Consider the following 55,723-nt stretch of genomic DNA (forward strand, 5'->3'; position numbering starts at 1 on the left):
GCGGTGCCCTGTCAATCCTCGAACGCCTCCGGCGGCGGGCAGGAGCAGACGAGGTTGCGGTCGCCGAAGGCCTGGTCGATGCGGCGGACCGGCGGCCAGTACTTGTTCTCCCGCAGGGACGCCACCGGGTAGGCGGCCTCCTGGCGGCCGTAGCCGTGCTTCCAGTCGTCGGCGGTCAGCGTCTCCGCGGTGTGCGGGGCGTTGCGCAGCGGGTTGTCCTGGGCGTCCCACTCACCGGAGCCGACCCTGTCGATCTCCGCGCGGATCGCGATCATCGCGTCGCAGAAGCGGTCGAGCTCGGCGAGGTCCTCGCTCTCGGTCGGCTCGATCATCAGCGTGCCGGCCACCGGGAAGGACAGGGTCGGGGCGTGGAAGCCGTAGTCGATGAGGCGCTTGGCGACGTCCTCCGCGGTGATCCCGGTCTCCTTGGTGATCTTGCGCAGGTCGGCGATGCACTCGTGCGCGATCAGCCCGTCGCGCCCGGTGTAGAGGATCGGGTAGTGCGGGGCGAGCCTGCGGGCCACGTAGTTGGCCGCCAGGACCGCGACCTGGGTGGCGCGCAGCAGGCCGTCGGGGCCCATGAGCGCGATGTAGGTCCACGGGATGGGCAGGATGCCCGCCGAACCCCACGGGGCGGCCGAGATCGGGCCGACGCCGGTGTCCGGGCCCGCCTCGGAGCGCAGCGGGTGGTTGGGCAGGAACGGCGCCAGGTGCGCGCCGACCGCGACCGGGCCGACGCCCGGACCGCCGCCGCCGTGCGGGATGCAGAACGTCTTGTGCAGGTTCAGGTGCGAGACGTCCGCGCCGAACTCGCCGGGACGGGCCAGCCCGACCAGCGCGTTCAGGTTGGCGCCGTCGACGTACACCTGTCCGCCCGCGGCGTGCACGGCGGCGCAGACCTCGGTGATCGTCTCCTCGTACACGCCGTGGGTCGACGGGTACGTGACCATGATCACCGACAGGGCTGCGGCGTGCTTGGAGATCTTGGCGTGCAGATCGTCCAGGGAGACGTTGCCCTCGTCGTCGCACTTGACGACGACGACCTTCATCCCCGCCATGGCCGCGCTGGCGGCGTTGGTGCCGTGCGCCGAGGACGGGATCAGGCAGACGTTCCGGTGCGCCTCGCCGCGCGACTCATGGTAGGCCCGCACCGCCAGCAGCCCGGCGAGCTCGCCCTGCGACCCGGCGTTCGGCTGGACCGACACCTTGGCGTAGCCGGTGATCTCCGCCAGCCAGGCCTCGAGCTCGCCGATCAGCTCGACGTACCCGGCGGCCTGCTCGAGCGGCGCGAACGGGTGGATGTTCGCGAACTCCGGCCAGGTGATCGGCTCCATCTCGGTCGTCGCGTTGAGCTTCATCGTGCAGGAGCCCAGCGGGATCATCGAGCGGTCGAGCGCGATGTCCTTGTCCTGCAGCCGGCGCAGGTAGCGCAGCATCGACGTCTCGGACCGGTGGGCGTGGAAGACCGGGTGGGACAGGAACGTGCTGGTGCGACGGAGCCCCTCCGGCAGCGCCTCCGCCTGCCCGGCCGGGTCCGCCAGCGCGACGGCGCGGCGGAACCCCCGCTGCTCGATCGCCTCCAGCAGCGACTGCAGGTGCTCCTCGGTGGTGGTCTCGTCGAACGCCACCGCGACCGTCCGGTCGTCCACCAGGCGGATGTTGAACCCGGCCCGCCGCGCGGCCTCCACCGTGGCGGGGGCGTGGCCGGGGATCCGGATGGTGAGGGTGTCGAAGTAGTGCTCGTGGACGACCTCGAACCCCTCGACCTCCTGGGCTTCGATGGACGCGGCGAACGTCGCCGCCATCCGGTGCGTCCGCCGCGCGATCTGCGTCAGCCCCTCCGGGCCGTGGTAGACGGCGTACATGGACGCCATGACGGCGAGCAGCACCTGCGCCGTGCAGATGTTGGAGGTCGCCTTCTCCCGCCGGATGTGCTGCTCGCGGGTCTGCAGCGCCAGCCGGTACGCCTGGTTGCCGTCGGCGTCGACGGAGACGCCCACCAGGCGTCCCGGGAGCTGCCGCTCCAGCCCCTCCCGGACGGCCATGTAGCCGGCGTGCGGGCCGCCGAACCCGAACGGCACCCCGAACCGCTGCGCGGAACCCACGACGATGTCCGCGCCCAGCTCGCCGGGCGGGGTCAGCAGCGTCAGCGCCAGGAGGTCGGCGGCGACGACGACCTGGGCGTCGCGGGCGTGCGCCGCCTCGATCGCCGGCCTCAGGTCGCGGATCTTCCCGGACGCGCCCGGGTACTGGGCCAGCACCCCGAAGACCTCGCCCTCGGGCAGTCCGGCGTCCAGGTCGGCCAGGACCACCGGGATGCCCAGCGGCAGCGCCCTGGCCCGCACTACCTCGACCGTCTGGGGCAGCGCGTCGGCGTCCACCACGAACGCGCCGGGCTCCTTGCGGCGGGTCGCCCGCAGCGCGAGGGCCATCGCCTCGGCCGCGGCCGTGCCCTCGTCCAGCATGGACGCATTGGCCACGGACACCCCGGTCAGGTCCGAGACCACGGTCTGGAAGTTCAGCAGCGCCTCGAGCCGGCCCTGGGAGATCTCCGGCTGGTAGGGCGTGTAGGCGGTGTACCAGCCGGGGTTCTCCAGCACGTTGCGCAGGATCACGCCCGGAGTGATCGTCCCGTGATAGCCCAGGCCGATCAGCGAGGTGAGCACGGTGTTGCGGGAGGCCAGCTCACGCAGCCTGGCCAGCGCGGCGCTCTCGCTCAGCGCGGGCGGCAGGTCCAGCGGGCGGCCGGTGCGGATCGCGGCGGGCACCGCGGCCTCGGTCAGGGCGTCGAGGTCGGCGAACCCGACGGCGGCGAGCATCCTGTCCTGGTCGTCGGCGGAAGGCCCTATGTGCCGGTCGGAGAAGTCGAACTGCGCGGTCATGGACGAGCCTCCTGAGGCGCGGAAGAGGAAGGACGGGGTCGTAGGACCCCTGCTCCCCCTCTGTCATGGAACCTGAGAGCTTCACCCGGGAGGGTTTTCACCTTCGGTGGAGCCGTACGGCCCGCTTTCCAGAGACGCCTCGTCCATGCGGTCCTTTTGCCTGAGAGGTTCCGGGGAGGTTGCTCCTTCGGCGCTCCGCGCCGGCTTGCGCGGAGTCTCTCCCGCACGGGGTCGACAGCCCGATCAGTCTATCGGGTGGTCCTCCCCCCTCCCGCAGACGGCCCCGGCACGGAAAGATCTAGCTGTTCCGGAACGACCGGGACCCGTCGAGTCGTCCCGGTCCGGCATGATCACGCAGTGTCATGGACGGACTAACCTTTGGGGACGACCGGAACCAAGAGGACGGTGTAAGCGTGACGAGCACACAGGGCGACGCGGCCCTGGAGCCCCTGCCGTCCCCCGGGTCGGGGGCGGTGGTCGAGGAGCCCTCCCTGCCGGGACGGATCCGCAACCCGAGCACCCTGTTCCGCGCCCTGGCCTGCCTGGTCGGCCTCGGCCTGCTCCTGCTGCTGCCCACCCTGGCCACCCAGACCACCACCGGCCTGGAGACCGACATCAGCCGCGGCACCGAGCAGGCGCCGCACTTCCTGCTGACCCTGGCCGGGCTCACCGCGGGCTTCGGCGTCCTCGCCGTCCCCGTCGCGTTCGCCCTGGACCGCGTCCTGCGCCGGGACATGGTCCGCGTGCTGCTCGGCCTGTGCGCGGCGGTCGTCGCGCTGGGCGTGGACTTCGCCATCGAGGGCTGGGCCTCCGCGACCGGGCCCACCCATCTGACCGACGTCCTGGGCTTCACCAGGGCGGGCACTCCCCCGCTGCAGTCCGACCTCACCCCGGTGATCGCCTACGCCGTCGCGGTGCGCCTGAACGGCAGGCCGCGCTGGCAGCTGGCCATGTGGGGCACGCTGGCGCTGGCCGCGCTGGCCTCCCTGGTCGCCGGCTACTCCACCGCCCTGGGGATGGTCGCGACGTTCCTCATCGGCGGGCTGGTCGCCTACCTGACGCTCTACGCCCTGGGCATCCCCAACCCCAGGCCCACCGGCACCGCGGTGGCCGAGGTGCTGCGCCGGCTCGGCTTCCAGCCGCTCAGGGCGGCCCGCACCGACGACGGCACCATCGACCACCGCAGCTACCTGGTCGACCTGCCGGAAGGGCGGCTGGACGTCACCGTCCTGGACCGCGACCAGCAGTCCTCCGGCCTGCTCTACCGGGTCTGGCGCGGGCTGCGGCTGCGTTCCAACCAGCCCCGCCGCGCCGTGCGGTCGCTGCGCCGCTCGCTGGAGCAGGAGTCGCTCGCCGCCTACGCGGCGACCACCGCGCGGGTCCGCACCCCGCGGCTGCTGGCCACTTCCGAGGTCGGCACCGAGGCGGCCCTGCTGGCCTACGAGCGCCTGGACGGCGTCCTCCTGGCCGACCTGCCCGACGAGGAGCTCACCGACGAGCTCATGACCGGCATGTGGCGGCAGCTGGAGCTGCTGCACCACCGCCGGATCGCCCACCGCAGCCTGGACGGCACCGCGATCATGATCGCCGGGGGCGAGCCCTGGCTGGTCGGCTTCGGCCGGGGCGAGACGGCGGCGAGCGACCTGCTGCTGCGCCTGGACCACGCCCAGCTGCTCACCACGCTGACGCTGCGGGCGGGCCCCGAGCGGGCGGTGCGCCTGGCCTCCTCGGTCATCGGCGCCCCCGCGCTGGGCGCGATCGTCCCGCTGCTGCAGAAGGTGGCGCTCTCCCGCGAGACCCGGACGGCGCTGCGCCGCGACAAGCACCTGCTGAGCTCCCTGCGCGAGGAGATCCTCAAATCCTCGCCCGAGACCGAGGTCGCGCCCGTCCGGCTGGAGCGCTTCCGGCCCCGCACGATCATCAGCATCGTCGCCGGAGCCGTCGGCGCCTACTTCCTGCTCTCCCAGCTGTCCAACGTCGACGTCGGGCAGCTGATCGTCCAGGCCGACTGGCGGTGGGCGGCGCTGGCGGCGGTGGCGGCGGGCATGTCCTTCGTGGCGGCGGCGATGATGGTCATCGGCTTCGTGCCCGAGCGGATCCCCCTGGGACGGACGGTCCTGGTCCAGCTCGCCGCCTCGTTCGTCAAGCTCGTGGCGCCCGCGGCGGTCACCGGGGTGGCGATCAACACCCGCTACCTGCAGCGGACGGGCATCCGGCCGGGGCCGGCCGTGGCCAGCGTGGGGGCCTCCCAGCTCATCGGCCTGGGCGTGCACATCCTGCTGCTGGTCATCCTGGGCTTCCTCACCGGTTCGGGCGGGATGGGCGCCGAGTTCGCCCCGTCCCGCACCGTGGTGTTCGGACTGCTGGCGGTGGCCACCGCCGCGGTGGTGGCCGCGGCGATCGGCCCGGTGCGGCGGCTGGTGGGCCGCAGGCTGAAGCAGATGTTCTCCGGGGTGATCCCCCGGCTGCTGGACGTGATCCAGGACCCCCGCAAGGTCGCCATGGGGCTCGGAGGCACCCTGCTGCTGACGGTCTCGTTCGTACTGTGCCTGGACTTCTCCATCCGGGCGTTCGGCGATTCGCTGAACTGGACGGCCGTGGCGGTGGTGTTCCTCACCGGCAACGCGCTGGGCTCGGCGGCGCCCACCCCGGGCGGCCTGGGCGCGGTCGAAGCCGCGCTCTCGCTGGGCCTGACGGTGGCGGGACTGCCCGTGGAGACGGCGTATTCGGCGGTGCTGCTGTTCCGGCTGCTGACGTTCTGGCTGCCGGTGCTGCCCGGCTGGGCCGCCTTCACCTACCTCCAGCGACGCGGCGCCCTCTGACCCGGTACGGGCGTCATCGAGGGCGGGGCAAAGCGGACGGCTCGCCTCAGGCGGGCGCCTTTACGTAGTAAGGCAAGGTCGAACGGGGCAGGGGGAACTCTCCAGAGGGGCCGGTCAGCCCGTCTTGCGGGCCCGGCGGCGGGCGGACAGCTCGTCCCGGCTCGGGCGGGGCTCCAGGTAGGGCTCGGCGTTCTCGGCGGGCAGGTTCGCCAGGCTGCCCTCCACCTCCTGCCAGACCCGGCCCAGCGCGATGCCGAAGACGCCCTGGCCGCCCTGGAGCAGGTCGACGACCTCGTCCGCGCTGGTGCACTCGTAGACGCTGACGCCGTCGCTCATCAGGGTGATGGTGGCCAGGTGCTCCACTCCCCTGTCCCGCAGGTGGGTGACCGCGGTGCGGATCTGCTGGAGCGAGACCCCGGCGTCCAGCAGCCGCTTGACGACCTTGAGGACGAGGATGTCGCGGAACCCGTACAGGCGCTGGCTGCCCGAGCCGTGCGCCGGGCGGATGCTCGGCTCGACCAGCCCGGTGCGGGCCCAGTAGTCGAGCTGACGGTAGGTGATCCCGGCCGCCGTGCAGGCCGTGGGGCCGCGGTAGCCGGCGTGCTCAGAAGGCATGCCCACCGCGCTGTCGAAAAGCAGGCCTTGCTCGCCGGCCTGCCGGGAGGCGAGCCGGCGCTCACGGTCCACCTTGTCCTCGCCGCTGCTCACCGCCACGCGGTCCTCCGGCTTCTGTCAGCTCCCAGGTCTCCGGCAAGGGGGTTTGCCGAAATTTCCCCACGAGTGCTCCACCAGCACGGTAGGTGCCGGTCAGGGCAGGGTCAACGTTCACCGTCGGCGCGTCGCAGAGCGGATTATTCCGGCTTCACATGCGCAAACGGCTCAGCCTGCCATCCCTCTCTTTCCCTACCCTCCCTCATGGGGGGCGGAAACGGGCGGGACCCTCGGGATTCGAGGGACCCCGCAGGTCAGGCTCCGCTTTCGAAGTCCTCAGGGGAGACGTTGTCGAGGAACTCGCGGAACTTCTCCACTTCGTCCTCCTGTTCGTCCGGGATCGCCACCCCGGCCTCCTCCAGGACGTCCTCGCTGACGAAGATGTTCGAACCGGTGCGCAGCGCCAGCGCGATCGAGTCCGACGGCCGCGCGCTGACCTCGGCTCCGTTGGAGAACACCAGGTCCGCGAAGAAGATCCCTTCGCGCAGTGCCGTGATGTTCACCGTCCGCAGCGTGGCGCCCAGCGCCTCGATGACCTCTTTGAACAGGTCGTGGGTGAGCGGCCGCGCCGGCAGCATGCCCTGCTGCGCGTAGGCGATCGCGGTGGCCTCCACCGCCCCGATCCAGATGGGCAGGTAGCGGTCGCCTTCGACCTCCTTCAGCAGCACGATCGGCTGGTTGGAGGGCATCTCGACCCGTACGCCGACGACCTCCATCTGCTTCACAGCGGCTCCTCGCCTCAAGATGGTCCTCTGCTCAAACTACACCTTGGAGGCAAACTAGCCGCCCAGGCTGTCCTTGAGCCCCGCCGAGACCAGCGCGGTGTGCAGCGCCAGGGTCAGCCCGCCCAGCTCCCGCGCCGCCTTCCCCGCGGCCTCGTGCGCTCCGGGCGCCCGCCGCTTGAGCAGGGGCGCGATGGTCTGCTCGATCAGGGCCAGCTCCCGCTCCGCGGCGGCCCTGACCACCCTCAGATGCCGGGCCTCGAAACCGTACCCGGCCAGCCTGGCGGCGGTCCTGGCCACGGTCAGCGCGTCGGAGTCGTAGTGCTGGCCGGCCCGCCGGACCAGGCCGTAGGCCTCCAGCTCCTCCAGCTGCGCCTCGCCGATCCCGGCGCCGTCCAGCAGCTGCCGCCGGGTCAGCGCCATCTCGGCGGAGGGCTGGGAGTCGGAGTCCGCCGCGACCAGGGTGCGCGGCGGGCGGCTGTCGAGCTGCTCCTTGATCACCCTCAGGGGCAGGTACCGGTCGCGCTGGGCGGCCAGGATGTAGCGCAGCCGCTCCAGGTCCACGGAGGTGAACTTGCGGTATCCCGAGGGCGTGCGCTCGGGCTCGATCAGCCCCTCCGCCTCCAGGAACCGGATCTTGGAGTGGGTGATGTCCGGGAACTCCCCCTGCAGGCTGGCCAGGACGTCCCCGATGGTCATGTACGCCCGGGCGGCGTTCGCGCTCACCCGTGCTGGGGGTTGGTGAGGAACACGACCCGGAACTTGCCGATCTGCACCTCGTCGCCGCCGTTCAGCGCCGCGTGGTCGATCCGCTCCCGGTTGACGTAGGTGCCGTTCAGGCTGCCCACGTCGCGCACGGTGAAGCCCGTCCCGTGCCGTGCGAACTCGGCGTGCCGCCGCGAGACGGTGACGTCGTCGAGGAAGATGTCGCTCTCGGGGTGGCGTCCGGCCGAGGTCCGGTCCTTGTCCAGCAGGAAGCGGCTGCCCGCGTTGGGACCCCGCCGCACCACCAGCAGGGCGGTGCCCGCGGGCAGGGACTCCACGCTCAGCTGGTCGGGAGAGCTCTCCTCCGCGGCCTCGGCGATCTCCAGACCATCGGTCAGCCCGCTGATCGAGATGGTCGAGGTCGACTCACCGGGGGTCTCGGGAGCAGGCTGCGCGCTGCGGACCAGAGGAGTGCCGCAATTGGAGCAGAAGCGGGCGCCATCGGGATTGGCGTGACCGCACTGCGTGCAGTAGACGCTCGACATCGATCGGCTCGGCCTCCTACCATCGGCGCGTCCCCCTGGACGCACCCCCGCTCTGCTTGACTCCGGTCTCGACAACGCTACCGGCGGATCGTTCGGCGGTCTACGCCACCGTGCGGAACCGACTTCCGGAAAGGCTGTCAGGAAGACCGTACCGCGCTGACGGCCCTGTCGGTGCGCGGAAGATCGAATCATCGTGCCCGATTCACTTCGTACAAGGGCGGCACCGGGACGTTCCCGACGCCCCGATGCCGCCCTGAGGTGCGGATCACGTCAGGATCCGGCCGCCTCCACGACCGCCGCCCACTCCTCCAGAAGAGCCGCGGCGCTCTCCTGGTCCGGGCCCTCGGCCCACAGATGGGTCACGGCCTCGGCCGGATCGGGCAGCACCAGCGCCCAGCGGCCGTCCTTCTCCACCACCCGCACCCCGTCCGTGGTGTCGACGGTGCGGTCGGCGGCGGCCTCCACCACATGGCGCATGACGCTGCCCTTGGCCGCCCACGGGGTCGGCACCGACCGCTTGAGCAGGTGCGCCTGCGGGATGCGCTCGTCGATCTGGGAGAGCGTCATCCGGGTGCGCGCCACCAGCCCGATCAGCCGGACGAACGCCGCGATGCCGTCCACCGTGTGGCTGAACTCGGGGAAGACGAACCCGCCCCGGCCGTCGCCCGCGAAGACGACCTCCGGGTCGGCGGCGGCCCTGGTCAGCACGTCCTGGGAGGTGGAGGTCCACTCGACCCGCACGCCGTGCCGCCGGCAGACCTCCTCGGCGACCCGGGTGGTGGTGACCGGCAGCGCCACCCTGCCCCCGCCGCGCTCCGCGGCGACCAGGTCGAGCAGGACCAGCAGCGCCCGGTCGTCGGAGATCTGCTCGCCGTTCTCGTCGACCAGGGAGATGCGCTCCCCCACCGGGTCGAACCTCACCCCGAACGCGGCCCGGGAGGAGGAGACCAGCTCGCCCAGCAGGGCCAGGTCCCGGGCCCGCTCGGCCGGGGTCTCGGTCGGGTTGACCTCGTCGAGCCGGTTGTTGCGGGTCAGGACGTCCACGCCCACCCGGCCCAGCAGCCAGGGCAGGACGTGGGAGGTGACGCCTCCGGCGCAGTCCACCACGAGCTTGAGCTCGGCCTCCCGGACCCCGGACATGTCCAGGCGGGCCAGGAGGTCGCGGCTGTAGGACTCCACCGTCCGCTGCGGGTAGCTCAGGTCGGCGATCTCGCCCGGGAAGGCCCTGCGGTACTCCTGGCGGCCGAAGACCCGCTCGAGCTTGCGCTGGGCGCCCTGGGACAGGTCCGCCCCGCTGTCGTCGAGGAAGAGGATGTCCACGCCCTGCGGGTCGCCGGGAGTGGTGCGGATCACTATGCCGCCCGCGCAGTCCTCGCGGGCGGTCTCGAACCGGGCCAGCGGCAGCGCGCACGCCTCCAGGTCCTCGACGTTGATCGCGCTGGCGGTCAGGGCGGCGATGGCCGCGCGTTTGAGGGTGCGGGCGGCGCGGGAGGCGTCGCGGGCGGTGACGACCGTCGCGCCCTTCTTGAGGGTGGTGGCGTAGGCGCTGGTCAGCCGCACCACCAGCTCCGGGGTGATCTCCACGTTGATCAGCCCGGAGACGCCGCGGGGCCCGAAGAGGTTGCGCTGGCCGCGCGACTCCCAGATCACCGAGGCGTTGACGACGGCGCCGGCCTCGATGGTCTTGAAGGGGTAGACCTTCACCCCGTTGGAGACGTAGGCCTCGGCCTCGATGACGCACTCGTCGCCGACGATGCCGTTCTCCTCGATCCTGGCCCCGGCCATGAGGTCGGTGTTCTTGCCCACCACGCAGCCGCGGAGGTTGGTGGAGGGGCCCACGTACACGTTGTCGTGGATCACCGCCCGGTGCAGGAACGCGCCCTCCTTGACGACCACGTTGCTGCCCAGGACGGTGTACTCGCGCAGCTCGGCGCCGGCCTCGACCTTGGCGTAGTCGCCGATGTACAGGGGGCCCTTGAGGACGGCCGAGGAGTCGACCTCGGCGCCCTCGGCCACCCACACGCCGGGGGACATCTCGAAGCCGTCGATCTCCAGGTCGACCTTGCCCGAGAGCATGTCGGCCTGCGCCTTGAGGTAGCTCTCGTGGGTGCCGACGTCCTCCCAGTAGCAGTCGGCGACGTAGCCGAACAGCGGGGCGCCCTCGGCCAGCAGCTGCGGGAAGACGTCGGAGGACCAGTCGACGCTCTCGCCGGAGGCGACGCGCTCCAGGACCTCGGGCTCCATGACGTAGATGCCGGTGTTGACGGTGTCGGAGAACACCTGGCCCCAGGTCGGCTTCTCCAGGAAGCGCTGGATGCGGCCGTCGTCGTCGGCGATGATGATGCCGAACTCCAGCGGGTTGGGCACCCGCTTGAGCCCGATGGTGACCAGCGCGCCGTTCTCCTTGTGGAAGCGCACCATGTCGGTGAGGTCCAGGTCGGTCAGGGCGTCGCCGGAGATCACCAGGAAGCGGTCGTCCTTGAGCGCGTCCTCGGCGTTCTTGACGCTTCCGGCGGTGCCCAGCGGCACCTCCTCGGTGGCGTACTGCAGGCTCATGCCCAGTTCCTCGCCGTCGCCGAAGTAGTTGCGGATCAGCGAGGCGAGGAACTGGACGGTGACGACGGTCTCGGTGAAGCCGTGTCTCTTCAGCAGCCGGAGCACGTGCTCCATGATCGGTCGGTTGATGACGGGGAGCAGAGGCTTGGGCTGGTTGGCGGTCATGGGACGCAGACGCGTCCCCTCGCCTCCGGCCATCACTACGGCCTTCATGGCGCGGATACGACTCCCTCGTTCTCGGCGCCCCCGGGGGGCAGGGCTCGGATGAGTTGTCGTGCCTGGACGGTGTAGAGGATCGCGGCCCACCAGTACAGGGCCGCGCCCCAGAGGGCGAACGCCCACCCGACGACGCGGGCGACGGTCGCCACGCCGCCGTCGTGGGAGCCCCACAGCAGCAGCGGGAAGGCGTAGAGCAGGTTCAGCGTGGCGGCCTTGCCGGCGAAGTGCACCGGCAGCCCGTTCCAGCCGTATCTCTTCAGCAGGGCCAGCAGGCCCGCCATGTAGACCTCCCTGCCGACGAGCAGGGCGGTGAGCCACCAGGGGACGATCTCGCGGACGGTCAGGCCCACCAGGGTGGCCAGGATGTAGAGGCGGTCGGCGGCGGGGTCGAGGATGGAGCCGAGCCGGCTGGTCTGGTTCAGGACCCGGGCGAGCTTGCCGTCCGCCCAGTCCGACAGGCCCGCCAGCATCAGCAGGCCGATCGCCCAGCCGTCGTGCCCGGAGAGCACCAGCCAGAAGAAGAGCGGCACCCCCAGGAGCCTCGCGAGGCTCAGGGCGTTCGGCACCGTCCAGATCCGGTCCTGCATCTCTGCCAAAGCGGCTTCCACCTCCTGGGAGTTGACCTTACCTGCCAGGAGATCTCGACTCCCTCGGTGGATCGCTCCAGCCGGAAGTACCTCGCTGTTATGACACAGCTCACATTTTTCCCGAGCCGTGCAGACCGTTCCAAATTGGCAGACTTCTCTATTTCAGCGCGTTATCGGGACGCGAAACTCGTAGCCGACATCAGCCGGTCGCACACCGGCGCCCTCGGCACGGTCGCCCCGGCGGGAGAAGACCCTGTCCTCGCATGTGAGGTAGAGCAGGGACACCATTCCCACCAGGCTGAAGACCACCAGCAGAGAGTACCCGGCCGCCTCCGCGGAGAAGGAGGAGCCGGGGGCGACGCCGGGAGCCGGGGACGCGACCGCCGAGATCAGCGACGCCGCGCCCGCGACCAGCAGCCCGATCAGGCCCGACTCCTGACGCTCGCGCCAGGAGTCGGGGTCGCCCACGGCCCTGAGGCCGCGCGCCCCGCTCCAGCCGAGCAGACAGGCGTTGAGCAGGCCGACCACCACCAGCAGCGGATACAGCACGACCACCGCGGCGTGCTCGCCCGGCGAGAGCACGCCGAAGCCCAGCTCGCTCCCGCCGCGGCCGCCCGGCATGTACGGGAGCACCATCACCCCGACGAGGCTGGACCCGAGCACCACGAAAGAACACCCGCAGAACAACAAACTCATCGAAAACCGTACGAATCTCATCTTTCTTTCCACACCTAACATTTCCCCAAGATATCAACCAATTCCACCAAGTCGATCATCAAATGAATTCAAATACCACACCAAAGAAACACAAAGCACAAAAGTATTCCGAAATAAACCGCCACGGCGAAGAAAAAGCGGAGGGGAAAGTCACGGTACGACCCCGGTCCACGGCGGCCCCTACCCCGCACGTCCGGCAGGAACCCCCGACATGCCGGACGTCCGCCGCACGCCATAATGATCAGATGGCGAAGAAGCTGTCACGCGAGGTGTACGAGCGGGAGATTCTGGGCCTGCAGGCTGAGCTGGTCAAACTTCAGGAATGGGTCAAGGCCGAAGGGCAGCGCCTGGTCGTGGTGTTCGAGGGACGGGACGCCGCGGGCAAGGGCGGGGCCATCAAGCGGATCACCGAGTACCTCAACCCCCGGGTGGCGCGGATCGCGGCGCTGCCCAAGCCCACCGAGCGCGAGCGCACCCAGTGGTACTTCCAGCGGTACGTCGCCGAACTGCCCGCCGCCGGGGAGATCGTCCTGTTCGACCGCAGCTGGTACAACCGGGCGGGGGTCGAACTCGTCATGGGTTTCTGCACCCCCGAGGAGTATGCGCGCTTTCTTCATCAGTGTCCGATCTTTGAGCGGCTGCTGGTCGAAGACGGAATCCTGCTGCGCAAGTACTGGTTCTCCGTCGGCGACGCCGAGCAGGAGCGCCGGTTCCGGGCCAGGCGCGACGACCCCATGCGGCGCTGGAAGCTCTCCCCCATGGACCTGCAGTCCCTCACCCGCTGGGAGGACTACTCCCGGGCCAAGGACCAGATGATGACCCACACCGACATCCCCGAGGCCCCCTGGTACGAGGTCGACAGCGACGACAAGCGGCGGGCCAGGGTCAACATGATCACCCACCTGCTGTCGACGATCCCCTACTACGAGGTGGAGCCTCCGCGCCTCGAACTGCCGGAGCGCCCCGCGCCCACGGGGTACGTGCGGCCGCCGCGGCGCGTCTCCCACCAGGTCCCGGACGTCACCCGCCGGCTCTGAGCGCTCAGGCCGTCCGCTCCCGGAAGGCCTGGACCGCCGTGGGCAGGGTCGGGAAGAGCAGGTCCTCGCGCAGGACGTCCAGCAGCCCGAACCTGTGCAGGTCGCCCCGCAGTTCCTGCTTGACGTGCGAGAGCGCGAACGTGACGCCCCTGCGCGTCAGCTCCGCGTGCACCTCCTCCAGCGCGGCCAGGGCCGTGCTGTCGGCCTCGACGACGGCCTCGGCGTTGAGCACGAACCAGCGGAGGCCCTCCCCGTGCGCGTCGGCGGCGGCCAGGCAGCGGCGCCGGAAGTCCTCGGCGTTGGCGAAGAACAGCGGCGAGTCGTAGCGGTAGACGAGCAGCCCGGGGATGGTCTCGGCGTCGGGGTAGTCGTCGATGTCGTGCATTCCGGCCAGCCCCGGCACGTGGCCCAGGACGGCGGCGTGCGGGCGGGCCACCCGGACCATCATGTTCAGCACCGACAGCACGACCGCCATGAGGATGCCGTACAGGACGTCCAGCAGCAGGACTCCGAACGAGGCCGACAGCGCCAGCAGGAACTCCGTACGGCGGAACGCCAGGAGCTTGCGGAACCCCTCCACGTCCACCAGGCGCAGGGCCGCGTAGATCACCAGCGCGCCCAGCGCGGCGCCGGGGAAGAGCGCCAGCAGCGGATCGAGGAAGAGCAGGACGGCGAGGACGCAGCCGAGGGTCACCAGGGAGAACAGCTGGGTGCGCGCGCCCGCCGCGACGGCCAGGGCGGTGCGGCTGCCGCTGCTGCTCACCGGGAAGCCCTGGAGCAGGCCGGCGCCCAGGTTGGCGGCGCCCAGCGCGAGCAGTTCGGCGTCGCCGTCGGCGCGGGGTCCGCCGGGGCGCTCGAACGCCCGGGCGGTGAGCGTCATGTCCGTGAAGCCGACCACGAGGATGCCCAGCGCGGCGGGGACCAGCGTCCCCAGGTCGGAGAGCTCCGGCAGCGCGGGCAGGGGCAGCCCCTCGGGGATCTCCCCCACCACCTCGAGGCCGTACCGGTCGAGTCCGAAGACGGCGACGGCCGCGGTGGCCAGCAGCACCACCAGCAGCGGGCCGGGCCAGTTCGGCCGCAGCCACCGCAGGGCGGCCAGGAACAGCAGGCAGGCCGCGGCCAGAAGCAGGGTTCCGGGCCGCCACTGGCCGAGTCCCCGGAGGAAGGAGCCGAACTCGGCGATCACCCCGGAGCCCTCGACCGGCACCCCGGTGGTGCGTTCCAGCTGGCCGACGACCATCAGCACCGCCACCCCGGCGAGGTAGCCCACCAGGATCGGGTGGGACAGCAGGTCGGCGACGGCCCCCAGGCGCAGCAGCCGGGCGAGGAGGGCGAACAGGCCGACCAGCAGCGCCAGCGCCGCGGCGAGCCCGGCGTGCCGGGCCGGGTCGCCGCCGGAGAGGGGCCCGACGACCACGGCGGTCATCAGCGCGGTGGTCGCCTCCGGCCCGACCGACAACCGTTCGGAGGAGCCGAGCAGCGAGTAGGCGACGAGGGCGGGCAGCATGGCCCACAGCCCGGCGGCCGGGGGCAGTCCCGCCACCGCCGCGTACGCCATGACCTGCGGCACCAGGTAGGCGGTCACGGTGACACCGCCCATCAGGTCACCGCGTATCCACTCTTTTCGGTAATCCCGCCACCATCGCGACATCCGTCGATGATCCCAGCCCCTGGACGAGGGATGTCCCACTCCGGGAGACCACCGCTTCCCCCGGAGGTGAACAAGTGTTTACCCTAGAGGGGTGAACAGCCGTACACCCTCCCTCGTCACCGCGGTCCTCGCCTCCTGCGGCGTCGTCGTCGCCCTGATGCAGACGATCATCCTGCCGCTGCTGCCGCTGCTGCCCGGCATCACCGGCACGTCCCTCGCGGACGTCAGCTGGGCGGTGACCGCCACGCTGCTGGCCGGCGCGATCTGCACCCCCCTGTTCAGCCGCGCCGGGGACATGTACGGCAAGCGCAGGCTCCTGCTGCTGTCCCTGGTCCTCCTCATCGCGGGCTCCGTGGTCTGCACGGCCGGCGACCACCTCCCCGCGCTGATCGCCGGCCGGGCCCTGCAGGGGATGGGGCTGGCGGTGACGCCGCTGGCCATCAGCATCCTGCGCGACGAGCTCCCTCCCGAGCGCGTCGCCTCCGCGGTGGCGCTCATGAGCTCGACGATCGGGATCGGGGCGGCCGTCGGCCTGCCGGTCGCCGCGGTGGTCGTGCAGTACTCCAGCTGGCGGGCCATGTTCTGGGCGTGCGCGGTGGTCGGCCTCGTGGTGCTCGCGGTCATCCGCTGGATCGTCCCCGAGTCCCCGGTCCGCTCGCCCGGCAGGTTCGACGTGCCGGGAGCGGCGGGGCTCGCCGCCTTCCTCGTCTGCCTGCTGCTGGTCATCGGCAAGGGACCGTCCTGGGGTCCCACCGCGCCGCTCACCCTCGGCCTGACCGCCTTCGCCCTGGTCACCCTGGCCTGGTGGATCCGCCTCGAGCTGCGCGTGCCCGACCCGCTCGTCGACCTGCGGACCGCGACCCGGCCCGCGGCGCTCGTCGCGCACCTGGCCGCGCTGTTCATCGGCTTCGCCTTCTACGCCAACACGCTCGCCACCGCCCAGCTCGTCCAGGAGCCGGCGAGCACCGGGTACGGGCTGGAGCTGCCGATCGTGGCCGCCGGGCTGTGCCTGCTGCCCGGCGGGCTGTGCCTTGCGCTGTTCTCGCCCGTCTCCGCCCGCCTCAGCAACCGGTACGGGCCGAAGACCGCGGTGGCCCTCGCCTCGGCGGTGATCGCAGTAGGCTATGTCGTCCGGTTCTTCACCAGCCATGAACTCTGGACCATCATTGTGGGAGCCACCGTCGTCGCCGTCGGGTCGGGCCTGGCCTACGCGGCCCTGCCGATGCTCATCATGCAGGCGGTACCGGTCGCCGAGACCGCCGCGGCCAACGGGCAGAACATGCTGATGCGCATGATCGGCCAGGCCGCCTCCGCCACCGCCGCCACCACCGTCCTCGCGCACTACAGCCTGGACGGGCGGCCCACCCTCCACGCCTACCTGCTGGTCTTCCTCATCGCCTCGGGCGTGGCGGCCGTCGCCTTCGCCACCGCGCTGGCCGCCCCGCGCCGGGTGCCCGAGCCCGTCTCCATGGCCGCATGAGCGACTCCGGACGGACGGCGATCCTCGGCGCCGCGCGCCGCGCCTTCTCCCTGCGCCCCTACGCGGCGGTCACGCTGCGCGGCATCGCCGCGGAGGCGGGGGTGAGCGCGGCGCTCATCGTCAAGCACTTCGGCGGCAAGGAGCGGCTCTTCGAAGCGGTGGCCGACTTCGGCCCGGACGTCGACCTGCTGCTGTCGGTCCCCCGGGAGCGGCTCGGCCGCCACCTGGTGGAGACCGCGGTGCTCACCCGCAGGGCCGGGGCGCCGCCCCCGCTCCTGCGCGTCATCTTCGGCATCGCGGCCGGGGACGAGCGCGTCCTGCTGACCGAGCGCTTCCGCGAGCAGGCCACCGCCCGGCTCGCCGCGCTGCTGGAGGGGCCCGACGCCCGGCTGCGCGCGGAGCTCGTCGTCGCGCAGTTCCTGGGGCTGAGCACCGTCCTCAGCATCCACCGCGACGGCGAGGCCGCCACCGGCGACGTGGAGCGGGTCGTCGCCCTCTACGCGCCCGGGATCCAGGCTCTCGTCAACGGCGCTGTCGGCACCGGTGGAGCCGACGGCGCCGGGGGCGGCTGACCCGCGCCGTCCTCCGCCCCCCAAGGCTCAGGCGCTCACCAGGTCCGCCGCCCGGGTGAGGGACTGCACGATCTCTCCCGCCCGCACCGCGGTGTTGGACAGCAGGGTCGAGCTGAGCCCGTGCGTCCCCTCCGTGGCGCCCTGCAGGTAGATGCCGCAGCGCACCTCGGGCCCGGTGGCGATGCGGTAGTCGCGGCCGACGTCGGGCCCGCCGCCGGGCAGGCGCACGCAGTGCTCGGACAGCTCGCCGAGCATCGCCAGCGGGTCGCGGCTGCGGTACCCGGTGGCGCACACCAGGGCGTCGGCCTCCAGGACGGTGCGCTCCCCGGTGGGCAGGTGCTCGACCACCGCGCGCACTCCCTCCGCGTGCGAGGTCAGTTCGGTCAGCCGGGAGGCGTTGAGGATGCGCAGCCGCTCGATCCCCTGGACCTTCTCCTGGTAGACGCGCCGGTACAGCTCGTCGATGAGCTCCATGTCGACCACCGAGTAGTTGGTGGAGCCGTGGTAGTCCAGCAGCATGCGCTTCACGTCCTCGGGCGCGTGGTGGAATTCGTCGACGGCCTGGGGGTCGAAGATGCGGTTGGCGAAGGAGCTGTCGTCGGCCGGGGTGTAGCCGTACTTGGCGAACACGGCGCACACCTCGGCGCCGGGGTAGCGCTGGTGCAGGTGGTCGACGACCTCGGCGCCGCTCTGGCCCGCGCCGAGCACCAGCAGCCGGCGCGGGGAGTCCAGCTCGGGCAGCCGCCGCAGCAGCTCGTGGCTGTGCCAGACCCGTCCGCCGGTCTCGACGCCCTCGGGCACGACCGGCTCGAGCCCGGTGGCGATGACGAGGTTGCGGGCCCGGCGGGTGGTCACGGCCTCGCCCTGCCGTACCACCACCTCGCACGCGACGACCGCCCCGTCCTCGCGCACGGGGCGGACGGCGACCACCTCGGAGCCGTACTCCACCTGGCCGGTGAAGCGGTGGGCGGCCCACTCCAGGTAGTCGTGGAACTCCAGCCGCGACGGGAACATCGTCTTGTGGTTGATGAAGTCGACCAGCCTGCCCCGCTCCTTCAGGTAGTTCAGGAACGAGTACTCCGAGGACGGGTTGCGCATCGTCGCCAGGTCCTTGAGGAAGGAGACCTGCATCGTGGTGCCCTCGATGAGCATCCCGCGGTGCCAGCCGAACTCGCGCTGCCGTTCGAGGAAGACCGCGTCGAGCGCCGCCCCCTGCTCGCGCAACGCGATGGCCAGGGCAAGGTTGGAGGGGCCGAAGCCGATCCCCACCAGATCGTGGACGTGCTCTGTTGCGGTAGTGGACATGGGCGCCCTTTCATGAACCGGCCAGGACAACTTAGGTAAGCCTTACGAAGGTAAGCCTTACCTACATTCCCCGTCCAGTAGGCGCGATCATTCTTCGTGCTTCGTCACATTCGCCGCGCCCCCCGCGCCCACGAGCCGGGTGTTCGCGCCGGCCGCCTTCCACCGCTCCTCGAAGCCCTCCAGCAGCTTGATCGACTGCCGGGTGATGACGGCGGGGATGACCGGGCGGGCGACCTTCATCGCCGGCAGCCACCACTGGCCGTAGACGTGCGGACGGCGGCGCAGCAGGCCCGCGACGAGGCGGTCCACGGTCGGCTCCAGCGGGTAGGTCTTGCTCGCCGGGGACGGCAGCCCGTTGCGCATGTCGCGCAGCGCGGCGTCCTGGTCCGCCCCGCGCACCATGTCGGTGTCGGTCCAGCTCAGGTAGCCCACGCCGACGCCGACGCCGTGGATGGCGACCTCGGCGCGCAGCGAGTGCGCGAACGCCTCCACGCCGGCCTTGCTGGCGCAGTAGGCGGCCATCATCGGGGCCGAGCACAGCGCGGCCAGCGAGGCGATCTGGAAGAAGTACCCCTTGGACTCGCGCAGCGCGGGCAGGAACGCGCGGGCGGTGCTGGCACTGCCCATGAGGTTGACCTGGATCACCCGGTTGAAGGTGGCGGGGTCGGAGAACTCCACCGGACCTCCGGTGGCGATGCCGGCGTTGGCCACCACGATGTCGATCCGCCCGTAGCGCTCCTTGACCTCGGCGGCCACCGCGGCCAGCGCGGTGTCGTCGGTGACGTCGACCGTCCACCAGGCCGCGCCGTCACCGCACTTCTCCGCGACGAGGGCCAGCTCCTCCGGCTCCAGGCCCAGCAGCGCCACCTTGATCCCGCGCTCCGCCAGCTTCCCGGCCATGAGCGCGCCCAGACCCCGGGCCGCCCCGGTCACCACCGCTACCGTCATCACCGCTCCTGATACTTCCAGTTCCAACTGGGACAGTCGGGAGCGTAGACGATTTGTCTAATCCGGGCTAGACCACCTGTCCAATTCCGCATGGATCCGGCGGTCCATGGCCCGGCCGAAATGCTCGTCCGCGACCGCGCGCACCACCGGCCGCAACCGGCCGACGGTCTCGGTCAGGTCCTCGGAGTCCACCAGGTGGGTGCGCGCGAGCTGGAAGAAGGCGAAGGCCATGCGGTCGAAGGACGCCTCCAGCTCCCAGCTCACCGCCAGCACGGCCCGCAGCGGGATGCCCGCGCGCACCAGTTCCACCGTCGTCTCCAGCAGCCGGGTGCTGGAGATCACATAGCGGTCGCCTTCGACCCGGACGTACCCCAGCTCGACCGCCTCCGCCAGCAGTTCCGGGGTGAGCTGCCCGCCGAGCAGGCCGTCCAGCTCCTCCGCCGTCACCGAGGAGGGCCGCCCCTCCGCCCACGGCTCTCCCGCCGCGGCGGCCAGGCCGAGCAGCTCCGTCACCTCGCGGCCCTGGTCGGCGGCGGCCAGCAGCTCCTCGATGCCGTCCAGCCGGTACCCGCGCTCCAGCAGCCGCGTGATCAGCCTCAGCCGCTCCAGATGCGCCGCGGAGTACCAGCCCACCCTGCCCTGCCTGCGCGGCGGCGGCAGCAGCCGCCGCTCCTGGTAGTACCGAAGGGTGCGAACCGGAACCCCGGCCTCCCGTGCCAGCTCCTCGATGCGGTACTCGTCCACGCGGCGACCCTAGCCGACCGCGCCGTCGCGCCGCGTCCGGCCGAAACCCCCATGGCCTCCCCGATCCTCAGAGCTTCGCGAAGCGGCCCTCCAGGCCGTCCAGGAGGGCCTGGAGGCCGGTCTCGAAGGCGGACTCGTCGATCTCCTTCTGGCGGTCGGCCAGCAGGTGGGCCTGGTCCAGGTGCGGGTACTCGTCGGCGTAGACGGCGGCGTCGTCGGGGAAGCCGCCGGCGAAGGACGCCAGGGCCGAGCCGATGATGAAGAAGCGCATGAGCGCGCCGACCCGGGTGGCCTCGCGGCGCGGCCAGCCCGCGTCCACCAGGCCGCCGAAGACGGCGTCCGCCATGCGCAGCATGTGGGGGCGCCTGCGGCCGGGGCCCCGGGCCAGGACGGGGACGACGTTGGGGTGGGCCGCCAGCGCCTCGCGGTAGGCGTGCGCCCAGCCGTACAGGGCGTCGCGCCAGCCGGGGTCGCTCCCGGGGCCCAGCCCCGCCAGCATCGACAGGTCGACCTCGGACAGCACGGTGTCGGCGACCGCGTCGAGCAGTTCGTCCTTGGTCGCCACGTGGTTGTAGAGCGAGGGGCCGCTGACGCCGAGCTCGGCGGCGAGCCGCCGGGTGGAGACGGCCTCCAGCCCCTCGGTGTCCAGCAGGCCCAGAGCCACCTCGATGATGCGTTCGCGACTGAGCAGCGGCTGACGTGGCCGGGCCAAGACCTCTCCCTCCTGCGATGACGGAGGACTCATTCTGGCAGGACCAGAAACCTTGCAGCGCTAGTTTATTTGATCTACCATCGGCCGCAGTTGCGACTTGCACCGCTAGTTTTCTGTGGACCCCACCCCCCGCCGACGGAAAGGAGCCCGCCGAGATGAGCGCGACGCTCTCCCTGGCCAGCGTCCTGGCCGAGTCCGCCCGCCGCCGCCCCCGGCAGACCGCGCTGGTCCAGGGCGACCTGCGCCTCACCTACGCCGAGGTCTGGGAGCGGGCCAGAGCCCAGGCCGCCGCCCTGGTCAGGCTGGGCGTGCGGCCCGGCGACCGGGTCGCGCTGCTGTGCCCCAACACCGCGGAGTTCCCGCAGGCCTACTACGCCGTCCTCACCGCCGGGGCCGTCGTGGTGCCCGTCCACCTGCTGCTCACCGCGCCCGAGATGGAGCACGTGCTGCGCGACAGCGAGGCGTCGGTGCTGCTGTGCCACCCGCTGTTCGCCGAGGTCGCCAAGCAGGCCGCGGACTCCGCCGGAGTGCGGGTCTGCTCGCTGGGCGACGCCCCGGTCCCCGGGGTCGACGGCTGCCTGGCCGACCTCGCCCGGTCCGTCGAGCCGCTGCGGTCCTTCGTCCGGCGCGTCCCGGAGGACCCCGCCGTGGTCTTCTACACCAGCGGCACCACCGGCCGGCCCAAGGGCGCGGTGCTCAGCCACCTCAACCTGGTCATGAACGCCACGATCAACGCCTTCGACACCCACCCGGTGCATCCCGGGCAGGTCGCCCTGGGCGCGCTCCCGCTGTTCCACATCTTCGGCCAGACGGTCAGCCTCAACTCCACGTGGCGGGCCCTGGGGACGCTGGTCCTCATGCCCCGCTTCGACCCCGCCGAGGCGCTCGAGCTGATGATCGCCGAGAACGTGACGATCTTCCACGGGGTGCCCACGATGTACTTCGGGCTCGTGGAGGCCGCCAAGAACACCGACAGGCTGCCGGAGCTGGAACTGTGCGTCTCCGGAGGCGCCGCCCTGCCCGCCACCGTCCTGGAGGCGTTCGAGACCGCGTTCGGCACCCCGGTGTACGAGGGGTACGGGCTGTCGGAGACCTCCCCCACCTCCTCGGTCAACCAGCCCGCCTACGGGGCCAGGGCGGGCACCGTCGGGCACGCCATCTGGGGCGTGGAGGTGGAGATCGCCGCCCCCGACCGGCTGGACTCGATCGAACTGCTGACGCCGGGTTCGCTCGGCGAGATCGTCATCCGGGGCCACAACGTCTTCACCGGGTACCTGGGAAACCCCGAGGCGACGTCCGCGGCGCTGGTGGACGGCTGGTTCCGCACCGGCGACCTGGGCACCAAGGACGCCGAGGGCTTCGTGACCATCGTCGACCGGCTCAAGGACATGATCATCCGCAGCGGGTTCAACGTGTACCCCACCGAGGTGGAGGACGCGCTGCTGGGCCACCCGGAGATCTCCGAGGTCGCCGTCATCGGGCTGCCCGACCCGGTGACCGGCGAGGAGGTCTGCGCGGTCGTCGTCCCGGCGTCCGGCGCCATGCCCGACGCGGACGAGATCATCGCCTTCGCGCGGGAGAGGCTCGGCCGGCACAAGTACCCGCGCCGGATCGAGTTCGTCTCCGCGCTGCCCCTGGGCCCCAGCCACAAGGTGCTCAAACGCGAGCTGCGCCGCCGCTTCTCCTGAGGTCCCCGATGTTTCCGGCGGGCAAAACCGCGGTTGCCACCCGGTTTCCGCTCTTCCCCAACGGAACGAAGGGCGTTATCCAGGACGGATGAGCATGTCTTCCCGGGTACCGGTCATCGATCTCACCCCCTGGTTCCACGGCACGGCGGACGACCGCGCGAAGGTCGCCCGCGAGGTGGACGGGGCGCTCCGCGAGACCGGATTCCTCCTCATCACCGGACACGGCGTCCCGGACGGGCTGCGGGACGCCGTCCGGGACGAGGCCAAGCGCTTCTTCGCCCTGCCCGCCGAGGTCAAGCGCCCCTACGCGGTGACCGTCGGCGGCCGGGGCTGGCTGCCGCCCGGAGTGGAGGCCAACGGGTACGCCGAGGGCACCGAGACGCCCCCGGACCTCAAGGAGACCTTCGCCGTGGGCGCCGACGAGCCCACCGGCGTCCCGGAGACCGACGAGGTGTGGTTCCTCCCGAACGTCTACCCGTCCGAGACGCCCGAGCTGAAGGCGCTGCTGGAGGACTACCTCGGCCGGATGCGCGCCCTCGCCGACGAGCTGCTGCGACTGTGCGCCGCCGCGCTGGAGCTGCCGCCGGACTTCTTCACGAGCAGGACCGGCCACCCCTCCTACACGCTGAACCTCAACTGGTACCCGCCGATCTCGGTGACCGGCGTCCCCGAGCCGGGCCAGTTCCGCATCGGTCCCCACACCGACTTCGGCACCGTCACGATCCTGGACCGCGAACCGGGCACCGGCGGCCTGCAGGTGTGGGGCGAGGAGGACGGCTGGGTCGACGCCCCCTTCGTGCCCGGCTCCTTCACCGTCAACACCGGCGACCTGCTGGCCCGCTGGACGGGCGAGCGCTGGAAGTCCAACCGCCACCGCGTCCTGCCGCCCGACGCCTCGGCCCCCGACGAGGAGCTCGTCTCCCTCATCTACTTCTACGAGACCGACCCCTGCGCGGTCGTCGAGTCCCTCCCCGCCCCGCTGGGCCGCGTCTCCCATCCGCCCGTCGTCGCCGCCGACTACCTCGGCGAGAAGCTCGCCGCCATCACCGTCGGCTGAGCCGGAGACGCGCGGACGCAGGCGCCTGCGCCTGCGTCCGCGCGTCCTCCTGTCAGAGCGTCAGGCCCACCAGCTCGCCGAGGGCTGCGCGGTGGCGGTGCGCGCCGCCGAACGCCAGGGAGAGGCTCTTGGCGCGCTTCAGGTAGAGGTGCGCCGGGTGCTCCCAGGTGAAGCCGATGCCGCCGTGGAACTGGACGCAGTCCTCGGCGGCCCGGACGACGACCTCCGAGCAGTGCGACTGGGCGACCGCCACCGCGATCGGAGCGTCGGGGTCGTCGTTCGCGACGCAGTCGGCGGCGTAGCGCGCGGCGGCCCTGGCCTGGGCGACGGCGACCCACAGGTCGGCGAGCCGGTGCTTGACCGCCTGGTAGGAGCCGATGGGCCGGGCGAACTGGTAGCGCGTCTTGACGTAGGCGAGGGTGCTCTCCAGGCACTGCTCGGCGACGCCGAGCTGCTCGGAGGCGAGGATCGCCCCGCCGACCGTCAGCGCCCGCCCGACCGCCTCGGGGCCGCCGATCCTGCGGCCCCGGGCACCGCCGAAGTCCAGGTCCGCCAGCGGGCGGGTCTGGTCCAGGGTCGTGACGGGGGTGCGGACGACGTCCGAGGCGTCGTAGGCGTGGAGGCCGTCCTCCTGCGGCAGGAGCAGGACGTCGGCGGCCAGGGCGTCGGCCACGCCGCGGACCTTCCCGTCCCGTACGGGCCGTTCCGGAGCCCCATAAGGCACCGCCAGAGTGGCGACGGTCTCGCCGCCCGCGACGGCGGCGAGCAGGTCGCGGTCGTCGGAGGCCAGCAGGGCCGCCACTCCCAGCACCGCGCTGCCCAGGAACGGGACGGGCGCGACGGCGCGTCCCAGCTCCTCGGCGACGACGGCGGTCTCGCGCCAGCCCGCGCCCGCGCCGCCCAGTTCCTCGGGGACGGGCAGGCCCGTCACGCCCAGCTCCTTGCCCAGGACCGTCCACAGACCGGCGTCGTGGGACTCCCCGCGCTCGCTCCAGGCCAGGACGTGCTGCCAGTCCGCCCGGTCCTTCAGCACCTCGCGGACCCCGGCCCGCAGTTCCTCTTCGACTTCGCCGTACAGCAGATCGCTCACCGGGGCAGGTCCTTCCACGGGGTGTCCTTGTCGACCCGGTGCTCTCCGGGCAGGCCGAGCACCCGCTCGGCGATGATGTTGCGCAGGATCTCCGAGGTGCCGCCCTCGATCGAGTTGCCCTTGGCGCGCAGGTAGCGGTAGCCGGGAGAGCGCCCGGCGAAGTCCACGGTCTCGGGACGGCGCATCGTCCAGTCGTCGTAGAGCAGGCCGTCGGGGCCCAGGAGCTCCAGTTCGAAACCGGTGAGCCTCTGGTTGAGCTCGGCGAAGGCCAGCTTCATCGCGCTCCCCTCGGGACCGGGCGCGCCCTGGGCGAGCTGCTGGCGCAGCCGCTGCCCGGTGAGGCGGGCGACCTCGGCCTCGGTCCACAGTTTGAGCAGCCGGTCGTGCAGGGCGGGGTCGCGCAGCTCGGGCTCCTCCCGCCAGGCCTCGGCGATGATCTTGAGGACGCCGGCCTCGCGCGGCATGGCCTGGCCGCCGATGGCGACCCGTTCGCTCATCAGGGTCGTGTTGGCGACCTTCCAGCCGTCGCCGACCTCGCCGAGCCGGTCGGCGTCGGGGATCCGCACGTCGGTGAGGAAGACCTCGTTGAACTCCGCCTCGCCGGTGGCCTGCCGGAGCGGGCGCACCTCGACGCCGGGCGCGGTCATGTCGCACACGAAGTAGGTCAGGCCCCGGTGCTTGGGGACGGACGGGTCGGTCCGGGCGACGAGCAGGGCCCAGCGCGCCCGGTGCGCCAGGGACGTCCAGACCTTCTGCCCGTTGACGACCCAGCCGTCGCCGTCGCGGACCGCGCGGGTGGCCAGGCCCGCCAGGTCGGAGCCGGCGCCGGGCTCGCTGAACAGCTGGCACCAGATCTCCTCGCCCGTCCACAGAGGGCGCAGCCAGCGCTCCTTCTGCTCGGGGGTCCCCACCGCCAGGATGGTCGGAGCGGCCATGCCCAGGCCGATGGCGTTGCCGCCCGGCCGGTTGTCGGGAGTGCCTGCGAACGCCTTCTCCACGTCCCGCTGCAGTTCGCGGGGCAGGCCGAGCCCGCCGTGCCCCTCGGGGAAGTGCACCCAGGCCAGACCCGCGTCGAACCGGGCCCGCAGGTACTCCAGCCGGTCCATCGAGGTGTGGTCGTGCGTCTCGCGGAACTTCGCGACGAGGTCGCGCACCTCTTCCGGTGTCACGGGGTCACCGCCATGCTCTCCAGAACCCTCCGCGCCAGTTCCCGGTCGCCGTCGACGACCGCCTTCACCTCTCGGGGCCCGCACCGGCCCGCGGCCAACCTCACGTAGTCCTCCCAATCGAGTCTCACTCGCACCGTGGGCTCCTCGGGCGCGTCGCCCAGGAGCCCCCGTCCGTTCTCGTTCACCACGACCTCCGCGGAGTACTCGCGGGCTCCGGTGATCTCGAAGGCCACCGACTGCCCGGGCGCCGCTCCCGCGCGCTTGGCCACCACGAAGGGCAGGGCCGGATGCAGCACCATCCAGGTCGCGGCGCCCGCGAGCGCGTCCAGCCCGCCGGGCCGCCCCGTCGCGCGGCGGATGTCCTGCTCGTGTATCCAGCAGTCGAAGGCGCGGAACATCATCAGCCGGGAATAGTCGCCCTTCTGACCGTCGGGCTGTGGTGCCTCGTCCGCGGGATCCACCTCCCGCAGCGTCGCCAGCCGCCGGTCCAGGACCACCCTCAGCTGCTCCAGCACCTCCGCGCCCGGCAGTGGCCGGCGCACGTCCACCCCGATCTCCACCATCCGCCCCAGCTCGTTCTGGACGTGCGGCAGGTCGGGCAGGTCGTGGGCGGGCAGGGGGTCGCCCAGGAAGAGCTCCTCGGCGCTGACGAGGTGGGAGACGATGTCCTTGACCGTCCAGCCCGGGCAGGGCGTGGGCAGTTCCCACTCGGCGTCCGTGAATCCCTCTCCCAGACCGATGACGGCCCGGGCGGTCTGCTCGTACGCCCGGACGTTTTCCTCGAACCCAGGTTGCATGTCCCGAACCTGCCATGTCAGAACTCACTTACGCAATGGGCCGGTTCACCGTCCTCTGACGGATCAGAGGTTTCCCCGCACAACACCCCGGGCGTTTCATCCGGAGATCACGGTGGGTAAGGCCCTGAACACCCCCCGATCCGCCCGCGTGCGACGCGCGCGAGTTTCGAAGGGGGCCGCTTGCGCTGGACCACCGTCATGCCGATCCTCGCCGTCTGCGCGCTGGTCCCGGCCTGGGGCCGCACCCTGTCCGGAGTCGTCATCTTCGTCCTGGCGGTGCTGCTCGCCGGAGCGGTGATGGCGGCCGTCCACCACGCGGAGACGGTCGCGCACCGGATCGGCGAACCGTTCGGGGCCCTGACGCTGGCGGTCGCGGTGACGGTCATCGAGGTCTCCCTGATCGTCAGCGTGATGATCTCCGGCGGGGAGGGCGCGGCGAGCCTGGCACGGGACACGGTCTTCGCCGCGGTCATGATCTGTACCACCGGCATGGTGGGCCTGTCCCTGCTGGTCGGCACTCTCGGCGGCCGGACCGCCGTCTTCAACGCCGAGGGCGCCGGAGGCATGCTCGCCACCGTGGCCTCCCTGGTCACCCTGACGATGGTGCTGCCGTCCTTCACCACCAGCCAGCCGGGGCCCCGCTTCACCCCCGTCCAGCTGACGTTCGCGGCGGTGGCCTCCCTCGTGCTGTACGCGCTGTTCGTGCTGACCCAGACCATCCGGCACCGCGACTACTTCCTCCCGGTCACCACGGAGGGCGAGATCCTGACCGAGGAGGACCACGCCGACCCGCCGAGCAGGAGGACGGCGCTGATCAGCCTCGGGCTGCTGCTGCTGGCGCTGGTCGCGGTGGTCGGCCTCGCCAAGGTCGAGTCCCCGGTGATCGAGACCGCGGTGCGCAAGGCCGGCCTGCCCCACGCCGTGGTCGGAGTGGTCATCGCGCTGCTCGTCCTGCTGCCCGAGATGCTGGCGGCGATCCGGGCCGCGCGCCGCGAACGGCTCCAGACCAGCCTGAACCTGGCGCTCGGCTCGGCGACCGCCTCCATCGGGCTGACCATCCCGACGATCGCGATCGCCATGATCTGGATCGAGGGCCCGCTCATCCTCGGGCTGGGCTCCACGCAGCTGGTGCTGCTGCTCCTCGCCCTGGGCGTCTCGACCCTCACCGTGGTGCCGGGGCACGCCACGCTCCTGCAGGCCGGCATTCACCTGGCCATCTTCGCGGCCTTCCTCTTCCTCACCCTCCGGCCCTGAACCGTTCAGCCGGCCAGGTCCGCGCAGACGCCCGCGGCGTTGACGGGGTTGCACCGGGCGTCGGCGAAGCCGGGCAGCGCGGCGTAGTAGCCGCCGCCGAACCTGGCCGCCAGGCCGGGAACCGGGTAGTCGGTGCTCACCCACTGCGCACCGCCGGCGAGGGCCTGGTCCCGCAGGGCCGTGGAGCCGGAGCGCGCCTCGGCGGTGTCGGAGTCGGCCCGGGTGCGCACCATGTACCCCTTGCTGACGAGGTCGCGGATGGACGGGGAGGTCGCGTCGTTGCGCTGGACGAACGCCGCATCGGCCTGGCCGGGCGTGGAGGCGGTGAAGACGAGCCTTCCCTCGAGCGCGGGGTTGCCCTCCAGGTACCGGGTGCGCTGGACGGCGTTGTTGTCCTGCAGGAACATCACCTTGCCCCGCACGTCGTCGAGCAGCGGCCAGCCGTCCTGCAGGACGGACTCCTCCAGGGTCTTGCCGGGCACGCGGACGTCGTCGGGCGCCAGGATCCGCTCCCTCGGGAACACCGAGAGGATCTCCTCCTCCGCGGCGAGCATCCGCTCCCTCGTCCATGTCACCAGCTGGATCGGCGGAAGCCCGTTCACGGGGATGTCCAGGGTGTCCTTGAACTCCAGCAGGATCGCGACCGGGACGTGGGACGGGCCGCCGTCGGACCACTGCTTCACCGACCGCAGGCACTCCACGAGCGACAGGCAGTTGCTGCGGTAGTCGATGCCCGCGATGTGCAGCACCTTCGTCCCGGGCTCCTTCATCCGGGGGTCGTACTCGGCCTTCTGCCCGGTCAGCACCCGGATCGCGGGCTTGGCGTAAGCGCCGCCCTTGGGGTCGGCGTAGAGGTCGAGCTCGATCTGCCGCACGTGCTGCCCGGCGAGCTGCTGGTCCAGCGGCGCGTGGCTGTACTGCAGCCCCTGCGCGACGCTCCCGGCGACCGTGGAGATGGGGCCGTACTCGGACTGCGGCGGCTCGAGATGGTAGCTGTTGTGGCTTCCGACGACCTGGATCTGGTTGAGCCGCAGCTGGGGAACCGCGGCTTCGGAGCGTGGGACGGGCCAGGACGACAGCACGACGGCGAGCGCGGTGAGGAGCGCGAGCACCGGAAGGCCGAGGACTGCGATGCGCAGCGAGCAACCGATCATGCTCCGGAAATGAATCGCATCCCATATACACCGTCAAGAGCCTTTTGAACCCGGCGTATTTACGGTCGGGTTCAGAAATCGCCTTCGGCCACCTGGAGGACGGTCAGGCCCAGAGCACGCCAGGCTTCCACCACCTGATTACGGTCGTCCAATACACACGTCACGTCATAGGTGTCGCGCACATGGGCGTCGAAGAGCTCCACCTTCACGATGGAATCGCGCCGGTTGTCCCCATGCACTCGCATGTACAGCGCGTCGAACGGGACGCCCACGTGCTTTTCCAGCCACGTCTCGGTCTCCTTCCGGCACTTGTCCGAGCGACCGGACAGGAACACCACCCTGTGTCCCGCCGCGTGCATAGCCTGAATGACGGCGATGACGGGCGCGTTCGGCAGGTCCTGATGCACCCGGGTGTGGTCGTAAGGGCTGCGCCCCGAGATCAGCGCGGTGGTGCCGTCGATGTCGACCAGTACCGCCTTCGGCGTGCCCGGCCTCGCCTCGTAGGGCACCAGCTCGGTCGAAGGCTCCTCCTCCGGCAGGGGCAGAGGCAGTTTCCGGCCCGCCAGGAACCGCAGGTGCAGGTCCCGGATGCGCTCTTCGCCGACGGGCTCCGCCCGTGCGGCGTCACGCTCCACGCACGTCTCCAGCGGGACGTGCGTGAAGTCGTGCACTTCGAGTCCCGCCCCGGCCTTCCGGGCCAGCCGTGCCAGGGCGCGGGCGTTCCACTGCGGCAGGTTCGTGTCGTCGCAGACGACGTCGTAGCCGCTCCCGAGCAGACGGACGACGGCCTCGTCCCGGACTGCGAGGACCCTCTGCTCCGTCACGCCCTTGATGAACGTGCCGTCGTCCAGCATCCGGCGCAGCTCGTCACGGTTGACCCGGACGCGGCTTTCCCGGTCCTCGGCGGCCCAGGCACGGGCCCAGGTCGTCTTCCCCGAAGCGGGCAGGCCGCGGGTGATGTGCAGGGTGGGCATGTCAGGAGGCTTCCTCTGAGGAGGTGAAGGGCCGGTCGTCACCGGAGGGCTTGAGCGTCTGCCAGATCCGCGCCGACGGGTCCCGGCCGTCCAGGACCTGGAACAGCCAGCCGCGCAGGGGCGAGCGCGAGGCCGCCGCCGCGTAGTCCTTGCGGCTCCACCCGTCGGGCAGCGCCGCGACGATCGCCGCGTGCTCGGCCTCGATCCGCGCGAGCAGTTCCCGGCGCCGGTCCGCCAGGCCGCGGGCCATGCCGCGCACCCAGCCGTGGAACTCGTCGGGCAGCCCCTCGCAGATGGCGGAGACGTCCTCGCCCGCGCCGAGGCGCTCCCACACGACCCGGGCGTTCAGGCCGGTGATGAGGCGGTGCAGCTCGAGGTAGTCGTCCTGCTTGAGCTTGACCATCAGGTCGCCCCGGCCGTCCCGGGCGGGCAGCCGGACGATCAGCCCCTCGGCGCCGGGCCGCGGCGGCGCCGCCAGCGCCTCCCGCAGCGTCCGGTGGGCGAACCGCTCCACGGCCGGGCCCGGCCAGCCGTCCACCTCGGCGGCCCGGCCGGTGGCGATGTCCACGCCGCCGAGCAGCACCAGGTCGTCGAGGCCGCCGTAGTCGCAGACGATCCGGTTGGCCGGGTAGATGATCTCGAACAGGCAGGTGACGCCCTCGGGGACCTTCACCCGGTCGGCGTACCGCTCCCGCCACACCTCGGTGGCGTGCAAGGCCTGGTCGCTGGTGAAGGAGCCGCGGGTGGCGACCGCGTACCCGTCCGGCGTCGGGTACAGCACGCCGAGGCTCCCGTCGGCCTTGTCCGCGACGACGGCGGGGGCGTCGAGGTCGAAGGCGCCCTCGGGGTACTCGCCGTAGTTGAAGAACTTGGGGTAGGGACGGGCGACGATCCGGTCCGCCTCGTCCACCACCAGGCCGCGGCAGAGCCTGGTCACCTCGGTCCAGGCGCGCTCGTACTGGGTCTTCTCGGTGTAGTTGAGGATCCGCAGCGGCAGTTCCGGGTGGGTCTGCTCCTTGACGTATCCCCCGGCGACCGCTTCCGCCAGCAGGGCGGTGTCGAACAGGTCGCTGATGTGGGGGCGCACCGGTGATTCCTCTCTCGCAAGATCCAACCCCGCCATAGTGCCGCAAAGGCCGCCTTCTCCCCACTCGATTAATCGGGTGATCGGACCTGCCCGCCGAACGCGGATCGAGTAAGATCACGCCACCTCCCCGGCACGGAAGGCGACCCCCATGCGCACGGGTGCCGCGACGTTCGTCCTCGGCGTCGTCCTGATGAGCACGGCCTCCGCGGCGCAGGCCGCTCCCGACGACGACCCGCCCTCCGGCGAACTGGTGGTGCACACCACCGTCACCACCGGCAAGCCCCGGCGGGGCGCCGAGGTCAAGGCCCAGACGTGGATCGCGTCCACAGGGGCGGCCTCCGAGAACGCCACGCTGTCCTTCTCCGCCGAGCCCCGGACCGGGGTGCGGATCTCCGCGGTCTGCACGCGCACCGCGCAGGGCTACTGCAAGCTCGGTGACGTGGACTCCGGCGGGACGGCGGTGCCCTTCACCATCGAGGTCCCGGCGGGGAGCGCCCCGCTGACCCTCACCATCGGCGCCTTCACCCGGGCCGACAACGCGCGGCCCGTCGGGGAGTACACGAAGGTCACGTTCGCCCCGGCGGCCCGCAAGACCGAGTCCCAGACGCCCTCCCCGAGCGCCTCCCCCCAGCCCCCGCCGGCGAGCCCTTCGGCGACGCCGGCTCCGCCGCCCTCCGCCGCGAATCCGCCCGCCGCCGCGCCCGCCCAGACCGAGGCGCCCGTCCAGACCGAGGTCACGGCCGCCCCCGGCCCCTCCGACACCCTCGGCCTTCCCTCCGTGCCCTCCGCGGACCCGACGGACGGCTCCAGTCCGGCGGGGTACGTGTTCACGGCGATGGCGTCCGAGCCGCCTCCCGACACCCGGACCACGCTCGTCGGCACGGAGGTGCCGCCCGCTCTCGCGCTCGGCCAGAGCATCTGGCTGGGAGTCCTGCTGGCCGCCTGCGCCCTGGCCGCCGCGCTGGCGTTCCGGCGCGGCGCGCGCATCCGGCGGCGGCCAGAGGACCCGGAGAGCATCGGGAAGCACCGGTCCGGGAGCGCCTGATCAGGCCCCCGGGGAGCGGGCCGGCTCAGGAGGGTTCAGGCCTTCGTCACCTCGACCATGTCGAAGTCCTCCTTGGAGGCGCCGCAGTCGGGGCAGCACCAGTCCTCGGGGATGTCCTCCCAGCGGGTACCCGGGGCGATGCCCTCGTCCGGCCAGCCCTGCTCCTCGTCGTAGATGAGGCCGCAGACCAGGCATTCCCAGGTCTTGTACTCCATTACAACTCCTCGAAGTCGATCTTCTCCCGAACACCGCAGTCCGGGCAGCACCAATCATCGGGCACGGCGGCCCAGGACGTCCCCGCCGGGAATCCCTCCCGGGGCTCGCCCTTCGCCTCGTCGAAGACGTATTCGCAGACAGCGCACCGGAAACGGCTCACGCGGCCACTCCATAACGATCGTGTTCACCGGGCTGGACGTTGGCCCGGGAGAGGTCGCCTCCGTAGTGCGCGAGCACCCTCTTGTCCATGACGCGGCGCCACAGCGGCGGGACGTAGGCCAGGACGATCATCGTGGCGTAGCCCGACGGCAGCTCGGGGGCCTCGTCGAAGTGGCGGAGCGCCTGGTAGCGCCGGGTCGGGTTGGCGTGGTGGTCGCTGTGCCGCTGCAGGTGGTAGAGCAGGACGTTCGAGGCGATGTTGTTGCTGTTCCAGCTGTGCTGGGGCGTGCAGCGCTCGTACCGGCCGCTCGCGGTCCTCTGCCTCAGCAGTCCGTAGTGCTCCAGGTAGTTCACCACCTCCAGCAGCGAGAATCCGAAGACCGCCTGGACGGCCAGGAGCACCGCGACTCCCGGCCCGAACACCGCGATGAGCGTGCCGAACAGGACGACTGTCATCGCCCAGGCGTTGAGCACGTCGTTGCGCGGCGTCCACGGGCCCTTTCCGGTGCGTGCGAGCCGCGCCTTCTCCAGGCTCCAGCCGGACTTCAGGCTTCCCCACACGCTGCGCGGAAGGAAGCGCCAGAACGACTCTCCGAGACGGGAGCTCGCCGGGTCTTCAGGGGTGGCGACCCGCACGTGGTGGCCCCGGTTGTGCTCGATGTAGAAGTGCCCGTACGCGGTCTGCGCGAGCGCCACCTTGGACAGCCAGCGCTCCGCCGACTCCTTCTTGTGGCCGAGTTCGTGCGCGGTGTTGATGCCGATCCCGCCGACGGCTCCGACGGTGAGCGCGAGACCGAGCCCGTCCACCGCCGACAGGTCGCCGTATGTCCACACCGCGCAGGCCATCACCAGCCCCGCGTACTGCAGGGGCAGGAACAGGTAGGTGCACCAGCGGTAGAAGCGCTGGGACTCCAGCCACCCCAGCACGCTCTCGGGCGGGTTGGCGGCGTCCTTGCCCACCAGTTGGTCCAGCAGAGGGAAGATCCCGAACAGCAGGATCAGGCCCGACCACCAGAAGACTCCCAGGCCGGTGAGCTCCACCAGCCCCCAGGCGATGAACGGGAACGCCGGGACCGTGAGCCCGAGCGGCCACAGGAACTTCTTCCCGTCCGCCCAAGGGGTCTCGCTGCTCTCCATGAGCGACCTCCACTAGACACTTTTGTTAATACTGTCCAGAAACTAGACATCGAACAAGGTAAGTGTCAATAGCGGCTAGGATCACCCTGATGACCGGATACCGGGAGTCCGTGCGCTCCCTCCTCAAGGAACGGCTGCTCGACGCCGCCTACGAGCGGGTGACGGCGGACGGCTGGGACCGGCTGCGCATGGCGCACATCGCCGCCACCGCGGGCGTCAGCCGGCAGACCGTCTACACCGAGTACGGCTCCAAGGACGCCATCGGCCAGGCCCTGGTCATGCGCGAGGTCGAACGCTTCCTGGCGGGCATCGGCGAGCAGCTGGACGCCCACCGCGAGGACCCCCGCGAGGCCGTCCGCGCCGCGGTGCGCTTCACCCTCGCCTCGGCCGCGGACAACCCCCTCCTCAAGAGCATCCTCACCAGTTCACGCGGCGGTGAGGACGACCTCCTGGCCCACCTGACGACCCGCTCGGAGCCCCTGCTGGAGACCGCCGGCACCATGCTGGGCGACTACGCCGCGCGGGCCTGGCCCTTCATCGCCCCGGACGCCTGCGACCTGGCGGTCGAGACGGTCGTGCGCCTCACCGTCAGCCACATCGTCCAGCCCAGCGCACCGCCCGACGTCACTGCCGACCGCGTCTCCCTCGTCCTCGCCCGCATCGCCCTCCTCCCCGAGGAAGACGGCGCACGAAAAGACGGAGGCCCGGAGACCTGAGGGTCTCCGGGCCTCGCGTACGCGGCGCGGCTAACCGGCGACCGAGGAGGCCTCGGTGAGGGCCGTGAGCTCCTCGCGGGTCAGCTCCAGGTCCGCGAAGGCCGTGAGCGGCGGCAGCTGCTCGGGGACGCGGGCGCTCGCCAGGGGCGCGGCGACCGTCGGCTGGGCGGCCAGCCAGGCCAGGGCCACGGTCGCGACCTCGACGCCGTGGGCGGCGGCGACCCCGTCGAGGACCTCCAGGACCTTCACGCCCCGCGCCGTCTTCAGGTACTGGACGGCGCCCTGGGCGCGGACGCTGCCGACGTCCGGGCCGCCCGGCCGGTACTTGCCGGTGAGGAAGCCCATGGCCAGCGCGAAGTAGGGGATGCAGGACAGGCCGTGCGCGGCGGCCAGCTCCGCCTTCTCCCCCTCGTAGGTCTCCCGGGAGACCAGGTTGTAGTGCGGCTGGATCGCCACGTACTTGGCCAGGCCCTCCCGGTCGGAGAACTCCAGCGACGCCCTCAGCCGCTCGGGCGAGATGTTCGAGACCGCGATGTGGCGGACCTTCCCCTCCCGGACCAGCCCGTCCAGGGCGGTGATGATGTCCTCCACCGGGACGCTCTCGTCGTCGACGTGCGTGTAGTAGAGGTCGATCCGGTCGGTGCCCAGCCGCCGCAGGGACGCCTCGGCCCCCGCCTTGATCGTCTCGGGGGCCAGTCCCTTGAACTCCGGGTGGGAGCCGACCTTGGTGGCCACCACGATCTCGTCCCGGTTGCCGCGCGACGCCGTCCAGCGGCCGATGATCTGCTCGGACTCGCCGCCGGAGTGGCCCGGCACCCAGGCCGAGTAGGAGTCGGCGGTGTCGATGAAGTTGCCGCCCGCCGCCGCGTAGGCGTCCAGGACGGCGAAGGACGTCTCCTCGTCCGTCGTCCAGCCGAAGACGTTCCCGCCGAGGTTGAGCGGGTGTACGAGCAGGTCGGAGTTACCGATGCGCTTCAAGGTCATAATCGCCCGAACCCGTGCCGGGAGCCCGCCATTCCCGTCGTTACCGGATCTTCTCCTGAGCTTCGCCGGGTTTTTCGGGTTTTCGGCTCAGGCGGGGCCCTCGGCCCCTCCCGGCGCCTCCTCGAGCCGTCCGGCGGACTCGTCGAGCCGGATCCGGATGCCCACGGTGCCCTGGTCTCCGCGCCTCAGCCGGCTGCCGAACAGGGTGAGGGTCCCCATCAGCCCGTACTTGCTGCGGATCAGCGTCCGGTAGGCCCCGGTGTCCTCCGCGCTGCACAGCTCGGCCGTCCCGGGCAGTGCCTCTCCCGTGGGATTGCCCCGCATGTCGCAGGGGGCGACGAGGACGTCGGCGCGGTTGCGGACCCGCTTCACCTTGCCGGAGTCCGCCGCGGTCCAGACCCCCAGCGCGTCACCGTCCCTGACGACCCAGACGGGGGTGGCGACCGCCCGCCCGTCCTTGCGGTAGGTGGTCACCAGCACGTACTTCTCGCCCGCGAGCCTCATCAGCGGTGATTGATCCATTACCGCATCATAAGCCGGTTCAGTCGGTGGCCAGTCGAGCGTGCAGGTGGGTGTCGTGCAGCAGCCCGTCCCCGCCCCGGAACTGCGAGCGCTGCACGCCCTCCAGCAGGTAGCCGTTCTTCTCGGCGACCCGGCAGGAGGCGTCGTTGCCGACCGAGTGCAGCAGGGTCAGCCGGGCCAGGCCGAGGACGGAGAACGCCCAGCCGGTGACGCAGCGGACCGCGGTGCCGGCCGCGCCCCTGCCCCGCGCCCAGGGTGCGACGCGGTAGCCGATCTCGGCGGCGGCGTTCACCTCGTCGAGGCCGAAGACCATCACGTGGCCGACGTACCGCTCGGTGGTGGAGTCCAGGATCGAGAAGGTGATCCGGTCCTCCCAGGCGGCCCACCGGCGCAGCTCCTCGCGGGCCTGCTCCTCGGTGGCCACCCCGTTCAGCTTGGGGGTGTACAGCCGCACGCCGGGGTCCGCGGCCAGTTCCAGCAGGTCCGCGGCCTCGGTCTCCCGCGGCGGACGCAGATGCCACAGGCCCGCGGTGATCTCGGTGTGCTCGATCCTCTCCATCCGGACGATTGTGCCATCTCCGTCCGCGCGGGCTTCCCGAGGCCGGGATTTCTCGCGCCGGACGCATATTCCCCCGCCCCTCTCGTGGAAATACAAAAAATGAAACCCCTCGATCCGGACGAATCACGAAAAACCATGATCAGCTTCTGAAACGCAGCCGAGAGGGCCGACGATCGGTCGCCACGGAGTCCGCCGGGTCCATGTTCCTGCATGTCAGACGGCATGGATAAAATCGCACGAATTACGATTCACGCGTTTCGCCATGATACGTAGTTGCTTTGCGGGGTCTCCGAAGAAAGAAGAGAGACGAATCCCGTATTTCTTTCGCGAGGCTCATCACAACACCGGTCCCCGACTCTTATTTTGAGAGGTCGCAGAAGGAGGGTGGGCATGTCGACGACCACACGGGGCTGGCAGATCCCGGGTTACACCGAACTCGGGGAACTGGGCTCGGGTGCATTCGGACGGGTGATACTCGCCGAGCACAAAGAGCACGGGGACCAGGTCGCCGTGAAGTACCTGTCGGAGCCCCTGGTGACCGACGAGCGGTTCCGGTCGGAGTTCCGCGCCGAGGCCAGGCTGCTGTCGGACCTGGACTCCCGGCACGTGGTCCGGCTGCGCGAGTACGTCGAGACCCTCGACGGGGCCGCCATCGTCATGGACCTCGTCGACGGGGTGTCCCTGCGGCAGGTGCTCGATCGCAACGGGGCGACCATCCCGGAGGCCGCGCTGGCCGTGCTCAAGGGCTCCCTGCTCGGGCTGGCCGACGCGCACGCCGCCGGCGTCGTCCACCGCGACTACAAGCCCGAGAACGTCCTGGTCGCCAAGTCGGGCGTCTCCACGCTGGTCGACTTCGGCATCGCGGTGCGCTCCGGCAGCACGCCCCGCGCAGCCGCGGGGACCCCCTCCTACATGCCGCCGGAGCAGTGGGAGAACGGCGCGGCCACCCCGGCGGGGGACATCTACTCCGCCACCGCGGTCTTCTTCGAGTGCGTGACCGGCCGCCGCCCCTTCCGCGCCCCCTCCGTCGAGGCCCTGGCCCTGCAGCACCTGCAGGGGCCGATCCCCGACAAGGACGCGCCCGGGCCGGTGCGCTGGCTGATCCGGCGCGGGCTGGCGAAGGACCCGGTGGAGCGCCCGCAGAGCGCGGTGGCCTTCGTCGAGGAGCTCCAGCTGGTCGCCGAGGCCGCCTACGGCAAGGAGTGGGAGCGCCGCGCCCTGTTCTTCCTGGCCGCCGCGGTCTCCACCGTCCTGAGCACCCCCGAGCAGAGCGACACGATCCCGGAGATCGGAGGCCGCGGCCAGATCTCCCATGTGGTGACCAGGCTCAAGAACCGCCGGAGCCTCCAGCCCCCCAAGCCCTCCCGCGCCGTCCTCGGCAGGACCGCAGGGGTCGTCCTGGTGAGCGGGATCATGGTGGGCGGGGCGCTCGTCGCGCTGAACCGGTCGGACGAGTCCGCCGGGCGGCAGTCCCGGCCCGTGCCCACCTACACCAGCACCGACGAGGCCAAGCCCCCGCCGGTGGCCCCCGGCCCCACCCCCGCCGCCGGGCGCACCACCGCGGTCCCCGACATCGTCGGCCTGGGCCAGATCACCGCGCTGCAGCGCGTCCGGCAGGCCGGGCTGGTGGCCGAGGTCAAAGGCGCGGGGTCCAAGCGGCCGCCCGGCACCGTCACCGCGGCCGACCCGAAGGCGGGAACACGGGTGCCGCGCGGTTCCACGGTGACGCTCACCGTCGCGGAGGTCCCGCCGGGCGAGCAGGTGAGCGTCCCGCCGCTGCGCGGACTCGCCTACGAGGACGCCGTCAGCGCGCTGAAGGCGCTCAACCTCGCCTACGCCTGGACGGTCGAGGAGACCGGCGAGGTGGAGCAGGGCACCGTGGTCGTCACCGATCCTCCGGCCGGGCGCCTGATCGACCAGGGCGGCCGGGTGCTGCTCACCATCGCCAAGGCCCCGCCCCCGGCCCGGATCAAGCTGCCGAACCTGACCGGCAAGCCGGTCGAGGAGGCGGTCGCCGTCCTGCGGGGGCTGAAGCTCAAGGTCACCCAGACGCCGCAGAAGACCAGGGAGCATCCGCCGGGGCTGGTGCTCTCCAGCGCTCCGGGCTCGGGCTCGACCGTCACCGCCGGCTCCACGGTGGCCCTCGTCGTCTCCCTGGAACCCGACCAGGTGCTGGTGCCCGACCTCACCGGGCTGACCGGCGCCGAGGCCGCCGCCGTGCTGCGCCGGGCCGACCTGGGGGTGATCCGCGCGGTGCGGGAGAGCGCGGACGTGCCGGAGGGCCGGGTCGCCGCCTCCTCCCCCGCCGCCGGGCAGCCCGTCGACCCCGGCAGCAGGGTGACCGTCTACGTGGCCAGAGCGCCCCGCGTCCAGGTGCCGTCGGTGCGCGGGCTGAACTGGGAGGAGGCCGCGCGGCAGTTGAGCGGCGCCGGCCTGGAGCCGGTCCGGCATCCGGTGGAGAGCGACCTGGCCGAGGGGAGCGTGCTGGGCACCGACCCCGCCGCCGGGGCGAGGGTCGCCCCCGGTTCCCGCGTGACCGTCGACGTCGCCAAGCACACCCCCGTGGCCGTCCCGGACCTGTCGGGGATGAGCGCGGCCCAGGCCCGCTCCGCCCTGCGGGACAGGGGCCTGGTCGGCCGCGCGGACGGCGAGGAGTGCACGGGCTGCACCGTCAGGGGCCAGTCCCCCGCCTCGGGCACCGCCGTCGCCAAGGGCACCGCGGTCACCTTCACGCTGGTCGCGCCCCCGACGGAGAAGCCCGACCCCAAGCCGGAACCCAAGCCCGAGCCCAAACCGGAGCCCAAGCCGGAGCCCTCGAGCCCCCCGCCGGCCACCGATCCCGCGGGATGACGAGGGCCCGCGGGGCCGGAGAGCGGCGGTACGCGCTCACCCGGCCCCGCGGCGGAGGCCGCGCGACCTCACACGGTCGTCGCGCGTACGCAGCAGACGTCGGGCAGGTGGGCCGCGACGGTCGTCCAGGTGTCGCCCTCGTCGGCGGAGGCGAAGACCTCGCCGGAGCGGCTGCCGAAGTAGATCCCGACGGGGGCGGCGTCGTCCGCGCACATGGCGTCGCGCAGGATCGTGGGGTAGAAGGGCTCCCGGGGCAGGCCCTCGGTGAGCGCCTCCCAGGAGGACCCGGCGTCGCGTGAGCGGAAGACCCGGCAGCGGTGGTCGCAGGGGTAGCGTCCTCGTTCGTCGCCGTTGATGGGGAAGGTGTAGATCGTTCCCGGGCGGTGGGGGTGGGCGACCATCGCGAAGCCGAAGTCGCCGGGCAGGCCGTCGGCGATGGACTCCCAGGTGGAGCCGTCGTCGTCGGAGCGGTAGACGCCTCCGTGGTTCTGCAGGTAGAGCCGCCTCGGGTCCCCGCAGTCCCGTGCGACCTTGTGCACGCACTGCCCGAACTCCGGAGAGGGATCGGGCAGGAACGAGGCCTGGACTCCGGTGTTGGACGCCGTCCAGGAGCCGCCCCCGTCGCGGGTGCGGTAGACGCCGCCCGTGGACATGGCGACCAGCACCTCGGACGGGTCGTCCGGGTGCGGCAGGATCGTGTGGATCGCCTGCCCGCCGAAGCCGGCCTCCCAGAACGGCCGGTGCGGGTGGTCCCACAGCGGCTCGACGAGTTCGAACGTCCCGCCGCCGTCGTCGGAGGTGAACAGGGCCGACGGCTGGGTCCCGGCGTAGAGCCGCCCCGAAGGCCCGACCGCCAACTGCCACACCCGCTCCAGCGAGGTGCCCGTCTCCTCGGGGAAGACGGGGCGGCCGAGCTCGCTCCAGGCGGCGCCGAAGTCCTCGCCCGCCGCCACGACGGGCCCGTAGACCGGGTCGCTCAGCCCGGCCAGGAGCCGGGTCCCGTCGAAGCAGAGGCTGTAGACCTCCGACATCGGGAACCTCGGCTCCTCCACCTCCCAGGTGCGCCGGTCCTCACTGCGGGCCAGGAAGAGGCCCTTGACGGTTCCGATGGCGAGCAGGACGGACATCGCGACCTCCCGGACGGGTTCCTTTCCGTCCGAGCCTAATCAGCCGAGCGCTTCCTTTCCGTCACTTTCCGCGATCAGACGTTGCGTCGGTACTGGCCGCCCACTTCGAAGAACGCCTCGGTGATCTGCTGGAGGGAGCAGACGCGGGCGGTGTCCATGAGTTCGGCGAAGGCGTTGCCTCCCTCCCGGACGACCCGCTTCAACCGCTCCAGCGCCGCCTCGGCCTCCGCCCGGTTCCCGGTCTGGAAGTCCCGGACGCGGGTGAGCTGGGAGCGCTTCTCCTCCTCGGTGGCACGTGCCAGCTCGATCACGGGCGGCGAGGCCTGGGCATCCAGGGAGCGGAACGTGTTGACGCCGATGATGGGCAGGGTGCCGTCGTGCTTGCGCTGCTCGTACAGCATCGACTCGTCCTGGATGCGGCCGCGCTGGTAACCGGTCTCCATCGCGCCCAGGACCCCGCCGCGTTCGCTGATGCGGTCGAACTCGGCCAGGACGGCCTCTTCCACGAGGTCGGTGAGCTCGTCGATGACGAACGACCCCTGCAGGGGGTTCTCGTTCATCGCCAGGCCCCACTCCCGGTTGATGATCATCTGGATGGCCAGGGCGCGGCGCACGGACTCGGCGGTCGGGGTGGTGACGGCCTCGTCGTAGGCGTTGGTGTGCAGGCTGTTGCAGTTGTCGTAGATCGCGATGAGCGCCTGCAGGGTGGTGCGGATGTCGTTGAAGTCCATCTCCTGGGCGTGCAGGCTCCGGCCCGAGGTCTGGACGTGGTACTTCAGCTTCTGGGATCGCTCGTCGGCGCCGTAGCGCTCGCGCATGGCCACCGCCCAGATCCGGCGGGCGACGCGGCCCAGCACGCTGTACTCGGGGTCCATGCCGTTGGAGAAGAAGAACGACAGGTTCGGCGCGAAGTCGTCGACGTCCATCCCCCGCGCGAGGTAGGCCTCGACGTAGGTGAACCCGTTGGCCAGCGTGAAGGCCAGCTGGCTGAGGGGGTTCGCCCCTGCCTCGGCGATGTGGTAGCCGGAGATCGACACCGAGTAGAAGTTGCGGACCTCGTTGGCGATGAACCACTCCTGGATGTCGCCCATCATGCGCAGGGAGAACTCCGTGGAGAAGATGCAGGTGTTCTGGCCCTGGTCCTCCTTGAGGATGTCGGCCTGCACCGTGCCGCGTACCGTCTGGAGCACGCCCGCACGGATCCGGGCCGCCTCCTCCCGCGACGGCTCCCGTCCTTCCTCGGCGCGGAACCTCTCCAGGCCCTGGTCGATCGCGGTGTTGAGGAAGAACGCCAGGATCGTCGGCGCCGGGCCGTTGATCGTCATCGACACCGACGTGGTCGGCGAGGCCAGGTCGAACCCGTCGTAGAGGGCCTCCATGTCCTCCAGAGTGGCCACCGAGACGCCGGAGGTGCCGACCTTGCCGTAGACGTCCGGCCGCTCGTCGGGGTCGCGGCCGTAGAGGGTGACGGAGTCGAAGGCGGTGGACAGCCGGGTGGCGGGCGCGTCGGCCGACAGCAGCTTGAAGCGCCGGTTGGTACGGAACGGGTCGCCCTCCCCGGCGAACATCCGGGCCGGGTCCTCGCCGTCGCGCTTGAAGGGGAACACCCCCGCGGTGAAGGGGAAGAATCCCGGCAGGTTCTCCGAGCGAAGGAAACGCAGCAGGTCGCCGTGGTCGGAGAAGCGGGGCAGGGCCACCCGAGGGATCTTGTTGCCCGACAGGGACTCGCGGGTCAGCGTCACCCGCACTTCCCGGTCGCGCACCTTGAAGACGTGCTCGTCGCCGGTGTAGGAGGCCACGCGTTCGGGCCATCCCGCCAGCAGGCCCGCGGCCTCGGGCGAGACGTCCCGCCCCGCCTCGGCGGCCAGCGCCTCCACCTGCCGGGCCGCGTCGCCGGAGCCGGGGGCCGCCTCCAGCGCGGCCCGCGCGGTGCCCAGGTGCTGGACCTTGCGGACGGCCTCGGCCTGCCGCTCCGTCTCGGCGTGGTAGCCGCGGACCGTCTCGGAGATCTCCGACAGGTAGCGCACCCGGGAGGGCGGGATGATCTGCGCGGTGCGGGTGCTCGCCTTGACCTCCACGCGGGGCAGCACGCCCTGCTCCACGGGCAGGCCCTTCTCCGCCAGCAGCCCCAGGAGGTGCTGGTAGAGGGCGGTCACGCCGTCGTCGTCGAAGGTCGCGGCGCTGGTGCCGAAGACCGGCATGTCCTCGGGACGGGAGCCGAACGCCTCCCGGTTGCGGATCATCTGGCGGGAGACGTCGCGCAGCGCGTCGGCGGCGCCGCGCCGCTCGAACTTGTTGACCGCCACCACGTCGGCGAAGTCCAGCATGTCGATCTTCTCGAGCTGGGAGGCCGCGCCGAACTCCGGCGTCATCACGTACAGCGAGACGTCGACGAACGGGACGATCGCGGCGTCGCCCTGGCCGATGCCCGGGGTCTCCAGGACCACCAGGTCGTGGGTGGCCTTGCAGGCGGTGATGATCGCCTCGATGTGCTCGGGCAGTTCGCGCCCGCCCCGGGTGGCCAGCGAGCGGAAGAAGACCCGGTCGCCGTCGAGGGAGTTCATCCGGATCCGGTCGCCCAGCAGGGCCCCGCCGCCCCTCCGCCGCGTCGGGTCCACGGCCAGCACCGCCACCCGCAGTTTGTCCTGCTGGTCGACGCGCAGGCGGCGCAGGAACTCGTCGGTCAGCGAGGACTTGCCGGAGCCTCCGGTGCCGGTGATGCCCAGGACGGGCACCTGGCGGGCGGCCCCCGCCAGCGCCGGGTCCAGCGGCCGGCCCTGCTGGAGGCAGGTGATGGTGCGGGCCAGCGCGGCCCTGTCGCCCGCCAGGACCGCCTCGGCCGGCGCGGGCGTCCCGGACAGGTCGACGTCGCACTCCCCGACCAGCTCGTTGATCATGCCGGGCAGGCCGAGGCGCTGCCCGTCCTCGGGGGAGAAGATGCGCACCCCGGCCGCGGCCAGCCGCTCGATCTCCGCCGGGACGATCACTCCCCCGCCGCCGCCGAAGACCCTGGCCTGTCCGGCCCCGGCCTCCCTCAGCGCCTGCCCGAGGTACTCGAAGTACTCGACGTGCCCGCCCTGGTAGGAGCTGACGGCCACGCCCTGGGCGTCCTCCTCCACGACGGCCGCGACGACCTCCCGCACCGAGCGGTCGTGTCCGAGGTGCACCACCTCGGCGCCCTGCGCCTGCAGGATGCGCCGCATGATGTTGATCGACGCGTCGTGCCCGTCGAACAGCGCCGCCGCCGTCACGAACCGCACCGGGTTCTCCGGCCTGTGCAGATCCATCGCCGACCCTCCGGGTCCCCCGCCTGGACGGATGACCTCACATACTTTGAAGACCAATATTTTGAAGCTAAAGTAATTCGGAGACAGCCGGGCCGTCAAGCGGCCCCTTCCCCTACGGTGGAGCCGTGTCCTTCGATCCCCTCGCCGAGGCTCATCGCCGGTGGAGCGACCACTGGCCCGACCAGGCCGACCACATGGCCGCGGTCACCTCGGTCATGCGCGCCCAGCAGCTGCTCCTCAGCCGTATCGAGAGCATCCTCAAACCGCACGGGCTGACCTTCGCCGCCTACGAGGCGCTGCGCCTGCTGGCCTTCAGCCGCACCGGCTCGCTGCCCATGGGCAAGATGGGGCAGCGCCTGCTGGTCCACCCCGCCAGCGTCACCAACGTGATCGGCCGGCTGGAGGCGCGCGGCCTGGTCTCCCGCTCCCCCAGCCCGCACGACCGCCGGGTCGTCCTGGCCTCCCTCACCCCCGAGGGCCGGGCGCTGGTGGAGGAGGCCACCGAGACCATGCACCGGGCCCGCTTCACCCTGCCCGGGCTCAGCCGGGAGGACGCGCGGGCCGTCACCCGCGTCCTGCACGTGCTGCGCGCCTCGGTCGACGACGTCGAGGGCGCCGAGGGCGCCGAGGGCGCCGATGCCGTCGACGATGGGGACACGCCGGCGTCCGTCCCCTCGCCGGAAGCCCGGCGCCCTGAGGGATCTAGTCCTTGAGAGTGAGACGTCGACCCTCTTGAGAGCCAGTCCGAGGTTGGCTCTCGCGACCGGTCCGCTCGCGATCTTCCAGTCCGTACCGTCGGAGGCTCCGGTTCCCCGAGGAGGATCATGACGACGACCGAGCTTCCCCCGGTACGCCCCGCGGCCGCCAAGGGCAGCGACTTCACCCCGCTGGCCCGACGGGTCCGCGAGAGCGGGTTGATGCGCCGCCGCACCGGCCACTACACCGCCTCCATCGGCCTGAACATCCTGGGCACGGTCGCGGTCTGGGCGGGGGTGGCCCTGACCGGCTCCTGGTGGTCGGTCCTCCTCGCCGTCCCCGCCGCGCTCCTCTCCGCCAGGACGGGCTTCCTCGGGCACGACGCCGGTCACAAGCAGATCGCCGCGTCCGCCACGACCAACCGCAGGCTGGGCCTGCTGCTGGGCGACCTCATGCTGGGCATGAGCCACGGGTGGTGGAACGCCAAGCACAACCTGCACCACGCTCACCCGAACCACACCGAGAAGGACCCCGACGTCGGGGCCGGCGCCCTGGTGTGGACGCCCGAGCAGGCCGCGGAGTACAGCGGGCCACTGGCCTGGCTGCACCGCCACCAGGCCCGGCTCTTCTTCCTCATGCTGCTGCTGGAGGGCCTGAGCCTGAAGGTCTCCAGCGTCATGGACCTGAAGAACCGCAGCCCGCGCGACCGCCGTGTCGAGGGCTTCCTGCTGGCCGCGCACACCATCGGCTACCTGGCCCTGGCCTTCCTGCTGATGCCCCCGGCCGTCGCGGTGGTCTTCATCGCCGTCCACCAGGGCCTCTTCGGGTTCCACCTGGGCTGCGCCTTCGCGCCCAACCACAAGGGCATGCCGATGCCGGGCCCGGACGACGACTGGGACCACCTGCGCCGCCAGGTGCTCACCTCCCGCAACATCAAGGGCGGGCGGGTCACCGACTGGCTCCTCGGCGGACTCAACTACCAGATCGAGCACCACCTCTTCCCCGGCCTTCCCCGCCCCGCCCTGCGCGAGGTGCAGCCCCTGGTCCGCGCCCACTGCGCCGAACTGGGCCTGCCCTACACCGAGACGAGCCTGGTCGCCTCCTACGGCCAGGTCCTGCGCTACCTCGACTCCGTGGCCTGAACACCCCTCGGGGTTTGAACGACCCGGTCGCCTGGGTTCAGGCGACCGGGAGCACGTCCACGCCGCGTTCCGTGTCGGGGCGCGGCCCGAAGACGCGGCGCTCCCCCTCGCGAATGGACACGTCGTTGATGCTGGCCTCCCTGCGCCGCATCAGTCCGGAGTCGTCGAACTCCCACTGCTCGTTGCCGTAGCTGCGCCACCAGCGTCCCTCGGCGTCGCGCCACTCGTACTGGAACCGTACGGCGATCCTGGTGTCGCCGTAAGCCCAGAGCTCCTTGCGCAGCGCGTAGTCCAGCTCCCTCTCCCACTTTCGGGTGAGGAAGCCGACCACCCCGGCCCTGCCCGTGACGAACTCCGAGCGGTTCCGCCAGACGGTGTCCTCGGTGTAGGCGAGCGAGACCCGCTCGGGGTCCCGGGTGTTCCAGGCGTCCTCGGCGGCCTGCACCTTGGCCCTGGCCGACTCTTCGGTGAACGGGGGCTTCATATCGGTCTTCCCTTCGATGGTCCGCTACTGGAGAACGTACGTTCTCCAGTAGGCTAGAGAACGTACGTTCTCTAGCGCAAGGGCAGGCCGGATGGACCGCAGCGACAACAGCGCCCACGAGACGCGCATCCTCGACGCCGCCGAGCGCCTCTTCTACGCCCGCGGCGTCCAGGCCGTGGGCATGGACGAGCTGCGCACGGCCGCCGGGGTGTCGCTCAAACGGCTCTACCAGAGCTTCCCGTCCAAGGAGGTACTGGTCACCGCTTATCTCGACCGGCGCGACGAACGCTGGCTCTCCTCGCTGCGCACGTTCGTCGGCGACGGCGGAGTCCTGGAGGTCTTCACCTGGCTGGTGCAGTGGTTCGGTTCCGAGGACTTCCGGGGCTGCGCGTTCCTCAACGCCTTCGGCGAGCTCGGCGACCAGGTCGTCCGGCCCGTCCGCCGCCACAAGGACCGGCTGCGCGCCTACCTGAGGGAGCTGGCGGTGCGGGAGGGGGCGTCGGACCCCGATCTGCGGGCCGACCAGCTGCTCATCCTGGTCGACGGCGCCACGGTGACCGCGATGCTGGGCCGACCGAACGCCGCGGGGGCCGCCCTGCGGCTGGCCCTCCCCGACATGCGAGGATGACCTGTCTGATTTGTCGCTAGTGGTGTAGAAGGTGAACGGTGCGCGCGCAGCTGCATGAGCCCCTTCCGGGGGACGCGGAAGAACGTTGGAAGGACTTCTTCAACGGCGAGCGGAACGCGAAGTACTTCGCCGGGCTCGTGGGACTGCTGATCGAAGAGGTCAGGACCGACTACGCGCGCATGCGCCTGCCCTACCGGCCGGAGCTGAACCAGCCCGCCGGGGTCGTGCACGGCGGGGCGATCGCCACCCTCATCGACACCGTGGTGGTCCCGGCCGTCGGCAGCGCCTACCCCCGGGTGCCGATCATGCTCACCATCGACATGCAGTTGCGCTACCTGGGCGCGGCCCGGGAATGCGACCTCGTCGCCGAGGGTTGGATCACCAAGCGCGGCAAGTCCACGGTGTTCTGCCAGGCCGAGGTCCGCGACCCCGAGGGCGAGCTGATCGCCGAGGGTTGGCACACCTACCGGGTGATCATCCCCAAATCTGGGTAAATCCTCTGTGGGGCTACCCCGAAGGAGGCCATCTTGGACGGAAACCTGCCCTGGCTCATCGCGGCTGGCGTCGTCGTCGTACTGGTCACCCTGTACATCGTCGTCCGGGTCCTGGGACGGCTGCGCGGGCTGCGGGGGTTCGTACGCTCCCAGGACGCCCCCGGCACCGCCAAGGCCGCCTACTACGGCGCCTGGATCTACGCGCTCAGCCCCGTCGACCTCCTGCCCGACCCCATCCTGATCGACGACATCGGCATCGTCCTGGCGTGCGTCGCGGCGCTGGAGCAGATGGCCAGGCGGCGGCGGAGCGCGGTCACACCGCCACGGGAGCGGATCGGCTGATCCGCCCGGCCACCGAGCCCAGGAACCGGCCGTCCGGCAGGACCGCGGCGATCTCCACCTCGTCGCCGTCCTCCAGCCAGGTGCGGGCCGAGCCGTCGGGCAGGATCAGGCCCTGCTCCCCCCCGGCCGTCAGCTCGATGAGCGAGCCCGCGTCCTCCGGATCCGGGCCGCTGACCGTCCCGGAGGCGAAGAGGTCCCCGGGACGCAGGGAGGCGCCGTTCGCCGTCAGGTGGGCGAGCATCTGGGCGGGACTCCAGTGCGTGGAGGAGTACGGCGGCCGGGACAGCACGTGGCCGTTGAGCCTGACCTCCAGCGTCAGGTCCAGCCCCCGGTCCTCGGTCTCGCGCAGGTAGGGCAGCAGCGGGGTCTCTCCGGACCGGGAGGGGACGCGGAAGCCGTCCAGCGCCGCGAGCGGCACGACCCACGGGCTGACCGAGGTCGCGAAGGACTTGCCGAGGAACGGCCCGAGCGGCACGTACTCCCAGGCCTGCAGGTCGCGGGCCGACCAGTCGTTGACCACGCACACCCCGAAGACGTGCTCGGCGAAGTCCGAGACGGGCACCGGGGAGCCCATCGCGCTGGGAGCGCCGACGACGAACCCCAGCTCGGCCTCGAAGTCCAGCCTCCGGGTCGGGCCGAAGAACGGCGCGGCCGAGCCCTCCGGCCGGAACTGCCCCGACGGGCGGTGGATCTCCGTCCCGGAGACGACGACCGTGCCGGCGCGCCCGTGGTAGGCGATGGGCAGGTGCATCCAGTTCGGGGTCAGCGGGTGCCTTCCCGGCCGGAAGATCCTGCCCACGTTGGTGGCGTGGTGCTCGGAGGCGTAGAAGTCCACGTAGTCGGCGACGGAGAACGGCAGGTGCAGCGTCGCCTCGGACATCGGCACGTACGGCCCGCTCAGGCCGCCGAGCAGCGCCCCGCGGACCTCGTCCCAGACCTCGGGGCCCGCGACCAGGAACGGGTCGAGCGTGCCGTAGGCGAACAGCGCGGGGTGCGGCACGCGCGCCTGCGACAGGTCGAGGATCCTGTCCTCCACCGCGACGCCGACCCGGCGCACCCCCGGCCGGTCGAGGGTGGTGAACACACCGTAGGGAAGGATCTCAGCGTCGAACATCCCAGCTCCACGCGTAGTCGGGGTCCTCGCAGACCGATGCGGCCTCGCCGAGCTCCAGCGGGGCGAAGGTGTCGACCATCACCGCCAGCTCCTCGACGGACTCCAGGCCGAGACTGCGTTCGGGCACCCCCGGGTGCGGGCCGTGGGTGTGCCCTCCGGGGTGCAGCGAGACCGACCCCCGCCCGATGCCCGAGCCCCGGCGGGCCTCGTAGTCACCTCCGCAGTAGAACATGACCTCGTCGCTGTCGACGTTGGAATGCGAATAAGGGACCGGGACCGCCAGCGGGTGGTAGTCCACCTTGCGCGGCACGAAGTTGCAGACCACGAAGTTGCGGCCCGCGAACACCTGGTGGACGGGAGGCGGCTGGTGGACGCGGCCCGTGATGGGTTCGAAGTCGTGGACGCTGAAGGCGTAGGGGTACAGGCAGCCGTCCCAGCCGACCACGTCGAACGGGTGCGTGGAGTGGACGTGGACCGTCCCGCCGCCCCGGTGCCTGAGGTGGACCTCCACGTCTTCGCCCTCCCGCAGCAGCGGTTCGGCCGGGGCGCGGAGGTCGCGTTCGCAGTAGGGGGCGTGTTCGAGGAACTGGCCCTGCCGCGACAGGTAGCGGCCCGGCGGGCCGATGTGGCCGACCCCTTCGATGCAGTAAAGCCGGACCCGCCCGGACGGGAGCCAGCGGTGGACCGTCCCTCTGGGAAGGATGACGTAGTCGCCCGAACGGACGTCCAGCGCGCCGAACACCGTCTCGACGACCGCCTCCCCCTCCTCCACGTACACGCACTGGTCGCCGACGGCGTCCTTGTAGAGCGGTGAAGGGGCGTCCGCCACGACGTAGGAGATCCGCACGTCGGAGTTGCCGAGCAGGACGCGCCGCCCGGTGACCGCGTCCACGCCTTCTCGGCCTTCCGTGAAGAGCGCGTGGGGACGCAGGTGCCGGGGCAGCAGCGGATGGTTGCGGCGGTAGCCCTCCGCGGGCGGCTCCCAGGGGCGCGCGTCCGCCAGCGCCGAAGGGTTGCCGCGGTGGTAGAGCAGGGAGGAGTCGAAGCCGAACCCCTCCTCGCCCATGAGTTCCTCGCGGTACAGCGTCCCGTCCGGCCCTCGGTGTTGGGTGTGCCGTTTGTCCGGGACATTCCCGATCCGCCGGTAGTACGCCATGGGTTACAGGTTCCCCCGCTTCGCCTGCTCCCGCTCGATCGCCTCGAAGAGCGCCTTGAAGTTGCCCTTCCCGAAACCGAGCGAGCCATGCCGCTCGATGAGCTCGAAGAAGACGGTCGGCCGGTCCTGTACCGGTTTGGTGAAGATCTGCAGGAGGTAGCCGTCCTCGTCCCGGTCCGCCAGGATCCGCAGCTCCCTCAGCGTGGCGACGGGCACCCGGGTGTCGCCGGCCCAGTCGCCCAGGGTGTCGTAGTAGGAGTCGGGGGTCTCCAGGAACCGCACGCCCATCGCCCGCATCTCCCGGACGGCCGTCACGATGTCGGAGGTCGCCAGGGCGACGTGCTGGACGCCGGGCCCGCCGTAGAATTCCAGGTACTCCTCGATCTGGGACTTGCGCCTGCTCAGGGCGGGCTCGTTGAGGGGGAACTTCACCCGGTGGTCGCCGCTGGCCACCACCTTGGACATCAGCGCCGAGTACTCGGTGGCGATGTCGTCGCCGACGAACTCCTTCATGTTGGTGAAGCCCATGACGCGGCGGTAGAAGTCCACCCACTCGTCCATCTTGCCGAGCTCGACGTTGCCGACGCAGTGGTCGATCGCCTGGAAGTAGTGCCCGGTGTGGTCGGCCAATCCCTGGAACAGGGGGCCCGACACCACGAAGCCCGGAAGGAAGGGGCCTTCGTAGCGGGACCGGTCGACCAGGGTGTGGCGGGTCTCTCCGTAGGCCGCCAGGGAGGCCAGGCGGACGACTCCGTGGTCGTCGGAGAGCTCGTAGGGCTCCTCCAGGATCCGCGCCCCCTGCCCGCGGGCGTGCTCGACGGCCGCGTCCACGTCGGAGACCTCCAGCGCCAGGTCGCTGATGCCGTCCCCGTGCGCCGCGACCGAGACGCCGACCTCCGTTCCGGCGTGGACCTCTCCGGTGATGCGGAACCGGGCCGTGCCCGACGCCAGGACGTATTCGGCGAAGTCGCGGCAGCCCGTCTCGGGGCCCCGGTAGGCGACGCAGCTCATGCCGAAGGCCGTGGAGTAGTAGTGGGCGGTCTGCCGGGCGTTGCCGACGAGGAACCGCACGTGGTCCAGACCCCTGACCGGAAAGGGGTCGGCGGAGAAGTCGTGGGGAACGGCTCCGATGAGCGCGTCCTCGGCCGTCTGGCGGCTCAGCTGGGTCATGGGGTGCGCCTCCTCTCCCTACCGGATGCGGCCCACCTTGACCCTTCTCTACCCCCGATGACAAGCTGTCTGACATCTGCTAGGCAGAGTGGAAAGCAAAATACGGTTCAGGTGGTCATCAAATGTCAGATCAGCCAACCACTCTCGACCAGCTCGACATCCGGCTCCTGCGCGCGCTGAACGACCATCCCCGCGCCGGGTTCCTGGAGCTGTCCCGGATCACCGGCACCTCGCGGGTGACCGTCCAGGCCCGGCTGGAGCGGCTGGAGGAGGCGGGCGTCATCCGCGGCCACGCCCCGCAGGTCGATCTCCCGAAGGCCGGCTATCCGGTCCTGGCGTTCGTGACCCTGCAGATCTCCCAGGGCGCGCTGGCGGAGGTCGCCGACCGCCTGCACGCCCTGCCCGCCGTCCTGGAGGCCCACGCCACCACCGGCCAGGACGACCTGCACTGCCGGCTGGCGGCGCCATCCCACGAGGGGCTGCAGGAGGCGCTGCTGGACCTCAACCGCATTCCCTCCGTGGTGCGGACCACCAGCTTCATCGCGCTGTCGGAGGTCGTCGCCCCCCGCGTCCTGCCCCTGCTGGAGTCGGAGGAGCGCCCCCAGCCGTCCCGCATCCCGTCCTACCGCCGCGAGGCCGGGACGTGACATATTCCATAGTTTCCAAGTATGAAATACCAGCAAGGTAGAGTCTGAGCTGGGACTCTGGCGTGTTGCGTAACGTCTCGGTAGTCTTCAATGTCACGCTCCATTTACATCTGCCGGGTAAGGTTGCCCCGCGAGTAATCGATCATGTAGGAAAGCAAGCGCATTCCCCCGATCAGGCAGGTCTCGTGTGAACGCTTCAGCGAGTCTTCCGGACCATCCGGAGGGCCATCCCTCTCCGCTCGACGGCGGGCCCACCGTGCTGCGCATGATGCTCGGCGCCCAGCTGCGGAGACTGCGCGAGGAGCAGGGCATCTCCGCGGAGAAGGCCGGCTACACCATCCGCGCGTCCCACTCCAAGATCTCCCGAATGGAGCTCGGCAGGGTCGGGTTCAAGGAGCGCGACGTCGCCGACCTCCTCACCCTCTACGGGGTGACCGACGAGGACGAGCGCGCGCCGATCCTGGACCTGGTGAGCAAGGCCAACGAACCGGGCTGGTGGTACAACTACAACGACCTGCTGCCCGGCTGGTTCGAGGTCTACATGGGCCTCGAGGGCGCGGCCTCCATCATCCGCACCTACGAGCTGCAGTTCATCCCCGGACTGCTGCAGACCGAGGACTACGCGCGGGCGCTCATCCCGCTGGGCTTCCCCGAGATCTCCGACGAGGAGCTCGAGCGGCGCGTCCAGCTGCGGATGCGCCGGCAGCGCCGGCTCCTCTCCGGCGACCTGCGCGTGTGGGCCGTCGTGGACGAGAACGCGCTGCGCCGCCCCATCGGCGGCAAGTCCGTCATGCGGGCGCAGGTCGAGCACCTCATCGACCTCAGCGGGCGCCGCAACGTCACCATCCAGGTGCTCCCTTTCAACGCGGGCGGGCACGCGGCCGTCTCCGGCGCCTTCAGCCTCCTGCGCTTCCCCGAGGCGACGCTGCCCGACATCGTCTACCTCGAGCAGCTCACCAGCGCCCTCTACCTGGACAAGCCGGCCGACATCGACCGCTACCTCCAGGTGATGAACCGGCTCGCCCTGGAGGCCGCCCAGCCGGGCGACTCCCGCGAGATGCTCTCCCGGGTGCTGGGCCGCTCCGGCTGAGCCCGGCCCCTTCAAGCGGGGGCCGGCTCCCCGACCACCATGACCGGGCAGCGGGCGTCCCTGATGAGGTCGCGGGTGGTCGCGCCCAGCGCGCGCAGCTTCCAGCCCGGCCGCTCGTGCCTTCCCAGGACCAGCAGCCCCGCCTCGGCCGAGGCCTCCAGCAGGACGTCGCGGGCGAAGCCCTGGACGACGACCGGGGCGGTGCCCGGCCAGCGGGCCAGCCAGGGCTCCAGTTCGCGGGCCAGTTGCTCGCGCACCCCCTGGAGGAGGGGGGCGGTGTCCAGCGGAGGGATCCAGGCGGGCGCGCCGAAGCCCTCCACCGGGGGCTGGAACCAGGCGTGGACGAGGCGGGGGGCCGTGCCGCGCAGCCGGGCCTCCCGGTATCCGGCCTCCAGTACCGCGCCGGACGGCTCGGTGCTCACCCCCACCACGACCGGCGCGTCGTGCAGGGACGAGGCGTCCGTCTTGACCAGCACCACGGGGACGGGACAGCAGCCCGCCACGGCGAGCGCGACGGAGCCCGCCACCAGGCTGGCCACCGCGCCGTGCCCGTGGGTGCCCAGCACCACCAGGCCCGCCCCTGAGACCCGCTCCAGCAGTACCTGGCCGGGGTGCCCCGGAAGGGCCTCGACGACGAGGTCGGCCGGTTCAGCGGCCCTGTAGGCCCGCGCCGCCGCGACCTCCAGCATCCCGCGCCCGGCGGCCGGATCGGCCACGTGCAGCAGCCTCAGCCGCGCCGCGCGCCGCCCGGCCTGCACCGCCGCCCACTCCAGTGCGGCGTTTCCGGGTTCCGACCCGTCCACGCCGACCAGGATCTCCTCCATCAGCGCCTCCGTCTCCCCGCTCTCCTACCCAGCGGGGAGACCGGAGACGATCGGGAGGAGGGGCCGGTTCAGCCGGAGGCGGCGGCCTCGGCGATGACCGTGTCGACCTCCTCGCGGCGCCCGGCCTCCTCGGCCGCGAACCGCTCGGCGTCGAGCTTGTCGGCGAGCTCCTCGTCCTGGGTCATGAGGGCCTCCAGATCGGCCTTGGACATGTCCAGGACGCCCATGTCGGCGTAGGCGCTCTGAACGCGCTCGCTCCACAGCCCGATGTCCTTCACGCACGGGACGATCCGGCTGAACAGCAGGCTCTGGAAGATGCGCATGTACTCCGACTCGAGCGCCAGGCGGCTCGCCTCGGCCTTGGGGATCCCGAAGTTCTCCCAGACCTCCAGCGCCTGGAACCGGTCGCGCATGAGGTAGCAGCCCTCGATCACGAACTCCTCGCGCTCCCTGCGCTCGGTGTCGGTGAGCTGGCGGTAGTGGTCACGCAGCGCCAGCCGGCCGAAGGCCACGTGGCGGGCCTCGTCCTGCATCACGTAGGTGAGCATCTGCTTGGGCAACTCGACCGTGGTCATGTCCCGGACCAGGCCGAAGGCGGCCAGCGCCAGTCCCTCGATGAGGACCTGCATGCCCAGGTAGGGCATGTCCCAGCGGCTGTCGGTGAGGGTGTCGTCGAGCAGCGCCCGGAGGTTGTCGTTGATCGGGTAGACCAGCTCGAGCTTCTCGTGGAGGAACTTGCCGAACAGCTCGACGTGCCGGGCCTCGTCCATCGTCTGGGTCGCGGAGTAGAACTTCGCGTCGAGGTCGGGGACGGTCTCCACGATCCGCGCGCCGGTGATCATCGCGCCCTGCTCGCCGTGCAGGAACTGGGAGAACTGCCAGGAGGTGAGGTGCAGACGCAGCCGCCCCCGCTCCTTTTCACTCATCTTCTCCCAATAGGGAGTGCCATAGAGGGCGTTGGCCTGGTCGGGCAGGCCGAGGGGGTTGTCCGGGTCGACGTCAAGGCTCCAGTCGATGCGCTTGACGGCGTCCCACTGCTTGTCCTTGCCCTTCTGGTACAGATTGAGAAGCTTGTCGCGACCCTCGTCGTATTCCCAGGTGAACCTGGTGTCACCGGCCAGCGGTACATTCCAGGTCTCCCGCGACACGGGGGTGGTGTAAAGCTCGTGGGTCGACACGCTGTACTCCCGTCTGTGACGTACAACGTACGTAGAACGTACGATGTACGTAAAGTTTCACAGGGTCCGAAAGGTGTCAACGGTTGCTTACTCGAGAGCGGATCGTCGATGCCGCCGTCGCGCTGGTCGAACGGCACGGCGAGACCGCGCTGTCCATGCGCGCGGTCGCCGCGGAGCTGAACGTCGCCCCCATGTCCCTCTACAACCACGTCCCCAACAAGGCCGCGCTGCTGGACGGCATCGCCTACCGGGTGATGTCGGGCCTGGAGCTGGACTACGACCCCGGCGTCGGCTGGAAGACCCAGGCGCGCACCCTCATCAGGGCCTTCCGCCGGGTCGCGCGCGAGTACCCGGCCTGCATGAACCTCATCGTCACGCACAGCGTGGAGCTGCCGTTCGGCATCAAGCCGATCGAGCGCGCGCTGGCCGTCACCGACACCGCGGGCTTCGACGGGCCCACCTCGGTCAGGGTCATGCGCGCGATCATCGCCTACGCGCTGGGCGCCCAGCTGCGCGAGACCGACATGGTGAAGATCCTGGACTACCTGCCGCCCGACCCCGCGGCGGCCTTCGCCGAACTCGATCCGGTGGAGTTCCCCCATGTGACGGCGCTGGCCAAGGAGCTGACCGCGCACGACCCCGAGTCGGACTTCGAGTTCGGGCTCGAGCTGTTCATCAGCGCGATCGACGCGCTCCCCCGCTGAGCACCGGCGCGGACGGGCCGGGGAACGTGCTCCGGCGAGAGCCTCCACCCTCCCGGCTGGAGCGGTCCACGACCGGTCCGTCCGCACCGTTCAGAAAATCAGCCGGAATGCTTGGCGCTGGCAGTTCCGCGCAGGCTCACCGTTCCCGGACGATGGATCACAATCTTCTTCATGGGGGTTCCTCCTGGAGAATGACAACCCGGACGAGGGTCAACAATTCCATGCTTTCTACCGTAAGTGCGACGTCTGGTCCAAAAGGTGAGACAA

The 55,723-nt window shown here is 71.2% G+C and carries 51 protein-coding genes and 1 riboswitch; of the genes, 18 read left to right on the forward strand and 33 right to left on the reverse strand.

All coding sequences use genetic code 11. The features are described 5' to 3' along the window. Positions 1–11: 11 nt before the first annotated feature. Positions 12–2,882 (reverse strand): aminomethyl-transferring glycine dehydrogenase, encoded by a 2,871-nt coding sequence (gene gcvP, locus ABD327_RS21110; protein WP_344452280.1) that lies wholly within the window; start codon positions 2,880–2,882, stop codon positions 12–14. Between the two features lie 138 nt (positions 2,883–3,020). Beyond that, a riboswitch (glycine riboswitch) is annotated at positions 3,021–3,116 on the reverse strand. A 179-nt stretch (positions 3,117–3,295) separates the two neighbouring features. Between gcvP and ABD327_RS21115 the strand changes: the two genes are divergently transcribed. Beyond that, the gene (locus ABD327_RS21115; RefSeq protein ID WP_344452281.1) at positions 3,296–5,704 is read left to right on the forward strand and encodes a lysylphosphatidylglycerol synthase domain-containing protein; all 2,409 of its coding nucleotides are present in this window, start codon (positions 3,296–3,298) and stop codon (positions 5,702–5,704) included. Between the two features lie 114 nt (positions 5,705–5,818). Here ABD327_RS21115 and ABD327_RS21120 read toward each other — a convergent pair whose 3' ends face one another. From ABD327_RS21120 to ABD327_RS21150, 7 genes are all read right to left on the reverse strand, one after another. Next, positions 5,819–6,418 carry a MerR family transcriptional regulator gene (locus ABD327_RS21120; RefSeq protein ID WP_344452282.1) on the reverse strand — a complete coding sequence of 200 codons (600 nt, stop codon included), beginning with the start codon at positions 6,416–6,418 and terminating at the stop codon, positions 5,819–5,821. A 251-nt stretch (positions 6,419–6,669) separates the two neighbouring features. Then, positions 6,670–7,140, reverse strand: a complete 471-nt coding sequence (locus ABD327_RS21125) for a bifunctional nuclease family protein (protein WP_344452283.1) — start codon at positions 7,138–7,140, stop codon at positions 6,670–6,672. 54 nt (positions 7,141–7,194) lie between these two features. Next, positions 7,195–7,863 carry a transcriptional regulator FtsR gene (gene ftsR, locus ABD327_RS21130; protein ID WP_344452285.1) on the reverse strand — a complete coding sequence of 223 codons (669 nt, stop codon included), beginning with the start codon at positions 7,861–7,863 and terminating at the stop codon, positions 7,195–7,197. After that, positions 7,860–8,387 carry an FHA domain-containing protein gene (locus ABD327_RS21135; protein ID WP_344452286.1) on the reverse strand — a complete coding sequence of 176 codons (528 nt, stop codon included), beginning with the start codon at positions 8,385–8,387 and terminating at the stop codon, positions 7,860–7,862. The genes ftsR and ABD327_RS21135 overlap by 4 nt, the downstream gene beginning before the upstream one ends. Positions 8,388–8,657: 270 nt before the next feature. Then, on the reverse strand, positions 8,658–11,156 hold the full coding sequence (locus tag ABD327_RS21140) for a sugar phosphate nucleotidyltransferase (RefSeq protein WP_344452287.1): 2,499 nt from the start codon (positions 11,154–11,156) through the stop codon (positions 8,658–8,660). Further along, on the reverse strand, positions 11,153–11,749 hold the full coding sequence (clsA, locus tag ABD327_RS21145; RefSeq protein WP_344452366.1) for a cardiolipin synthase ClsA: 597 nt from the start codon (positions 11,747–11,749) through the stop codon (positions 11,153–11,155). Before clsA ends, ABD327_RS21140 begins: the two co-directional genes overlap by 4 nt. Before the next feature lie 162 nt (positions 11,750–11,911). After that, positions 11,912–12,445 carry a hypothetical protein gene (locus ABD327_RS21150; RefSeq protein WP_344452288.1) on the reverse strand — a complete coding sequence of 178 codons (534 nt, stop codon included), beginning with the start codon at positions 12,443–12,445 and terminating at the stop codon, positions 11,912–11,914. A 266-nt stretch (positions 12,446–12,711) separates the two neighbouring features. On the opposite strand from ABD327_RS21150, the gene ppk2 reads away from it, so the two are divergent. Beyond that, a complete protein-coding gene (gene ppk2, locus ABD327_RS21155) occupies positions 12,712–13,503 on the forward strand; it encodes a polyphosphate kinase 2 (RefSeq protein WP_344452289.1) in 792 nt (263 codons plus the stop codon). A 4-nt stretch (positions 13,504–13,507) separates the two neighbouring features. Here the strand turns inward: ppk2 and ABD327_RS21160 are convergent, their stop codons facing one another. Further along, entirely contained in the window at positions 13,508–15,154 is a 1,647-nt protein-coding gene (locus tag ABD327_RS21160) for a SulP family inorganic anion transporter (RefSeq protein WP_344452290.1), read from the reverse strand. Positions 15,155–15,245: 91 nt separating this feature from the next. On the opposite strand from ABD327_RS21160, the gene ABD327_RS21165 reads away from it, so the two are divergent. After that, complete coding sequence (locus tag ABD327_RS21165; RefSeq protein WP_344452292.1) at positions 15,246–16,634, forward strand: MFS transporter; 1,389 nt, start codon at positions 15,246–15,248, stop codon at positions 16,632–16,634. Next, entirely contained in the window at positions 16,631–17,206 is a 576-nt protein-coding gene (locus ABD327_RS21170; RefSeq protein WP_344452293.1) for a TetR/AcrR family transcriptional regulator, read from the forward strand. Before ABD327_RS21165 ends, ABD327_RS21170 begins: the two co-directional genes overlap by 4 nt. 27 nt (positions 17,207–17,233) lie before the next feature. On the opposite strand, the gene ABD327_RS21175 is transcribed toward ABD327_RS21170, so the two are convergent. The 4 genes from ABD327_RS21175 to ABD327_RS21190 all read right to left on the reverse strand — a co-directional run bounded on the left by ABD327_RS21175 (position 17,234) and on the right by ABD327_RS21190 (position 20,915). After that, positions 17,234–18,511, reverse strand: coding sequence for a lysine N(6)-hydroxylase/L-ornithine N(5)-oxygenase family protein (locus ABD327_RS21175; RefSeq protein WP_344452294.1), 1,278 nt, complete (start codon positions 18,509–18,511; stop codon positions 17,234–17,236). A gap of 87 nt (positions 18,512–18,598) precedes the next feature. Beyond that, on the reverse strand, positions 18,599–19,459 hold the full coding sequence (locus tag ABD327_RS21180; RefSeq protein WP_344452295.1) for an SDR family oxidoreductase: 861 nt from the start codon (positions 19,457–19,459) through the stop codon (positions 18,599–18,601). A 57-nt stretch (positions 19,460–19,516) separates the two neighbouring features. Continuing rightward, positions 19,517–20,203: a MerR family transcriptional regulator gene (locus tag ABD327_RS21185; protein ID WP_344452296.1), complete on the reverse strand. Its 687-nt coding sequence runs from the start codon at positions 20,201–20,203 to the stop codon at positions 19,517–19,519. Positions 20,204–20,270: 67 nt separating this feature from the next. Beyond that, positions 20,271–20,915 (reverse strand): TetR/AcrR family transcriptional regulator C-terminal domain-containing protein, encoded by a 645-nt coding sequence (locus ABD327_RS21190; RefSeq protein ID WP_344452297.1) that lies wholly within the window; start codon positions 20,913–20,915, stop codon positions 20,271–20,273. A 155-nt stretch (positions 20,916–21,070) separates the two neighbouring features. Here ABD327_RS21190 and ABD327_RS21195 point away from each other — a divergent pair, with 155 nt between their 5' ends. Both ABD327_RS21195 and ABD327_RS21200 read left to right on the forward strand, forming a co-directional pair. After that, a complete protein-coding gene (locus tag ABD327_RS21195) occupies positions 21,071–22,603 on the forward strand; it encodes a long-chain-fatty-acid--CoA ligase (protein ID WP_344452298.1) in 1,533 nt (510 codons plus the stop codon). An 88-nt stretch (positions 22,604–22,691) separates the two neighbouring features. Beyond that, the gene (locus ABD327_RS21200) at positions 22,692–23,660 is read left to right on the forward strand and encodes an isopenicillin N synthase family dioxygenase (RefSeq protein WP_344452299.1); all 969 of its coding nucleotides are present in this window, start codon (positions 22,692–22,694) and stop codon (positions 23,658–23,660) included. A gap of 52 nt (positions 23,661–23,712) precedes the next feature. Here the strand turns inward: ABD327_RS21200 and ABD327_RS21205 are convergent, their stop codons facing one another. Genes ABD327_RS21205 through ABD327_RS21215 form a run of 3 tightly spaced genes read right to left on the reverse strand, consistent with a single transcriptional unit; the run spans position 23,713 to position 26,716 of the window. Further along, the gene (locus ABD327_RS21205) at positions 23,713–24,750 is read right to left on the reverse strand and encodes an acyl-CoA dehydrogenase family protein (protein WP_344452300.1); all 1,038 of its coding nucleotides are present in this window, start codon (positions 24,748–24,750) and stop codon (positions 23,713–23,715) included. Next, the gene (locus ABD327_RS21210; protein WP_344452301.1) at positions 24,747–25,919 is read right to left on the reverse strand and encodes an acyl-CoA dehydrogenase family protein; all 1,173 of its coding nucleotides are present in this window, start codon (positions 25,917–25,919) and stop codon (positions 24,747–24,749) included. Before ABD327_RS21210 ends, ABD327_RS21205 begins: the two co-directional genes overlap by 4 nt. After that, a complete protein-coding gene (locus ABD327_RS21215; protein ID WP_344452302.1) occupies positions 25,916–26,716 on the reverse strand; it encodes a maleylpyruvate isomerase family mycothiol-dependent enzyme in 801 nt (266 codons plus the stop codon). Before ABD327_RS21215 ends, ABD327_RS21210 begins: the two co-directional genes overlap by 4 nt. A 180-nt stretch (positions 26,717–26,896) precedes the next feature. Between ABD327_RS21215 and ABD327_RS21220 the strand changes: the two genes are divergently transcribed. Continuing rightward, positions 26,897–27,970 carry a calcium:cation antiporter gene (locus ABD327_RS21220; RefSeq protein WP_344452303.1) on the forward strand — a complete coding sequence of 358 codons (1,074 nt, stop codon included), beginning with the start codon at positions 26,897–26,899 and terminating at the stop codon, positions 27,968–27,970. Positions 27,971–27,975: 5 nt separating this feature from the next. Here ABD327_RS21220 and ABD327_RS21225 read toward each other — a convergent pair whose 3' ends face one another. The 3 genes from ABD327_RS21225 to ABD327_RS21235 all read right to left on the reverse strand — a co-directional run bounded on the left by ABD327_RS21225 (position 27,976) and on the right by ABD327_RS21235 (position 31,185). Beyond that, positions 27,976–29,124 (reverse strand): phosphatidylinositol-specific phospholipase C1-like protein, encoded by a 1,149-nt coding sequence (locus ABD327_RS21225; protein ID WP_344452304.1) that lies wholly within the window; start codon positions 29,122–29,124, stop codon positions 27,976–27,978. Positions 29,125–29,195: 71 nt separating this feature from the next. Further along, a complete protein-coding gene (locus tag ABD327_RS21230) occupies positions 29,196–30,098 on the reverse strand; it encodes a phosphatase domain-containing protein (RefSeq protein WP_344452305.1) in 903 nt (300 codons plus the stop codon). 1 nt (position 30,099) lies between these two features. Continuing rightward, positions 30,100–31,185 (reverse strand): RNA ligase, encoded by a 1,086-nt coding sequence (locus ABD327_RS21235; protein WP_344452306.1) that lies wholly within the window; start codon positions 31,183–31,185, stop codon positions 30,100–30,102. A gap of 148 nt (positions 31,186–31,333) precedes the next feature. On the opposite strand from ABD327_RS21235, the gene ABD327_RS21240 reads away from it, so the two are divergent. Further along, positions 31,334–32,230, forward strand: coding sequence for a hypothetical protein (locus ABD327_RS21240; protein WP_344452307.1), 897 nt, complete (start codon positions 31,334–31,336; stop codon positions 32,228–32,230). A gap of 35 nt (positions 32,231–32,265) precedes the next feature. Here the strand turns inward: ABD327_RS21240 and ABD327_RS21245 are convergent, their stop codons facing one another. From ABD327_RS21245 to ABD327_RS21255, 3 genes are read right to left on the reverse strand one after another with little or no spacing between them, the layout of a single operon-like run. After that, a complete protein-coding gene (locus ABD327_RS21245; RefSeq protein WP_344452308.1) occupies positions 32,266–32,445 on the reverse strand; it encodes a rubredoxin in 180 nt (59 codons plus the stop codon). After that, positions 32,445–32,606, reverse strand: a complete 162-nt coding sequence (locus ABD327_RS21250) for a rubredoxin (RefSeq protein ID WP_344452309.1) — start codon at positions 32,604–32,606, stop codon at positions 32,445–32,447. The genes ABD327_RS21245 and ABD327_RS21250 overlap by 1 nt, the downstream gene beginning before the upstream one ends. Next, positions 32,603–33,742 (reverse strand): alkane 1-monooxygenase, encoded by a 1,140-nt coding sequence (locus tag ABD327_RS21255; RefSeq protein ID WP_344452310.1) that lies wholly within the window; start codon positions 33,740–33,742, stop codon positions 32,603–32,605. The genes ABD327_RS21250 and ABD327_RS21255 overlap by 4 nt, the downstream gene beginning before the upstream one ends. A gap of 89 nt (positions 33,743–33,831) precedes the next feature. Between ABD327_RS21255 and ABD327_RS21260 the strand changes: the two genes are divergently transcribed. Continuing rightward, positions 33,832–34,458, forward strand: a complete 627-nt coding sequence (locus ABD327_RS21260; RefSeq protein WP_344452311.1) for a TetR/AcrR family transcriptional regulator — start codon at positions 33,832–33,834, stop codon at positions 34,456–34,458. A 30-nt stretch (positions 34,459–34,488) separates the two neighbouring features. Here ABD327_RS21260 and ABD327_RS21265 read toward each other — a convergent pair whose 3' ends face one another. The 3 genes from ABD327_RS21265 to ABD327_RS21275 all read right to left on the reverse strand — a co-directional run bounded on the left by ABD327_RS21265 (position 34,489) and on the right by ABD327_RS21275 (position 36,523). After that, a complete protein-coding gene (locus ABD327_RS21265; protein ID WP_344452313.1) occupies positions 34,489–35,442 on the reverse strand; it encodes an aldo/keto reductase in 954 nt (317 codons plus the stop codon). A gap of 87 nt (positions 35,443–35,529) precedes the next feature. Then, positions 35,530–35,964 carry a PPOX class F420-dependent oxidoreductase gene (locus tag ABD327_RS21270; RefSeq protein ID WP_344452314.1) on the reverse strand — a complete coding sequence of 145 codons (435 nt, stop codon included), beginning with the start codon at positions 35,962–35,964 and terminating at the stop codon, positions 35,530–35,532. Between the two features lie 19 nt (positions 35,965–35,983). Next, the gene (locus ABD327_RS21275) at positions 35,984–36,523 is read right to left on the reverse strand and encodes a GNAT family N-acetyltransferase (protein WP_344452315.1); all 540 of its coding nucleotides are present in this window, start codon (positions 36,521–36,523) and stop codon (positions 35,984–35,986) included. Positions 36,524–36,913: 390 nt separating this feature from the next. On the opposite strand from ABD327_RS21275, the gene ABD327_RS21280 reads away from it, so the two are divergent. After that, on the forward strand, positions 36,914–39,373 hold the full coding sequence (locus tag ABD327_RS21280; RefSeq protein ID WP_344452316.1) for a PASTA domain-containing protein: 2,460 nt from the start codon (positions 36,914–36,916) through the stop codon (positions 39,371–39,373). A gap of 68 nt (positions 39,374–39,441) precedes the next feature. On the opposite strand, the gene ABD327_RS21285 is transcribed toward ABD327_RS21280, so the two are convergent. Together ABD327_RS21285 and icmF are read right to left on the reverse strand one after the other, a co-directional pair. Next, positions 39,442–40,500, reverse strand: coding sequence for a WD40/YVTN/BNR-like repeat-containing protein (locus tag ABD327_RS21285; RefSeq protein ID WP_344452317.1), 1,059 nt, complete (start codon positions 40,498–40,500; stop codon positions 39,442–39,444). 74 nt (positions 40,501–40,574) lie between these two features. Beyond that, complete coding sequence (gene icmF, locus ABD327_RS21290) at positions 40,575–43,787, reverse strand: fused isobutyryl-CoA mutase/GTPase IcmF (protein ID WP_344452318.1); 3,213 nt, start codon at positions 43,785–43,787, stop codon at positions 40,575–40,577. A gap of 125 nt (positions 43,788–43,912) precedes the next feature. Here icmF and ABD327_RS21295 point away from each other — a divergent pair, with 125 nt between their 5' ends. Beyond that, positions 43,913–44,500, forward strand: coding sequence for a MarR family winged helix-turn-helix transcriptional regulator (locus ABD327_RS21295; protein ID WP_344452319.1), 588 nt, complete (start codon positions 43,913–43,915; stop codon positions 44,498–44,500). A gap of 111 nt (positions 44,501–44,611) precedes the next feature. Further along, positions 44,612–45,625 (forward strand): fatty acid desaturase family protein, encoded by a 1,014-nt coding sequence (locus tag ABD327_RS21300; RefSeq protein ID WP_344452320.1) that lies wholly within the window; start codon positions 44,612–44,614, stop codon positions 45,623–45,625. A gap of 37 nt (positions 45,626–45,662) precedes the next feature. Here ABD327_RS21300 and ABD327_RS21305 read toward each other — a convergent pair whose 3' ends face one another. Then, complete coding sequence (locus ABD327_RS21305; RefSeq protein WP_344452321.1) at positions 45,663–46,109, reverse strand: nuclear transport factor 2 family protein; 447 nt, start codon at positions 46,107–46,109, stop codon at positions 45,663–45,665. 91 nt (positions 46,110–46,200) lie between these two features. Between ABD327_RS21305 and ABD327_RS21310 the strand changes: the two genes are divergently transcribed. The 3 genes from ABD327_RS21310 to ABD327_RS21320 are packed head-to-tail and all read left to right on the forward strand — an operon-like array spanning position 46,201 to position 47,573. Then, positions 46,201–46,737, forward strand: coding sequence for a TetR/AcrR family transcriptional regulator (locus ABD327_RS21310; RefSeq protein ID WP_344452322.1), 537 nt, complete (start codon positions 46,201–46,203; stop codon positions 46,735–46,737). A 38-nt stretch (positions 46,738–46,775) separates the two neighbouring features. Beyond that, the gene (locus ABD327_RS21315; protein ID WP_344452323.1) at positions 46,776–47,231 is read left to right on the forward strand and encodes a PaaI family thioesterase; all 456 of its coding nucleotides are present in this window, start codon (positions 46,776–46,778) and stop codon (positions 47,229–47,231) included. Positions 47,232–47,264: 33 nt separating this feature from the next. Then, on the forward strand, positions 47,265–47,573 hold the full coding sequence (locus ABD327_RS21320) for a YkvA family protein (protein ID WP_344452324.1): 309 nt from the start codon (positions 47,265–47,267) through the stop codon (positions 47,571–47,573). Here the strand turns inward: ABD327_RS21320 and fahA are convergent. From fahA to hppD, 3 genes are read right to left on the reverse strand one after another with little or no spacing between them, the layout of a single operon-like run. Then, complete coding sequence (gene fahA / locus ABD327_RS21325) at positions 47,545–48,687, reverse strand: fumarylacetoacetase (protein ID WP_344452326.1); 1,143 nt, start codon at positions 48,685–48,687, stop codon at positions 47,545–47,547. The two genes, ABD327_RS21320 and fahA, sit on opposite strands and share 29 nt — an antisense overlap. After that, on the reverse strand, positions 48,674–49,843 hold the full coding sequence (locus tag ABD327_RS21330; protein WP_344452327.1) for a homogentisate 1,2-dioxygenase: 1,170 nt from the start codon (positions 49,841–49,843) through the stop codon (positions 48,674–48,676). Before ABD327_RS21330 ends, fahA begins: the two co-directional genes overlap by 14 nt. A 3-nt stretch (positions 49,844–49,846) precedes the next feature. Further along, a complete protein-coding gene (gene hppD / locus ABD327_RS21335) occupies positions 49,847–51,013 on the reverse strand; it encodes a 4-hydroxyphenylpyruvate dioxygenase (RefSeq protein ID WP_344452328.1) in 1,167 nt (388 codons plus the stop codon). 122 nt (positions 51,014–51,135) lie between these two features. On the opposite strand from hppD, the gene ABD327_RS21340 reads away from it, so the two are divergent. Then, positions 51,136–51,660, forward strand: a complete 525-nt coding sequence (locus tag ABD327_RS21340; protein WP_344452329.1) for an Lrp/AsnC family transcriptional regulator — start codon at positions 51,136–51,138, stop codon at positions 51,658–51,660. A 265-nt stretch (positions 51,661–51,925) separates the two neighbouring features. Continuing rightward, the gene (locus ABD327_RS21345; RefSeq protein ID WP_344452367.1) at positions 51,926–52,750 is read left to right on the forward strand and encodes a helix-turn-helix domain-containing protein; all 825 of its coding nucleotides are present in this window, start codon (positions 51,926–51,928) and stop codon (positions 52,748–52,750) included. A gap of 11 nt (positions 52,751–52,761) precedes the next feature. On the opposite strand, the gene ABD327_RS21350 is transcribed toward ABD327_RS21345, so the two are convergent. Together ABD327_RS21350 and ABD327_RS21355 are read right to left on the reverse strand one after the other, a co-directional pair. Further along, positions 52,762–53,574, reverse strand: a complete 813-nt coding sequence (locus tag ABD327_RS21350) for a universal stress protein (protein ID WP_344452330.1) — start codon at positions 53,572–53,574, stop codon at positions 52,762–52,764. Positions 53,575–53,642: 68 nt separating this feature from the next. Beyond that, entirely contained in the window at positions 53,643–54,752 is a 1,110-nt protein-coding gene (locus tag ABD327_RS21355; protein WP_344452331.1) for a ferritin-like domain-containing protein, read from the reverse strand. 83 nt (positions 54,753–54,835) lie between these two features. On the opposite strand from ABD327_RS21355, the gene ABD327_RS21360 reads away from it, so the two are divergent. Further along, complete coding sequence (locus ABD327_RS21360; protein WP_344452333.1) at positions 54,836–55,456, forward strand: TetR/AcrR family transcriptional regulator; 621 nt, start codon at positions 54,836–54,838, stop codon at positions 55,454–55,456. Positions 55,457–55,723 lie beyond the last annotated feature (267 nt).

It is taken from the genome of Actinocorallia aurantiaca (assembly GCF_039533685.1).
Taxonomy (GTDB): Bacteria; Actinomycetota; Actinomycetes; order Streptosporangiales; family Streptosporangiaceae; genus Actinocorallia; species Actinocorallia aurantiaca.

Coding starts and splice junctions, on each gene's coding strand:
- ABD327_RS21270 (WP_344452314.1), bottom strand. CDS start 35,964: ATGGATCAATCACCGCTGATGAGGCTCGCGGGCGAGAAGTACGTGCTG.
- ABD327_RS21240 (WP_344452307.1), top strand. CDS start 31,334: ATGCGCACGGGTGCCGCGACGTTCGTCCTCGGCGTCGTCCTGATGAGC.
- ABD327_RS21260 (WP_344452311.1), top strand. CDS start 33,832: ATGACCGGATACCGGGAGTCCGTGCGCTCCCTCCTCAAGGAACGGCTG.
- ppk2 (WP_344452289.1), top strand. CDS start 12,712: ATGGCGAAGAAGCTGTCACGCGAGGTGTACGAGCGGGAGATTCTGGGC.
- fahA (WP_344452326.1), bottom strand. CDS start 48,687: ATGTTCGACGCTGAGATCCTTCCCTACGGTGTGTTCACCACCCTCGAC.
- hppD (WP_344452328.1), bottom strand. CDS start 51,013: ATGACCCAGCTGAGCCGCCAGACGGCCGAGGACGCGCTCATCGGAGCC.
- ABD327_RS21215 (WP_344452302.1), bottom strand. CDS start 26,716: ATGCAACCTGGGTTCGAGGAAAACGTCCGGGCGTACGAGCAGACCGCC.
- ABD327_RS21150 (WP_344452288.1), bottom strand. CDS start 12,445: ATGAGTTTGTTGTTCTGCGGGTGTTCTTTCGTGGTGCTCGGGTCCAGC.
- ABD327_RS21275 (WP_344452315.1), bottom strand. CDS start 36,523: ATGGAGAGGATCGAGCACACCGAGATCACCGCGGGCCTGTGGCATCTG.
- clsA (WP_344452366.1), bottom strand. CDS start 11,749: ATGCAGGACCGGATCTGGACGGTGCCGAACGCCCTGAGCCTCGCGAGG.
- icmF (WP_344452318.1), bottom strand. CDS start 43,787: ATGGATCTGCACAGGCCGGAGAACCCGGTGCGGTTCGTGACGGCGGCG.
- ABD327_RS21280 (WP_344452316.1), top strand. CDS start 36,914: ATGTCGACGACCACACGGGGCTGGCAGATCCCGGGTTACACCGAACTC.
- ABD327_RS21255 (WP_344452310.1), bottom strand. CDS start 33,742: ATGGAGAGCAGCGAGACCCCTTGGGCGGACGGGAAGAAGTTCCTGTGG.
- ABD327_RS21350 (WP_344452330.1), bottom strand. CDS start 53,574: ATGGAGGAGATCCTGGTCGGCGTGGACGGGTCGGAACCCGGAAACGCC.
- ABD327_RS21310 (WP_344452322.1), top strand. CDS start 46,201: ATGGACCGCAGCGACAACAGCGCCCACGAGACGCGCATCCTCGACGCC.
- ABD327_RS21140 (WP_344452287.1), bottom strand. CDS start 11,156: ATGAAGGCCGTAGTGATGGCCGGAGGCGAGGGGACGCGTCTGCGTCCC.
- ABD327_RS21195 (WP_344452298.1), top strand. CDS start 21,071: ATGAGCGCGACGCTCTCCCTGGCCAGCGTCCTGGCCGAGTCCGCCCGC.
- ABD327_RS21175 (WP_344452294.1), bottom strand. CDS start 18,511: ATGTCCACTACCGCAACAGAGCACGTCCACGATCTGGTGGGGATCGGC.
- ABD327_RS21305 (WP_344452321.1), bottom strand. CDS start 46,109: ATGAAGCCCCCGTTCACCGAAGAGTCGGCCAGGGCCAAGGTGCAGGCC.
- ABD327_RS21245 (WP_344452308.1), bottom strand. CDS start 32,445: ATGGAGTACAAGACCTGGGAATGCCTGGTCTGCGGCCTCATCTACGAC.
- ABD327_RS21180 (WP_344452295.1), bottom strand. CDS start 19,459: ATGACGGTAGCGGTGGTGACCGGGGCGGCCCGGGGTCTGGGCGCGCTC.
- ABD327_RS21200 (WP_344452299.1), top strand. CDS start 22,692: ATGAGCATGTCTTCCCGGGTACCGGTCATCGATCTCACCCCCTGGTTC.
- ABD327_RS21340 (WP_344452329.1), top strand. CDS start 51,136: ATGTCAGATCAGCCAACCACTCTCGACCAGCTCGACATCCGGCTCCTG.
- ABD327_RS21265 (WP_344452313.1), bottom strand. CDS start 35,442: ATGACCTTGAAGCGCATCGGTAACTCCGACCTGCTCGTACACCCGCTC.
- ABD327_RS21170 (WP_344452293.1), top strand. CDS start 16,631: ATGAGCGACTCCGGACGGACGGCGATCCTCGGCGCCGCGCGCCGCGCC.
- ABD327_RS21345 (WP_344452367.1), top strand. CDS start 51,926: ATGATGCTCGGCGCCCAGCTGCGGAGACTGCGCGAGGAGCAGGGCATC.
- ABD327_RS21135 (WP_344452286.1), bottom strand. CDS start 8,387: ATGTCGAGCGTCTACTGCACGCAGTGCGGTCACGCCAATCCCGATGGC.
- ABD327_RS21300 (WP_344452320.1), top strand. CDS start 44,612: ATGACGACGACCGAGCTTCCCCCGGTACGCCCCGCGGCCGCCAAGGGC.
- ABD327_RS21230 (WP_344452305.1), bottom strand. CDS start 30,098: ATGCCCACCCTGCACATCACCCGCGGCCTGCCCGCTTCGGGGAAGACG.
- ABD327_RS21330 (WP_344452327.1), bottom strand. CDS start 49,843: ATGGCGTACTACCGGCGGATCGGGAATGTCCCGGACAAACGGCACACC.
- ABD327_RS21225 (WP_344452304.1), bottom strand. CDS start 29,124: ATGATCGGTTGCTCGCTGCGCATCGCAGTCCTCGGCCTTCCGGTGCTC.
- ABD327_RS21160 (WP_344452290.1), bottom strand. CDS start 15,154: ATGTCGCGATGGTGGCGGGATTACCGAAAAGAGTGGATACGCGGTGAC.
- gcvP (WP_344452280.1), bottom strand. CDS start 2,882: ATGACCGCGCAGTTCGACTTCTCCGACCGGCACATAGGGCCTTCCGCC.
- ABD327_RS21285 (WP_344452317.1), bottom strand. CDS start 40,500: ATGTCCGTCCTGCTCGCCATCGGAACCGTCAAGGGCCTCTTCCTGGCC.